Below are 55,346 nucleotides of genomic sequence, written 5' to 3'. Positions count from 1 at the left end.
CGGCGGCTTGGATGCCGTAGGCGCCACGGCCGTAGTAGCTGGTGTTGATGTAGCCGGCGAGGATGTAGTCCTTGGACTTCTCCCGGTCCAGCTTGAGCGAGATGACCAGTTCCTTCAGCTTGCGCGAGACGGTCTGGTCCTGCGTCAGGTAGAAGTTCTTGACGTACTGCTGGGTGATCGTGGAGCCGCCCTGCGCGCCCTTGCCGGAAACGGTGTTGAGCAGGCCGCGGGCCGTGCCCTTGAGGTCGACACCGGCGTCCTTGTAGAAGGTCTTGTTCTCGGCGGCGACGAAGGTCCTCTGGACGGGCTTGGACACCTCGGCCAGGCCCACGATCTCGCGGTTGCGGTCACCCGCGCGGGCCAGCAGCGAGCCGTCGCTGTACTTGTAGACGTTGCTCTGCAGCTTGGCGTCGGCGTTCCCCTTCGGGATGTCGATCACCATGTACAGCACGATGAAGGCGCCCATGCCCAGCAGGCACAGGCCGAGGAAGGTGCCGAGGATCTTCTTCCAGGTGAAGAGCCTGCGTATGCCGCTCTTCCCGGCCTTGGCCGATGAACGGCGGCTCTTGGGTGCCGCCCGGCGCCCACCGCGCTGTCGGGCGCGTCTCTCTTCCGCTCGTCCCATGGGTCCGATCCGCTCCGCTTCGTTCATGTGTGCTCACGCGTCACACAGGTTCGCCGCTCAGGTCAGCTCAGAAAGCTAACACCGGGAGATAAGAGATAGGGCTGCCGATCCGGCCCTTTGCGGACGTGACAATCAGCACCCATCCCAACGGAACCGACGTACGAGACACGCGAAGGGTTGCCAGGACGCGATAAAGTGATATCACTTAGATAGAGAGAAGCTATGCAGGAGTGGCTTCGACAGAAGAACCGGGGGACCACCCATGTCCGCACACGACACGCACGTCACCGCCGATGTGCCCGAGATGCCGGCGCCACGCGTACGGGAGTTCAGCGCGCACAGCATCGGCGGCGGGCTGGCCCTGCTGCTCGGCCTGCTCGGCCTGCTGGCCGGCGCGGGGCTGATCGCGCTCGCCCCTTCGGTGGACGCGAGCGGCGCCAAGGCGGGGCTGATCATCGGCGGCATCCTGGTCGCGCTCGCGGCGTTCCTCGCCATGTGCGGCCTGAACATGGTGGCGCCGGGCGAGGCCCGGGTCGTCCAGCTCTTCGGCCGCTACCGCGGCACGATCCGGCAGGACGGCCTGCGCTGGGTGAACCCCTTCACCTCCCGCACGAAGATCTCGACGCGCGTACGCAACCACGAGACCGCCGTCCTGAAGGTCAACGACGCCTACGGCAACCCCATCGAACTCGCCGCGGTCGTGGTGTGGCGCGTCGAGGACACCGCCCAGGCCACCTTCGAGGTCGACGACTACATCGAGTTCGTCTCCACCCAGACCGAGGCGGCCGTCCGGCACATCGCCATCGAGTACCCCTACGACGCCCACGAGGAGGACGGCCTCTCGCTGCGCGGCAACGCCGAGGAGATCACCGAGAAGCTCGCGGTCGAGCTGCACGCCCGCGTGGAGGCGGCCGGCGTGCAGATCATCGAGTCCCGCTTCACGCACCTGGCGTACGCCCCCGAGATCGCCTCGGCGATGCTCCAGCGGCAGCAGGCCGGAGCGGTGGTCGCGGCACGGCGGCAGATCGTGGACGGCGCGGTGGGCATGGTGGAGGCGGCGATCGCCCGGATCACCGAGCGCGACATCGTGGAGCTGGACTCCGAACGGAAGGCGGCGATGGTCTCCAACCTGATGGTGGTGCTGTGCGGTGACCGGGCCGCGCAGCCGGTCCTCAACACCGGGTCCCTCTACCAGTGACGGTCCCTCCCGAAGGCCAGGGCCCGCGGCGCCGGCCGCAGCAGCAGCGCAAGCAGGTGCTGCTGCGGCTGGACCCGGCGGTGTACGAGGCGCTCGCGCGGTGGGCCGGGGACGAGCTGCGGTCGGCCAACGCGCAGATCGAGTTCCTGTTGCGGAAGGCGCTGGCCGAGGCGGGGCGGCTGCCGCGGGAGACCGGGCCACTGCCCCGCCGGGGGCGGCCGCCGGGGGGCTCCACCCCCGGCCCTCCGCCGGCCTGAACACCCGGCCGGACGGCTGTTGCGGAACCGTGACAACACGCTCCGACCTGCACGGCCGCACCCCACGCCATGCACTGCACACGCGGCGTATACATGCCGCGTATACACCCCGTGTACAGTCCTGCCCATGTCCATCGGTCACACTCTCCTGGGACTCCTGGAGTCCGGCCCACGTCATGGTTACGACCTGAAACGGGCCTTCGACGAGAAGTTCGGTCACGACCGGCCACTGCACTACGGCCAGGTCTACTCGACGATGTCCCGTCTGCTGAAGCACGGGCTCGTCGAGGTCGACGGCATCGAGGCGGGCGGCGGACCCGAGCGCAAGCGGTACGCCATCACCGAGGCCGGCGTCACCGACGTCGCGCGCTGGCTCGCCACACCCGAGAAGCCGGAGCCCTACCTCCAGTCGACCCTCTACACGAAGGTCGTCCTGGCCCTGCTCACCCACCGCGACGCCGGTGACATCCTCGACAACCAGCGCTCGGAGCACCTGCGCAGCATGCGGATCCTCACCGACCGCAAGCGCAAGGGCGATCTGGCCGACCAGCTCATCTGCGACCACGCGCTGTTCCACCTGGAGGCGGACCTGCGCTGGCTGGAGCTGGCCGCGGCCCGTCTGGACAAGCTCCGTGAGGCGGTGACCCGGTGACGATTCCCGCTGGTTCGCTCCTCACCGCCCAGGACCTGCGCAAGGTGTACGGGCCGACGACCGCCCTCGACGGCGCGGGGTTCTCCATCCATCCGGGCGAGGTCGTCGCCGTGATGGGCCCGTCCGGGTCGGGCAAGTCGACCCTGCTGCACTGCCTGGCCGGGATCGTCATGCCGGACTCGGGCACGATCACGTACAACGGGCGCGAGGTGACCGCGATGAGCGACGCCGAGCGCAGTGCGCTGCGACGCTCCGAGTTCGGCTTCGTGTTCCAGTTCGGGCAGCTCGTACCGGAACTCACCTGCGTGGAGAACGTCGCGCTGCCGCTGCGGCTGAACGGCTCGCCCCGCAAGGAGGCCGAGCGGACGGCGCTGGCGTGGATGGAACGGCTGGAGGTCGACGACCTCCGCAAGAAGCGGCCCGGCGAGGTCTCCGGCGGTCAGGGGCAGCGGGTCGCCGTGGCCCGCTCGCTGGTGACGAACCCGCGGGTGGTCTTCGCCGACGAACCGACCGGCGCGCTCGACTCGTTCAACGGCGAGCGCGTGATGGAACTGCTCACGGAAGCCGCCCGGTCGGCCAACACGGCGGTGGTGCTCGTCACCCACGAGGCGCGGGTGGCCGCCTACTCCGACCGCGAGATCGTCGTACGGGACGGCAAGTCCCGTGACATGGAGCGCGTCGTATGAGCGTCAGGCAGTGGAGCCGGGACCTTGGCATGGGGATCCGGTTCGCCTTCGCCGGCGGCCGCGAGGGGTGGACCCGGGCGCTGCTCACGGCCGTCGGCGTCGGGCTCGGAGTGGCGCTGCTGCTGCTCACCACCGCCATCCCGGGCGCGCTGGCGGAACGGGACCGGCGCGAGGAGGCGCGCAGCGACCACACGTTCAGCCAGGAGAAGATACCGAAGGCCGACGACACGCTGGTGGTCGTGGACGCGGACACCACGTTCCGGGACCGGGACGTGCGTGGCAGGCTGCTGGAGCCGGACGGCCCGAAGGCCCCGCTGCCGCCTGGCGTCCCGGAGTTCCCGGCGGTGGGCGAGATGGTCGTCTCCCCCGCGCTGAAGGAGCTGCTCGACTCCGACGACGGCAAGCTGCTGCGGGAACGGCTGGACTACCGCGTCTCCGGCACCATCGGCGAGCTGGGGCTCGTCGGCTCGCAGGAACTCGCCTACTTCGCGGGCGGCAAGGGGCTGGCGAAGCTGCTGGACGGCGCCGCGAGCGGCGCCCGGATCGACCACTTCGGCAACGACGACCTGGGGTCGTCCGACCCCTGGGACCCGGTGCTGCTCCTGCTGGTCCTGGTCGTCTTCGTGGTGCTGCTGATGCCGGTCGCCGTGTTCATCGCCGCCGCCGTACGGTTCGGCGGTGAGCGGCGCGACCGCAGGCTGGCGGCGCTGCGGCTGGTCGGCTCCGACAGCCGGATGACCCGGCGGATCGCCGCCGGGGAGGCGCTCGCCGGTTCCGTGCTGGGGCTCGTCCTCGGCACCGGGTTCTTCCTCCTCGGACGGCAACTGGCGGCGTCCGTCGAGGTGTTCCGCGTCAGCGTGTTCCCGAGCTATCTGAACCCCTCTCCCCTGCTGGCCGTGCTGGTCGCACTGGCGGTGCCTGCGGCCGCGGTCCTGGTGACGATCCTCGCTCTGCGGAGCGTGGTCATCGAGCCCCTCGGCGTGGTGCGCACGGCCAGGCCCGCGCGGCGCCGGCTGTGGTGGCGGCTGCTGCTGCCGCTGGGCGGACTGGCGCTGCTCTATCCGATGATGGGGCAGGGCGACGACGGCGGGAACTTCAACCAGTACCTGGTCGTCGGCGGCGTGATGCTGCTCCTGATCGGTGTCACGGCGCTGCTGCCCTGGGTCGTGGAGACGGTCGTCGCCCGGCTCGGTCCGGGCGGGGTCGCCTGGCAACTGGCCGTACGCAGGCTCCAGTTGAGCAGCGGTGTGGCGGCTCGCATGGTCAACGGCATCGCGGTGGCGGTGGCCGGGGCGATCGCGCTGCAGATGCTGTTCGCCGGGGTGGAGGGCAACTACACCAGGGCGTCCCAGTACGACGTCTCCCGGGCCCAGATGAGCGTGGACGTGCCGGACGGCAGCGACGCCGCCCCGGTCGCCGCGCAGTACCGCGACACCGAGGGCGTACGCAAGGTCACCACCCTGTCGGATTTCCATCTCGGCGACCGGCGCGAGGCGGACGCCCTCATCCAGATCACCGTGGCCGACTGCGTGTCGCTGCGTGAAGTCGCAACGCTCCCCGACTGCCGCGACGGTGACGTGTTCGCGGCCAAGGGCTCGGAGTACGAGAGCGACAGCGAGCGCCTGGCCGTGCCCGGCACGCCCCTGTGGGCCGAATCGGAGGAATCCGGCCGCGCCGGCGACCGTACGGTCTCCTGGACCGTTCCGCGGGGCATCCGGCAGGCCGAGTCCCGCGAGGACCCCACCGGGTACGAGCGCGGCGGACTCCTGGTCACCCCCGGCGCGCTGCCCGGGAAGCTCAAGACGCTCATCTCCACGCGGCTCTTCCTGAGCGTGGACCCCTCGGTGCCGGACGCCTACGACCACGTGCGCAACACGGCCGCGCGGCTCGACCCGACGTCCCAGCCGATGACCTGGCACAGCATCGAGAGCGACGACCGCTACGCCGCCATCCGCACCGGCCTGTCCGTCGGAGCCGCGTGTGTGCTGGCGCTGATCGGGGCGAGCCTGCTGGTCTCGCAGCTGGAGCAGTTGCGAGAACGCCGCAAGCTGCTGTCGTCCCTGGTCGCCTTCGGCACCCGGCGCCGCACCCTCGGCCTGTCGGTGCTGTGGCAGACGGCGATCCCCATCGGTCTCGGCCTGCTGCTCGCCGCGACGGTGGGCATGGCCCTGGGCGCGGTCCTGCTGCGGATGACGAACACCTCGGTCGGGGTGGACTGGCCGAGCGTGCTGTCGATGACCGGCATCGGCGCGGGTGTCGTCCTCGTGGTGACGCTGCTGAGCCTGCCGCCGCTGCTGAAGCTGACGCGGCCGGACGGGCTGCGGACGGAGTAGGTCCGCACGGGTCGTCAGGTCAGGCGTTCCGGTCGACGACCCGTACGGGCAGCGGCCGGAGCGCCTGCCGCAGGGCGGCCGCCAGCTCCTCGTACTCCCCGCCGCGCGCGGCCCCCGCCCGCATCGCCAGCGCGACCCGGCGGGTGGGGGCCGGGTCGGCGAAGTACCCGGTGAGGAGCTGGTTGCTGCGGGAGGTCTCGACCTTGAGTGCGGTGCGCGGCAGCAGGGTGACGCCGAGCCCGCCCGCGACGAGCTGCACCAGGGTGGACAGGCCCGCGGCGGTCGTGGTGACCGGCACGTCGTCGCGGCCGGCCTCCCGGCAGATGTCCAGGGCCTGGTCGCGCAGGCAGTGGCCCTCGTCCAGCAGCAGCAGGTTCAGCTCGCGCAGTGCCTGACGCGGGATGCCCTCCCGGCCGCCGAGCCAGTGGTCGAGCGGGGTGACGAGTACGAAGTCCTCGTCGAACAGCGGCAGTTCGGTCACGCCCGGTACGCCCAGGGGAACGGCGAGCAGCAAGAGGTCGAGCCGGCCGCCGGCCAGGCCGTCGAGCAGGTTGGCGGTCTGCTCCTCGTGCACCTGGAGGTCGAGGTGCGGGTACCGCTCGTGGACGAGCCGCAGGACGGTCGGCAGCAGATAGGGCGCGACCGTCGGGATCACCCCGAGCCGCAGCACCCCGGTGAAGGGCGCCCGGACCGCCTCGGCCTCCTCCATGAGGGCACCCACCTCCCCCAGGACCGCCTTGGCCCGTACGGCGATCCGTTCACCCTCGGGTGAGAGCAGCACCTTGCGCGTCGTACGCTCGAGGAGCGTCACTCCGAGTGTTTCCTCCAGGGCCGATACGGCGCCCGAGAGGGCGGGCTGGCTCATGCCGATCGCCGCGGCCGCGTCCCGGAAATGAAGGTGCTCGGCCACCGCCGCGAAGGCGCGGAGCTGGGCGAGGCTGGGCTGCCTGCGCTTATTACCGACAGTCACTGATAACTACCTCCGATCAACTCGACCGAGTGTAGCTATTTCCGTAATCAATCGAGCCTGTGCCAACATCAACACAGTCCAACCCATGGGAAACCCCCGCAATCCGGGTGTTTCTTCGCTGCAAGGAGTGTGTGTGCTCACCGTCGGTGACAAGTTCCCCGAGTTCGACCTGACCGCCTGCGTCTCGCTGGAGCAGGGCAAGGAGTTCCAGCAGATCAACCACAAGACCTACGAGGGTCAGTGGAAGGTCATCTTCGCGTGGCCCAAGGACTTCACCTTCGTGTGCCCGACCGAGATCGCCGCCTTCGGCAAGCTGAACGAGGAGTTCGCGGACCGCGACGCGCAGGTCCTCGGCTTCTCCGGTGACTCCGAGTTCGTCCACCACGCCTGGCGCAAGGACCACGACGACCTGCGTGACCTGCCGTTCCCGATGATGGCCGACTCCAGGCACGAGCTGATGCGCGACCTCGGCATCGAGGGCGAGGACGGCTTCGCCAAGCGCGCGGTGTTCATCGTGGACCAGAACAACGAGATCCAGTTCTCGATGGTGACCGCGGGTTCGGTCGGCCGTAACCCGAAGGAGGTCCTCCGGGTCCTGGACGCGCTCCAGACGGACGAGCTGTGCCCCTGCAACTGGTCGAAGGGCGACGAGACCCTCGACCCGGTCGCGCTGCTCTCCGGGGAGTGATCTGACATGTCGCTGGATGCCCTGAAGTCCGCCATACCGGACTACGCCAAGGACCTGAAGCTCAACCTGGGCTCGGTCATCGGCAACTCCGATCTGCCGGCCCAGCAGCTGTGGGGCACGGTGCTGTCGACGGCGATCGCCTCGCGCTCCCCGATCGTGCTGCGTGAGCTGGAGCCGGAGGCGAAGGCGAACCTGTCGCCGGAGGCGTACACGGCCGCCAAGGCCGCCGCCGCGGTGATGGCGATGAACAACGTCTTCTACCGCACCCGTCACCTCCTGTCGGACCACGAGTACGGCACGCTGCGCGCCGGCCTGCGGATGAACGTCATCGGCAACCCGGGCGTCGACAAGGTCGACTTCGAGCTGTGGTCCTTCGCCGTCTCGGCCATCAACGGCTGCGGCATGTGCCTGGACTCCCACGAGCAGGTGCTGCGCAAGGCCGGTCTCGACCGCGAGGTCGTCCAGGAGGCGTTCAAGATCGCCTCCGTGATCCAGGCGGTCGGCGTCACGCTCGACGCCGAGGCGGTCCTGGCCGAGTAACCCACGGCCACACGCCTCATCGCGCAGGGCCCCGCCCACCGGACCGGTGGACGGGGCCCTGCTGCTGTCCCGGGCTCCGGGGCTAATCCGAGGGCGTCTGCGGGGTGGGCTCCGCGCTCACCGCCGTGGCCCCGCGCGGCCGCACGGAGTGCCGGAGTGCCGACTTCTGCGCATACGACCGCAGATACCCGGCGACCGTGTTCGTCACCGCAACCAGCGGCACGGCGACCACCGCACCGCCGATCCCGGCCACCATGCCCCCGCACGCCACCGCCAGCACCACCGCCAGCGGATGCACCCGCACGGCCCGCCCCAGGATGAACGGCTGCAGGATGTGGCCCTCGATCTGCTGTACCGCGAGCACCACCACCAGCGTCATGACCGCCGTGAACACCCCCTGGGTGACCAGCGCGACGACCACCGCCAGCGCCCCGGACACCACGGCGCCCACCAGCGGGATGAAGGCGAACAGGAAGATGAACACCGCCAGCGGCACGGCCATCGGCACATCGAGGAAGTAGATGCCCAGCCCGATGAAGATCGCGTCGATCAGCGCGACGAGCACCGTGCCCCGCACGTACGCCGTCAGCGTCCGCCACGCCGCCGGACCGGCCCCGGCCACCCCGGGGCGCGCCGCCGCCGGCACCAGCTTCAGCGTCCACTCCCAGATCCGCTTGCCGTCGTAGAGCAGGAACAGCGTCGAGAAGACCGCCAGCAGGATCCCGGTGAGCGCCTCGACCACGACCGTCACGCCCTCAAGACCCGCGGAGGTGATCTGGTCGGTGTTCGCCCCGACCGCCTCGCGCAGGTTCTTGGCGATCTCGTTGATCTGCTTGTCCGTGACGTGGAAGGGGCTGTTCAGCAGCCAGTTCCGCAACTCGTCGATGCCGTCCTGGATCTGGCCCGAGAGGTCGTCGATGTTCTCCATGACCTGCCAGGTCACGAACCAGCCGATGAGGCCGATGATGACGAAGCCGAACATCGCCGTCAGCGCGGTCGCCGGCCCGCGCGGCACGCCGCGGCGCCGCAGCCGCGCCACCGTCGGCTGCAGCATCGCCGTGATGAGCAGCGCGATGACGAACGAGAGCACCACGAGCTGGACGGCGCTGATGATCCGCATCAGCACCCAGAGCGTGCCCGCGAGGACGAGGAGCCGCCAGCCGGCCTCGGCGGCGACCCGCACACCCCACGGCACGGCTTGCGCGGGATCGGGGCGGGGGGCGACGTCGGGGGCGTAGCCCGGGGGCGGCGGCACGTGTTCACCGGCGAGCGTTCCGGGCTCGGGGTCGTCCTGCTCCCGCTCGGCCGCGGCGCGGCGTTCGTTGTACCGCTCGCTCATCTCGGTCAGCCCGGCACCCAGCCGGCCGAGCCACCCTGGCACTCGCGACATGATCCGTCCTTTTCCCCCGTCTTGGCGCACCACTCCCCCGAGGAGCCGTCCGTCCGACCGTACATGGCGCGAGCCCCGCACCGGACGACGGTGCGGGGCTCGCGCTGAGGACGGGGTGGGCCGTGGGCCGGCCGGCTCAGTACCAGTTGTTGGCCTGCCAGAACGACCAGGCATCACAGGGGCTGCCGTAGCGGTCGTTCATGTAGTTCAGGCCCCACTTGATCTGGGTGGCCGGGTTGGTCCGCCAGTCGGCGCCGACGGACGACATCTTGGAACCGGGCAGCGCCTGGAACATGCCGTAGGCACCGGAGGAGGGGTTGACCGCCTTGTAGTTCCAGTCGGACTCGTGGTCCACGATGTTGCTGAAGCACTGGAACTGACCCGCCGGCACGATCTGCCGTGCCATCGCCTGGAGCTGCGCGATGCTGTAGGAGGTCGCGACGGGGAAGTCGGAGATGTCCTTGGAGCGGCTGGCGGCGGCTTCCTTGGCCTCCGCGCGCTCCTTGGCCTCCTTGGCCGCCTTCTCGGCTGCCTCCTTCTTCGCGACGGCCGTCTCGGCGGCGGCCTTGCGGGCGGCCGCCTCGGCGTCCTTCTTCGCGCTCGCGTCCGCCTGGATGGCCTGTGCGTCGGCCTGCTGCGTCAGCGACGCGGTCTGCACCTGGGCCTGCTGGCCCGCGGGGATGTCCGCGAGCAGCGTGGCGCCGGTTGCCGTCGCCTCCGCGTCGTTGTTCTGCGCGGTGCTGCCCGAGGCAACGCCGACGACGCTTCCGACAGCGGTGACCGCCGTGGCCGAGGCCACTGCGAATCCCCGGACCGAGATCCGGCTCACACGGTTTTCCTTCCAGCATCGCCCGCTTCGGTGACCCTCGCGGACGCAATCGTGCCCCTGGCACTGGCCTCCCCAACTGCGGGGTCACGGGAGGCGCGGGCCCGATGGGCAACTCCCCCGAGGGGAGCACCACGTGTTGCTCGGGCGGCATACGACATCGCTATGCAGTTGATGCTGAAGCTTTGTGGTGCCGTACCGCTGGCTGGGGGTACAGGTGTGTCGTATGCGGGGCCTGACAGGAGTGAGACTCTGCCGTAACCCGACGGGGCAAGGCAATTCCGAGTTGCGTGTGAAAGCTCACATCCCGTTTGACGCAGGAAATTCCACGGAACGGCCACACGTGAAGGCGCCGCCCGGCTAGGCTCTTGGCCTTTTCCCGGACGGCGCCAACTATCGCAGAAGCGCCATTCTTTGGCGTGTGCGGTCAGATGTGCCCGTCTTCGAGCATTTCGGTCACAAGGGCCGCGATCTGTGACCTCTCGGACCGCGTCAGGGTCACGTGCGCGAAGAGCGGGTGCCCCTTCAGCTTCTCCACGACGGCGACGACACCGTCGTACCGGCCGACCCTGAGGTTGTCCCGCTGGGCCACGTCGTGGGTGAGAACCACGCGTGAATTGGCCCCGATCCGGGACAGAACGGTGAGAAGTACGTTCCGTTCCAGCGACTGGGCCTCGTCCACGATCACGAACGCGTCGTGCAGCGAGCGGCCGCGGATGTGGGTGAGCGGCAGGACCTCCAGCATCCCGCGCGCGGTGACCTCCTCGATGACCTCGCGGGACGTGACCGCCGACAGCGTGTCGAACACCGCCTGCGCCCAGGGGCTCATCTTCTCGGCCTCGGAACCCGGCAGATAGCCCAGTTCCTGCCCGCCCACCGCGTACAGCGGACGGAAGACCATCACCTTCTGGTGCTGACGGCGCTCCAGGACCGCTTCCAGCCCCGCGCACAGGGCCAGCGCCGACTTGCCGGTGCCGGCCCGGCCGCCCATCGACACGATTCCCACGTCCGGGTCGAGCAGCAGATCGAGCGCGATCCGCTGCTCGGCGCTGCGGCCCTTGATGCCGAACGCCTCACGATCCCCGCGCACGACACGGATGTTGCCCTCGGGCGTGACCCGCCCGAGCGCCTTGCCGCGCTCCGACTGGATCATCAGGCCCGTGTGCACCGGAAGTTCGGCGGCCTCGGGGACGTGGACGTGCCCCTCCTCGAAGAGGATGTCCACCTGCTCGCCGGGCAGGGTCAGTTCGGACATTCCGGTCCAGCCGGAGGAGTCCGTGATGGCGAGCTCCGCGCGGTACTCCTCGGCGAGGAGCCCGACGGAGGACGCCTTGATCCGGAGCGGGAGGTCCTTGGACACGACGGTGACGTCGAACCCCTCGGCCTGCAGGTTGCGGGCGACCGCGAGGATGCGGGAGTCGTTGTCCCCCAGGCGGTAGCCGCTGGGCAGCACGCTGGGGTCCGAGTGGTTGAGCTCGACACGGACGGTCCCGCCCAGATCTCCGATCGGGATAGGGGCGTCGAGGCGACCGTGCCGGACCCGGAACTCGTCGAGCAGGCGCAGGGCCTGCCGGGCGAAGTAGCCGAGTTCGGGATGGTGCCGCTTGGCCTCCAGCTCTGTGACCACGACGATGGGGAGCACGACCTCGTGCTCGTCGAAGCGGTTCAGGGCGCTCGGATCGGCCAGCAGGACGCTGGTGTCGAGAACATAGGTGCGCCGGTCGGGCTTGTGGCGCTTTGTGCTGGTCACCACGGAAGGACGTACCCCCTCGGATGAGGTCGGGGAGCGACGGTATGGAGCTGGACCGGTCGTCGGCCGCCCTGCGCGGGCCGAAAACCGGCCCTCCGCCTCTTCGTCCGTGCTGTGACCGCACGATCGGGCTGGTGCAAAGGGCCTCCCGGGCGGACGGCCCCGTGCCGTCCGCTGAGATACGACACCCGTGGTTCGGGCGTCGACCTGTCTGGGTTATGCCCTCGAACGAGCGTCGCCATGCCACGGCATATGACGGCGAGCCGGTGAACTCCGCGTTACGCGCGCCCTCAAGGGGGTACCGGGAGGTGTCGTGACGTGGGACGTCCTGCGTCCGCGGTGCCCGGCAGCGGTACGTCAGCCGCCGTAGCGCCGGTGCCGGACGGCGTAGTCGCGCATGGCCCGCAGGAAGTCGACCTTGCGGAACGCCGGCCAGAACACGTCACAGAAGTAGTACTCGGAGTGAGCGGTCTGCCAGAGCATGAATCCGGACAGCCGCTGCTCGCCGCTGGTGCGGATCACCAGGTCGGGGTCGGGCTGGTCACTGGTGTAGAGGTGACGCCCGATCATGTCGGTGTCCACGGCCTCGGCGAGCTCCTCCATCGAGGTGCCACGGTCCTTGGCGTCGAGCAGCATCGAGCGCACGGCGTCGGCGATCTCCTGACGGCCGCCGTAACCGATGGCGACGTTGACCACTATGCCGTCGACGTGCGCGGTGGTCTCCTCGGCCTCCTTGAGGACCCTCTGCATCCCCGAGGGCAGCAGGTCGGGCGTGCCCACGTGGTGCACGCGCCAGCGGCCGTCGGCGGCCAGGGTGCGCACGACGTCCTCGATGATGCCGAGCAGGGGGACGAGCTCCTCCTGCGGCCGGTCGAAGTTGTCCGTGGACAGCAGCCAGAGCGTGACGACCTCGACATCGGTCTCGGTGCACCAGCCGAGGAACTCCTCGATCTTCCCGGCACCGGCCCGGTGGCCGTCGACCGTGCTGGAACCGGCGGCCTTCGCCCAGCGCCGGTTGCCGTCCATGATGACGCCGATGTGTTTGGGCACCTGAGCGTGGTCCAGGTGACCTTCCACCCGGCGTGCGTACAGCCTGACCAGCAGGCCGCGCAGCTTGTCGCGCAGGTTCACGTGATCGTCAGCCCCTCCGTAAGGATCGGACAGGCCGCGATGCACGGCCCGGTCGTGGCCGTCGGCGGTCCCTGCCCGTATGGCGGTCCCCGGGGGCGAAGCCTACCCCCGCAGCGGCGGTGGGCCGCCAACCGGGCCGGAACGAATGGTTCCGGCCGGTGGTTCGAGCCGCCCGGCGACCCAAAGAAAAACGGGCCGGTCCGTGGGGGGGAGACGGACCGGCCCGAGGGGGGGTTTCCACCATAACCCTTCGTAAGTGATGCTGCGTGCATCGGCGTGCCACAACTACTCTCCGGAGCCGCCCGGCGACGCGGCGATGACCGCGGAGGCCTTGGTTCAGGGCTCGCTCCTGGCCGAAACATGGCGTATACGCAGGGGAATCGGGCACCCTGGGGCAGAAAACGGAGGTTTTGCCGCACCTTGGGGCCCAGTCGGGTGACATGTCCCGGCATCCCCCCGATGGGTGAACCAGGCCACGGACACCCGCTTGACCCGTAATCGCCCCCGGGCCCTCGCCGATTCGCCGCTTTGCCCTCTCGACATCGCCGCCGCACAGGGCCCGGCGGGAGGCCTGGTACCGCGCAGCCCCCTCCACTGCGCGGTACCGCCCGCGCAGCTTTGCTCACGCGAATTGCCGGGCTTCGAATCTACGCGAGTGGCGCCACGGAGGCGAGCCACTGGCGATAACGATGTGAAAACCCTCGTCGGAAGATGCGCAAGTGCAGTGAGTGCAAAGGGTGACCCGCGGTCGGCGCGTGCCCTGACGGTGACCAGGGGCCCGGGGCGCGTCAGCCCGGCTTGCGCACGTCGAAGAGGTGACGGGTGCTGTGGGCGACGAAGGCGCCCTCGGCCTGGATCCGCTCGTGCAGCTGTCGCAGCCGCGGCTCGTACGCCTCGACGGTGAAACCGGGGACCATCCAGACCACCTTGCGCAGGAAGTGCACGACCGCGCCGATGTCGTGGAACTCCACGCGCAGCCGCTCCGCCCGCAGCCCGACGACGTCGAGCCCGGCGGCCTCGGCGTCGGCACGCTCACGGTCGGGGTGGCGGGCACTGCGCACGCCGTCCGGCTGGGGGCCGAGAAAGTACTCGACGAGTTCGAAGACGCTGTTCGGGCCGACGTGCTGGGCGAAATACGTCCCGCCGGGCTGGAGGACGCGGGCGATCTCCTCCCAGTGCGGCCGGACGGGATGACGGCTGACGACCAGGTCGAAGGCGCCGTCGGCGAAGGGCAGCGGGTCGTCCTCGGCGACGGCGACGACCGCGACGCCGCGCGGACGGAGCAGGGCGGTCGCCTTGGCGACGTTGGGCGGCCAGCCTTCGGTGGCGATGGTGAGGAGGGGCGGCTTCGGGGCGGCGGTCTCGGTGACGGGCCGGCCCGGGGTCTCGTCGGCGACCCTGGACAGGGCGAAGTCCAGCACCTCGCCGCCCCCGGTCTGCACGTCGAGCACAGCACTCGCCCTGCCCAGCCGCCCTGCCACCGAGACGGCGTAACCCCAGGAGGGGCGTGCCTCCGTCGCCCGCCCCTCGAACCAGGAGAAGTCCCAGCCGTCCGTGGGGACGGATGCGCCTTCGGCCACGAGGTCTTCGAAGGTGGTGGGGCATGGAGGCCCGGGCTCGGGCAGGGACGTCACGCGGTGCTCCTTACGACAGGACGAATACGACGTGCTCGTTGTCACCGTGGCGTACGGTGCCGGTCCGCTGGAAGCCGTGTCTCTCCAGCAGACGTACGGAGCCGGTGTTCGCGCCGGCGGGGTCGGCGTACAGCGGCCGGTTGTGCTCCCGCTGGAGGAACAGGGCCAAGGCGCGGCTGCCGATGCCGCGGCCCCAGTACCGGCGTCCGAGCCAGTAGCCGAGGAAGCGGCGGTCCCCCTCCCACCAGGCGACGACGCTGCCGGCGACCTCACCGTCCACGGTCACGGCCTGCACGAAGACGGTGTCGTCACCGAGGACCCTGGTCTTCCACTGCCGCAGGAACGCGTCGCGCGGCCGAGGGGTGAACCTCGACCGCCGAACGGCTTCCGGGTCGTGCTCGTACGCCAGGAGGAACTCCAGATCGTCTTCCACGACGTCCCGCAGACGCACGTCCTCACTGTCATCGCCCATGCCCCGGAGTGTGGCAGCCGCCACTGACAACGGGCCCTCAGGGAACCAGGGGCCGCACTTCCTCGGCGGCGAACCGCACGAACCCCTCCGGGTCGGGCTCGTCCGCCGTCGGCTGCAGTACGACGCTGTCGGCCCCGGCCTCGACCAGCCGCTCGACGGCCTCGGCGACGGCCCCGGCGTCCCCGGCGACCCCGAGGTCCGGAACGGCTTCGACCCCCTCGGCGGTGAGCTCCGCGCGCAGCCGGGCGGCGGCGTCGGGCCCGGTGGCGGTGAGCAGGTAGACGACCAAGGGGTGGGGCTCGGCCTCACGGCCGGCCGCCGCGCGCCCCTCCTCGACGAGCTGCCGTGCCGTGCGCACGCCCTCGGCGTTCGTGGAGGCGGTGAGAATGGTCCCGTCGGCGGCCTCTCCGGTGAGCCGCAGGGACCGCGGCCCGGTGGCCCCGGCCAGCACTCCGCTCCGCGAGCCCTCCGGCGGCCAGTCGAGAGCGACGTCGTCGAGCTTGACGTACCGTCCGTCGACCGTGACGCGCTCGCCGCCCAGCAGGGCCCGCAGCGCGACGAGATGCTCTCGCAGCAGGGTGAGGGGCGACTCGACCCGGGCGCCGACCTGCCCCATCCAGCTCTGCACACCGTGCCCCACACCGAGGATGGCCCGGCCCGGGAACATCCGGTGCAGTGAGGCGGCCTCCATGGCCGTGATGGCGACGTTCCGCAGAGGCACGGGCAACAGCCCGACCCCGACCCGCACCCGCTCGGTCCACGCGAGGGCGGCCGCGGCGGTGGAGATCCCGCCTTCTCGGAAACAGTCCTCCCAGAGCCAGAGTTCCTCGAGCCCGGCATCATCGGCCAGCCGGGCCACGGAACGGAGCCGCTCGGGGGGCAGTTGGGGGCGGAATACGGCGCCTAGTGGGGTCATGATGCTGTTCTTACCCGGGCCGAGGCGCGACGGACAACACAATTCGCGTCGGCCGGGCGGTACATCCCCCTCATGGTGGTCGTGCCGCCCGGCCGGATCCGGTGCTCGGTCAGCGGTTGACGGCCTGGATCTCCTGCACGACCACGTCCTGGGTGGCGCCGAACGTGCCGTCGGGGAGGTCGCCTCCCGCGCCACCGGTGCCGGTCCACTCGATCTTCCACGTGACGGTGGCCTGGAGAGGGTACGTGCCCTCACCCGAGGAGCGCAGGTACCTCACCCCGCAGGGCGGTGTCCGGTCGGCCTTGCCCTTGGCGTAGGGCTCGCCGATGCGGTCACCGTCGGCTTCGCAGACACCTGAGGCCGGGTAGGTCACGGCGTCCTTCGTGCCCGGTTCGATCCTGAGCGACTGCGGTCTCGCGGTCGCGGTCGCCGTGATGCCGATGACGGGCACGGACGCGGTGACGGACACCGGCTTGAAGTCCGCCACGTCCAGCCAGGCCCAGGTCGGCAGGTTGACCTTGGTCGCCGCGGCGGGCGCCAGGGTGACCTTCGTACTGGGGACGCGGATCTCGGCATAGGCGAGTTCGGCGAGGATCTCGGGCGTGACGGCGTTCTGGACGTCGGCGGGCGGCGGGTCGCCCTGGTCCACCCAGAACGGCTCCTCCGTACAGGCGTCCCAGCCCGGCGGGAAGTCCTCGTCGACGAACGAGTCCCAGAAGTAACCCTTGCCGGTCTTGTCCTTGTTGAAGTCCTTGTACGGCTTCCCCTCGACGTAACGGTCGCGCTGCTTCGCGTCCCACTCATAGCCCGTCGAACCGGCCTCCCAGACCGGCTCCATGGTCTTCTGAAGCTGCTCCGGGGTGTACTTCGGGGCGTACCAACAGGGCGGCGGCGTCCAGGACGTGGCCGAGGTGAGCGCACCGGCGGAGGCGCCGCTGCCGTTCTTGGAACGGTCGAAGACGACGCCGCCAACGGTTACGGAGACGGTGCCGTCTTTGCCTGCACTGGCTTCCTGGTTGGCGCCCTGCGTGTCGCCACCCAGCGTGTCGTCAGCGGTCGCCACTCCGGGAAGGGCGAGGAGTGTCCAGCACGAACCGGCTAGGACCACCGAGAAGATTGTCCTCAACGGGCCCATCATGGCTGGCACTTGGGGCTCCCACTCTGCGAGACGATCTTCTGGATGACCCAGACACCCTTGTCGTTCTTCTTGAGCGACGTGTGGTAGATGACGTAGCTCTTGGCCGTGACCTCGGTCTTCTTGGCCTTGTTGGTCTTGAGGTCCTTCACATACGCCTTGCCCTGGTCCTCGCAGTAGCTGAGGGACCCCGTGCCGTCCTTGCCGACAGCCACCTGCGGAGCGTAGAAGCGGTATGCGCCAGTGATGGCCGCCTTGTGATCGACGTAGTTCTGGACGAACTTCTGCGTGCCGGCGGCGGCTTCGCCCTCGTAGTAATAGAGGTACGCCTTGTCGAGCGCGTTCTGGTTGACGATCGCGAGGTCGACGGCCTTGATGGACTGCTCGCTGTCGGCCAGGATCGCGTCCTTCTCCTTGTCCCCCGTCTTGGGCCAGTCGAAGGTGTAGGAGAGGTCCGACGGCAGGTCGATCTTCGGCCGCCCGGGGGACGCAGGGTCGGAAACGGTCGGCGACGGCGAGGCCTTGTCCCCCGTGTCCGCGCCCGCGATCTTGTCGTTGTCCTTGTCCTTGGAGCTGTCGTCGCTCCCGCACGCGGACAGCGTCAGGGCCGCAGCGGCGGTCAGCGTGAGCGCTGCGAGGAGGGTGGGGCGGCGGTTCACGGTCGGCTCCTGGGAGGTGGCGAGGCTTCTCTTGAGCGAACCAAAGCTATACAGCGGGGTGCAGCCGCACCAGGGTGAAGGTTGTCAACTCGCGGGGCGTATGGGGAGGAATCGGTGATTCGTCGTCACCTTCGAGCCGTAACGGTTGCGTAACGCGCCAACGCCGGGCGCCAATGGCAATACCGCTTGGGGCGTTTCAGTCAGGAACGAGCAAAGGCTTGGGGCCGTTGGCCCATGTGAGGGCTGTCCTCTGCGGATACGTTCAGAGCCGGAGTGGTGTGGGTGCACGGTCGGAAGGGGTCCGGGTGGGGCGGCGTTGGCGGGACGGGCGTGGGGAGCTGGTCGTGCACGGGGGTGACGGGGGGCCGTCCGTCACGGTGCCGCTGGAGATCGCCACCTCCTATCGGGCCCGTACGAAGGGGTTGTTGGGGCGGGACTCCGTCGACGGGGCGATCCTGCTCTCCCCCGCCAACGGCGTGCACACCTTCCGTATGCGTATCCCGATCGACGTCGCCTACCTGGACCGTCACCTGCGCGTCATCGCCGTGCGGACCATGCGGCCGGGGCGGCTGGGGATGCCCCGGCTGCGGGCCCGGCATGTGGTGGAGGCGGGGGCCGGGGTCATGGGCGGGTGGGGGGTGCGGGAAGGGGTTCGGGTGGAGGTTGTCGTGCCGGCGGAGGGGGGTTAGGGCCTCGCCGTCCCCGGTTCTCCAGGTCCCAGAGTGCGCCTTGGGCCGCTTTCGCGTTCTCCCGAGCTGCCGGGCCGTCCGGCTTCATCGACAGGCGCTCCAGCGCCGCCCAAGCCTCCGGGCCGCCCATCGCGCCCAGCAACTCGATGGCCGCGTCCGCACCGATGTCCTCGGTCACACAACTCTCGGCCAGTGCCACCGCCCAGTCGGCGAAGCGCCCCGGATCAGGGTCGAGGGACAGCCAGCGGAACACCGAGTCGGCCACGTCGTTCCGCAAGGACGGGATCATGGCCAGCATCGCCGCCTCGACGTGCCGTACGACGTGTCGCTGCAGCGGATACAGCTGCGGTCGCTCTCGCCACGTGCGTACGAGCTCGTCCACACCGGTCCAGGTCACGTCGACCATGCGGGGCATGCTCTTGCCGACGGCCCGATGGAAATCCTCCCACACGTGCCACAACAAACCGGGCGACGGCGGCTCAGGCACAGGCGGAGACAGATCCGAATCCTCCAGGAGGGCGGTGATCACTCGCTGGGCTTCGATCAACCGCTCGTCCGTGGGTGGCAGTTCCGCGATTCGATTCCGGTCGCCCTCGTTCCAGGGCTCCGGCAAGGTGCGCAGAGCCCGGGGCAGGACGTGGTCACCCTCCGGGTCGTGCCACCGCGGAATCTGCGGATCCCACGTCTCCTCGTCATGCGGCACTCGCGCACGACTCGCAGGGTTCCCTCCGCGCGGAGTCCGTGGACGGTTCACCAGGGCACCCGGCGAGGAACGCGATGCCACCACCAGGGGGTCGCTCCCCCGGCCTCGGCCGGTGTGGGAGCGGTGTCGGTGTGCTCGCTGAACGATCGGTCGAGACGGGTCACAACGTCCCGCAGGGCATCCGCGCTTGGCTCGCCCAGCTCCAGGACGAGTCGTTCCAGAGCGTCTCTGGCCTCCAGGTCGCGGTGGTACAAGTCCGCTCTGTAGCGGCCCTCAGGGGCCCAGTCGGACTGGAGTCGGCTCGTCAGTCGTTCCCACACACGCAGGTAGTGGTGGACGCGGCCTTCGACGCTGTCCGCCTTGCCTGTGGGGAGTCCGGCGAGGAACGCGTCGGAGACGGGAGTGAGGACGGGCTGTCTGTCCAGGATTTCCGGGAGGACTTCGACCGTTGCCCGGGGCAGGTCAGGGACCTGCTCCTCGACCGCGTCCACGCGGTATGCCGTGTCGTCGCCGGTGGCGTTCGCTTCCAGGCGGCACCTGACCGAGCGTCCGTCGGCTACGGCGACCCAGTAGGCGCTCGGCAGGTCGAGCGTCGAGGGGTGGAGTACCGAACTCTTCACCCTGGCCGCCAGACCCAGTGCGAGTCCCTTCTCCGTGAGGGTGCCGGCGGTGGCGTCGTCCACCGTGATGTCCAGTTCCAGTGCCAGATCACCGGGAGGAAGCAGGCGGAAGGTGCAGAGCACGGGAGCGTCCCAGTGACGGTCTTCCCGGTCCACGTCCGCGACGTCGACGGCCACGTCCGGAACCTCCAGCATGTCCGCCAGCGCCTCTCGCAGGGTCGCCGCGTCCAGGTCCGCGACGGTGAAGAGGTTCCCGATCACCGGCCCGCTCCGATCACTCACCTGTACGTCCGCTCACTTGTACGTACCGTCGTAGACGGCCTTTGCCTTCGCGACCTTCTCGGGATTGCCGACGAACTTCGGGTCCCGCTGCAGCTGCTGCGACTTGCCCGCGTCGCCCTTGTTCCGCGCGATCTCCTTCAGCGCCGCGTATTCGATGCGGTCCATCTGGACCAGGCCGGGGCCGGACTTCGGGAAGACCGTTCCGCTGCCTTCCACCTCGTACGATCGGCCGTTGATCTCGTAGGTGTTCCCGTCCGGCGAGAGCGTCGCGCGGCCGTTCGCGATGCCGTCGATGTCGGCACGCACCAGGTCCTCGTTGCCTCTGAGGATCACCGTGTTGCGCTCCTTCACCTGTCCGCTGGACGCCCCGCCGACAGTGTGCCGCTTGTTCGGGAACTTGAGGACTTTGCCGCGCGCCGGACCGGGGATGTCGTCCCTGGCCTCCCATTCGTTGACCGGCCTCGTCCGCTGCTCGGCACCGTCGGCGGCCTTGTCCGCCTCGTTGGCCTGTCGGCGGGCCTCCCGCGCCTGTTCTTCCGCTTCCTCGTCGCAGCCGTCCTGGGCCAGGACGACGTACGGGGAGTCGGCCCGGGGTGCGGCCAGGACGGTGGTGCCGGTGCCGGGGGCGCCGCCGAACGGGGTCCTGCGGGAGGGGGCCGCGATGGTGCAGCCGGACTCGCGGGCCTTGCGTTCGGCTTCGTCCGCCGCCTCGTCGGCTTCCTTCGCCGCCTTGCGTGCGGCATCCGCGTCACCGGCCTTGGCGGCCTTTCTCGCGTCCTCCGCCGCGCCCCCGGCCTTGTCGGTGAGCTTGCCCAGGTCGCCGGCCTTCCCGAGTTTGCCCAGCTTGCCGAGTTTTCCTGCGAGCTTGGCCTCGCCGTAGCCGGGGATGAAGAGGGAGCCGACGTTCCAGACGACCGCGGTGACCGCGCGCGTCTCGTTGCCCTGGTTCCACTGGTCGCGGACCTCGTCCCCGATGAACACGTCGTCGAGGACTTTTCCGCCCGAGTTCAGGGTCGCGCCGCCCCAGTCGGTGAGGGCGTCGAGGTAGTCGCCCTTCGCCCATTTGTCACCGGCGTCCTGGGCGTCCTGCGACCACTGATCGGCGATGACCCCGCCGTAGTCCTTCAGGCCGTCCAGGGTGTCGAGGGGGTTGGTGACGGTGTCCCAGATGCCTTTGAGGTCGCCGCCGATGCCGTCTACGAAGAGGCCTTCACCGACCTGCTTGAGCTGGTCGCCCGTGCAACCGAAGAAGGCGCCGACGCCGCTGAAGCAGCCGTCGTCCTCCTCCTTCTCCGTCTCCTTCTTCTCTTCGTCGGCCTTCTCGCCCTTGTCGTCGGCTTCCTCGTCGGCTTCCTCGTCAGCGTTCTCGTCGGCCTCGGCCTTCTCTTCGGTCCTTTGGCCTTCGGTGTCCTCGGCGCCGGCGGGGTTCTCCTGAGGAGCGGGCTGGTCGGCGGGACCGGCTTCGGTTTCCGTGTCCCCGGACGCCGGGGCCGGGCAGGCCGTGCCCGTGACCTTGCAGACGGCCGACTGGAGACCGCCGTAGATCTGCGGGCCCAGACCGCTGACGACGAGCGCCGTGACGATCGCGGCGACGACCGCGACGAGGCCGGCGTACTCCACCGCCGTCTGGCCCTCGTCCTGGCGCCAGCGGATCATCCGGGGCAGGGAGAAGGGACGGCGTTCGGCACGCTCCCGGCCGGGGAGGCGATACCAGTCGCGGCTTTCCCCGCGGGTGAGGAAGTAGAGGACGAGGAGCGGGAGGAACAGCTGGGTGAAGCCGCGCGGTGAGCCCGCGTGAATGTTCGCCGCCGCGCCGAGGACCAGCCAGGCCTGTACGGCGATCAGGGCGGCCCGTGTCCGGGTCCCGCCCTGCCAGGTACGCCGGGCGAGCCACCAGCCGAGCGCGCCGGGGGCTGCCGCGTAGGCGGTCAGGGCGAGGAGGCCGCCGTCGACGGTGTCGTACGAGGCCGCGGTGAGCAGGACGCCGAGGCCGCCGAGCACCGTGATCGCGAAGAGGGTGTGGACCAGGGCCAGGCCCGTCACGAGCGCACCCGGCATGGGCTGTCGGCTGCCAGGTCCCGGCGGTTGCCACGGGCTTGCGGACCCTGCCCCTGACCCCGCTCCGGAGCCGGTCGATCCTCCTGTCGAGGTCATGCGCCCGCCCCTCCCTCGGTTCATGACACGGCCCGAGGGTAGGGAGGGGTCTGCGGGACGGGATGGGTCCTGGGCCCCAAATCAGGGCCCAAAAGCCCGCCCTATCGCTCGAACGCGCCTCCGCCCCGCAGGTAGGAGCGGGCGCCCTCGCGCGGCAGCACCGTCCACATCCGTGTGCCGCCGCTCGGCTCGCGCGCGTCCCCGAAGCCCCAGTCGCCACCGCACGACCTGACCACAGCGGCGAGCACGCGCAGGGCCGCACGACGACGGGTGTCGCAGGCGGCAGCCAGACGGGCGTTGCTGTGCCGCGGGTGGCCGTCGTAGAGGATCACGCGCAGGGCCGCTTCCCTGTAGCGCAGTGATACGTAGACCTCTGTGGTGGGCGTGAAGCGGCAGGCACACGAAGCCAGTTCGCTCACTACCTGGACCGCCGCGTCGGTCACGTCCTCAAGGCCGTGGGCACGCAGGATCGTCCGGGTGGCGGTGCGGGCGATGGCCGGGGTCTGGAGAGCGGCCGGGAGGGTGAGGCTGTAGGCGAGGGTTTCGGGGGTCGGGGGTGTGGAGGGGGTGGCCGGGGACGAGCAGGTGGTGACAGACGCAGGCATGGCAACTTCCTTGGTTGTCGCAGTGGTCTCGGGCTCCGTCGGGTGGCTCGTCTCCCTGACGCGGGCCGCCCCTCCCAGGGCAGGAGTGAGTGGGTGGTTCGCGTGATGCCCTTCCCTTTTCACCGGAGCGTTTCGTAGCGGGTCTGTCACCGACAGTAGAGATGCAAGAGTCACGGTGTCCATCAATCTGGGGATAATTACCCCCTTCGATAATGAAGTGCGAGGTCACTTACCGGCAGACTGGTGCCCCACGGAGCAGGAAGGGGCGGCATGGCCACGAGAAGTACACCGACGGAGCGGCAGAAGCGTCTGGGTGCCGAGTTGCGGAGGATGCGGCTAGAGGCCGGCGCGACCACGGAGTACGCCGCAGGGCTGCTGGGCATCGATCGGACCCGATTGTCCAACATGGAGTCGGGGATCCGCCCCTTCTCGGCCGAGCGCATCCGCACACTCGCCTGCAACTACGCCTGTGCGGACCGGTGTTATGTCGAGGCACTGGTCGCCATGGCCGATAGCAAGGAACGGGGCTGGTGGGAAAGGCACCGGGGGACTTTGCCCGCCGGGCTGCTGGACATCGCCGAGTTGGAGTGGCACGCGAAGCGAGTGCGAACCGCCCAGGTCATGCACGTACCGGGCCTGCTCCAGACCGCGGACTACGCGCGTGCCGTCTTCGCCGCCGTCCTCCCCGCACTGAGCAGGCTTGAGGTGGAACTGCGCGTGGCACACCGTATCGAGCGCCAGCAGGTCTTCGAACGACCCGAGCCGCTGCCGTATGTGGCGTACGTCCACGAGGCGGCGCTCCGTATGCCCTACGGCGGCACCGAGGTGACGCGGCGCCAACTGGAGTACGTGGCCGAACGGTCAGAGCACGACACCATCGACGTTCGGGTGATTCCGACGAGCGTGGGCGGCTTTCCGGGAGCCGGTCACGCACTGTTGTACGCCGACGGACCCGTGCCCCGGCTCGACACCGTTCAACTGGACTCCGCACACGGGCCGGAATTCACCAGCGCGGAAGCCCAGCTCACCAAGTACCGTGCCCACGTGGACTGGATGGACGACGCGGCGTTGCCGACGGCGGACTCGCGTGACCTCATTCGCAGCGTCGCCCGCGAACTCTGACCGTAAGGAAGCCACCGTGACCAGCATCATCTGGGAAGACCCGTACTGCGGCGAGGGCAACAACTGCTTCCGCATAGGAACCGACCCCGAGGGCAACGCCTACATCGCCGTCGCCGGACAGGAGGAGCGCCACCTCACCGACAGCCGGGAAGCCCTCCGCGCGCTGATTCTCGAGATCAAGGCAGGGAAGGCCGATCACCTGCTCTAGGCGTATCGCCCCCTGAGGTCAGCACAGCGTCAGGGCCCCCGCCCCGCCCTGACGCCTGCCCCTCCCCCTGGGCTCTCAGCTTTCCGAGCGGGGGAAGGAGACCTCGACCCGGCGGTTCTTCTTGCGGCCGGTTTCCGATGAGTTGTCGGCGATGGGGTACTGCTCGCCGTAGCCGCGGACCTCGTAGGTGACGTTCGAGTCGGTCAGTTCCTGGTCGAGGACGTTCTGTACGGCGTCGGCCCGCTTCCTGGACAGGACGTCTCCGTGGGCGGAGGAGCCGAGGTTGTCCGTGAAGCCGAAGACGCGGATCTTCGTCGCGTTCTGCGTCTTGATCTCCTCGGCGATCGCGGAGATCCGGGCCTTCGCCTCGGCGCCGAGTTTCGCGCTGTCCTTGCCGAAGAGGACCTCGGCCTGGAGGGCGAACTTGACGTCGGCGTTGGTGTCTTCGCGTCGTTCGTCGCCGCTCTGGTCTTCGACGACCTGCTTGATGTCGAGGACCTTGGGTTCGGCGAGGGTGCCGCCCTCGGGCAGCTTGAGGTCGGGGTCGTTGGCGTCGACCTCGACGGGCGCGGAGGCGGAGGCCTCGGTGCCGGGGGGAACGCCGGGCGTTTCGTCGGCGTGGGCCGAGACGGCGCCGTAGATGTTCGTGGCGACCATGAGGCCTGCGGCGGTGAGGACGAGGGCGAGGCGTGGAGTCGCCGTTCGGGTTCGGGTGCGGGTCGTCATGGCCGGCCTCACCCGGAGATCTTGATGGTGCCGCTGGAGAACGTCGGGACCTGGAGGGTGACGTCGGTTGCGCTCGCGGGCGGCGTGGGGAACTGGATGAAGACGGGGATGGTCTGACCGGACTCGATCGTGGTGAGACCCGTGGTCGTCAGCGGTCGTCCGTCGGTGTCGCGCAGCACGTAGTAGCGCTTCCTCCCCTTCGAGTCCACGAGCGTCGCGCCGCCGAGTGACGTACCGTGCTTGAGGATCTCAGTCTCGTCGCCGCGCAGTTCGGCAGGGATGGTCAGCGAACCCGAGCCGTCGTTCTTGAACTGACCGTTCACGGTGACGAATCCGCCCGCGTCCCGCTGCGCCGAGGTGATCTGCAGGAGCAGGCCGTCCTTGCCCTTGAGTTCGGCCAGGGGCGCCTCCGCCTTCCCCTCCTGAGCACTCGGCGCAGAGCCACGGTCCTTGGAAGCTGAGGCCGAAGTATCCGGCTTCTTGTCGTCACCGCCACCGCCACCGCCACAGCCGGCCAGCCCCAGAGCCAGTCCGGCCGCCAGGGTCAACGCGACCGTCCTCCTGCGGGCCCTCTCAGTGAACCGCATGGTCATCTCTCCGCTTCCTTCATCGCTCGTCGTTCGTTCTCAGTCGGCCAGGTGGACGTCAAAAAGGTCCTCGGGTTCCGGGAGCTCGGTGAGATCGTCCGGTTTCAGGTCCCAATCCTTGCCGTCGCAGGTGAGGCGAGGGAGCACATCGTCCCCGGCATCCTCGGCAAGGGGTTTGAACTCGCAGAGGGGCTCGATGACGGCCGTGGCAGTGGCCCTGGACCGCTTCTGCGCTGTGGCGGGGACGATGGACTCCCCCATGGGCTTCCGTGTCTGCACAGCGACCTCGTACCCCAGTGGCAATCCGCTGCCCGCGCACCCATCGACATCGGCGTGGTTCTGGTCGGCGAGCTGGTAGGCGCGCGAGCACGGGTCGTTGGTCAGCGGTACGTCACCGTCGAAGATGTCCTGCCACTTGGCGGGGTCGAGAACGGCCTCGACCCACTCGCCCGCAAGCTGGTCCCGGGCGTCCTGGGCAGCTGCGAGCGCCGCGGCGTCGGCCGCCGTCTGGGCACCGCCCCGATTCACTGTGGCCTGGCCGACCGCGAAGTAGGCGAGCGCAAGGAAGAGCAGGCCCCCCACCACCGTGATGTAGATGGGGAAGGCCTGCCCTGCGTCGCGGTACCTGCGAGGTCGCGTCAATTCCCGACCTGGTTGATCAGAGTCGTGATCTTGTTGAGGATCGTCGTGCCGATGCTGGTACCCGTGATCGCCAACACAATCGCCACCACCACCGCGATGATGCCCAGGTACTCGACCGCCGTCTGCCCTTTGTCGCCCGCGCGGCGGCGCATCGCCTCGGCCGTCGTGTTCTTCCAGCCGTTCACGCGGACCTTGGTCGCGACGGCGGTCTTCAGCATCAGGTCGCTCATGGTGTTCCCCTCCGGTTGCGGCTGTGTCGCTCTCGACACGAGGAACGTACGGCCGAACGCCCTGTCCGCCGGAGGGCCCCAGGGCCCAATTCCGGGCCCAATCGCACGGGCCCGGCCTGCTCTCCCTCCATCGCTTCACCGAACGTCACCCCAGTCCCCGGTGTGTGTCCGGTGCCGTGCCGATCCATTTCGCGGCGGCCTCGGAGCGGCTGGTGCTGTGGAGCTTGGCGAAGATGCGGTTGATGTGGTTCTTGACGGTCTTCTCGCTGATGAAGCACGTGGCGGCGATCTGCTGGTTGTTCATGCCGGATGCGATGAGGTCCATGATCTCCGCCTCCCTCGTGCTCAGTTGGAACCGCGACCTGTCGGGAGCAGCCGGACGGCCACTCGTCCACTCAGACGAAGACTGTCCCACATACGGTTGCACTTGCGAAAGGTTTTCTGGAGAAGTGGGTGGGGGTGAAGCGGTGGGAGGATTGAAACCCGCACGTGGAGCGGCCTGTTGAGGTTGCGTATACGGCTGTGCGGAGGTGGAAATTCCGTATGCAGTCGCACTCGATGTCTGGCCCAGACCCTCCGGCAGGGGAGCGGCCGGTGACCGGTCCTGGCGGAGTTGGGCCAGCAGGGCGCCCGCCGCCGTGGGGGTGAAGTGGGCCCGGCCCTCCTTGATGTCCCGTACCGCGTCGACCAGCTGGTCGGCCGTGAACTCGCCGTGGACCAGGTAGCCGCCCGCTCCCCTGCGCAGGGCTTCCTGGACGATCTCCGACTCCCTGCTGTAGGTCAGCATCACCACGGGAGCGATCCGCACCAGGTACGGGAGCGCCGAGATGCCGTCCACGCCCGGCATGCGGACGTCGAGCAGGACGACGTCGGGGCGGTGCTGGTGGGCGGCCTCGTAGGCCTGGCGGCCGTCGGCTGCCTCGGCCACGACCTCGATGTCCGGGCGGCCTGAGAGCAGGGCGGTGAGGCCGGCGCGGACCACGGGGTTGTCGTCCGCCACCACGACCCGCAGGCGGCGGGCCGGTTGGGCCGGCCGCGGGAACGGAAGGTCGGCGAACGGGTGGTGCGGTGGCGGCTGCGGGGCGCCGGTGGAGTGGGGCGTCTGGTCCGGCATCGGGGGCCTCCTCTCGGGTCGTGGGGTCATGCGGTGGGGGTGGTCAGGGCGGCCAGGGGGAGCTCCAGACGGACCTCCGTGCCCTGGGGGTGGCCGCCGCGCCCTATGCGGATGCGGGCGCCCACGGAGGCCGCGCGTTCGACCATGCCGACCAGCCCGAAGTGGCCCGCGCGGCGCAGCTGTTCGAGGGTGGTGCCGGGCGGTAGGCCGCGGCCGTCGTCGTAGACGCTGATGCGGAGCAGGTCGCCGTGGACCCCCGCGCTGACGTCGACGCGGGTGGGGTGGGCGTGGCGGTGGGCGTTCTCCATGGCTTCCGAGGCGATCATGAGGAGCTGGCGGGCCACCGCCGGGGGGACGGGGGGAACGGCGTGGGCGCCGGTGGGGCGGTAGACCGCCGTCAGTCCGGTGCGGGCGCTGAAGTCGCGGCTTCGGGCGGCGAGTTCGACCAGTACGTCGGTGGCCTCGTCGGGGTCCGATTCGCGGCGCAGGTCGGCCAGGAGCTCGCGGGATTCGGCGGCGGCCCGGCGGGCCGAGCGGGCGACCAGTGCCGCCTGCTGTCTCACCAGCGCCGGGTCCATGCGGTCGGCGTTCGCCGAGGTGGTCAGGCCGTCCGCGGCCAGGGCCACTCCGTGCAGGGTCTTGGCGACGGAGTCGTGCATCTCGCGGGCCAGCCGGGCGCGTTCGGCGCTCACCGCCTCCGTCACGGCGAGCCGGGCCTGGACGGTGGTGAGGGCCTGGGTGGCCGCGCCGAAGCGGAGCATGAGGTTGCGGAGGCTGGAGCCGACGGCTCCGGCGATGACGCAGAGGCCGGGCAGAAGGGCGGACTCGGTGATGCCGGGGGCCGGGTCCTCCTGTGCCGCGTGGATGAGGAGCAGGAGGAGCGCCTGGAGCGAGGCGAAGACCGCCGCCCCGCGCCAGCCGTAGACCAGGCCCGCCAGGAGGGGGGTGCAGACGCTGACGTAGGCGAGGGTGCTGTCGGGGCCGGCCGCGGTGAGGAGCAGGGCGCCGAAGAGGGTGTCCGCGGCGAGGAGGGAGGGGTGGCGCAGGAGGAGGGGGCCGAAGCGTTCCCAGTCCCTGAAGAGGACGTAGGAGGTCATGAACGTGACGACCACGGCCGCGCCGACGAGCCGGATGGGGAGGCCGTCGTTCGCGTTGACGAGGGCGGTGGGGGTGGCCAGGGCGATCATGGCCAGGCGGAAGCCGAACACCTGGCGGCACATGGCCTGGAGGGCGTTGACCTGGATGTCGATGGCGGGGCCGGCGGGGTGGGCGGTGTCCCGGGCTTCGGCCGGGGCCGGGTTTCCACCCGTACCCTCCGTGCGGCTTTCGTCGCCGCATGCGGGTGGCCCCTGCCAGGGTGTCGCACCATGGGCGGCCGGCTGATCGCGTGGGGGTTCCGGTGCACCGCCGTCGGCAGCCGGCCGACCCTGCGGGAGCCCAGCACCATCGGCGACCGGCTGACCCCGTGGAGGTTCCGGTGCACCGCCATCGGCAGCCGGCCGACCCTGCGGGAGCCCAGCACCATCGGTGGCCGGCTGACCCCGTGAGGGTTCCGGCGCAGCACCATCGGCGGCCGGCTGAGCGTTCGCGTCCCATCCCGGACCGCCCGTCCCACCCCCAGCGGATCCGCTGTCCGCGGCCACCGGGGCCACCGGGGCGGCCACCGGGACCACCGGGGCCATCGCGGCCACCGGCGCCAAACCGGGCGCGCCGGAATCCGCCGCTGCCCCCGGAGGCGCCACCTTCCGCCGCCCGCCCCCCTTGATCCGCAGGGTCGGCTCACCACCGACCGCCGCCTCCCACCCGGGTGGCAGTGCGGGCGTCACGGACGTCACCGGTACGTCCGGCGCGCCCGTGCGGACATGCGCCGGCAGGACCGTCCCCGCCGGGGGCGTCGTGATCTCCGGTGTCCGCTCCTCACGGCGGCGGCGACGCCCCAGCAGCCCTGCCCCCAGCCCTGCCCGCTCCCCCGCCCGTTCCAGCCCTGCCCGCTCCCCCGCCCGCTCCCCTGTCATCGCCATGACCTAGCCCCTCCCCTACTTGCCCGTCACCGAGCCGAAGTCCGTGCCCGAGCCGAGGATCAGGCCCGCGCCGAGCAGCAGCATCGTGGCCGGGACCATGAAGGTCGTGATCATCATCGTGGCCTTCGGGACGGCCCGGGCCGCCTTGCGGCGGGCGTTCTGTGCGTCCGTACGGCGCATGTCCTTGGCGAGGGACACCAGCGTGTCGACGATCGGCGCGCCCAGTTCCTCGCCCTGCTGGAGAGCCGTCACGAACATCGCCACCTGCTCGGAGTCGTTGCGGCGGCGCAGTTCCGCGAAGGCCTGGCGGCGGCTCATGCCGAGGTCCATCTGGCGCAGGGTGATGCGCAGTTCGTCGGCCCAGGGGCCCTCGTACCGGGACGCGACCCGGTCCAGCGCCTGGCGGAATCCCAGGCCCGCGCTGACGACGACCGCGAGGACGTCGAGGAAGTCCGGCAGGGTCCGTTCGATGACGTCCTTGCGGATGCGGATCGCGGACCAGATGCCGACCTCCGTCCAGAACGCGCCGAAGGCCAGCAGGAGCAGGGCGACCAGCAGTTGGCCCCGCATGAGAAAGACCAGGAACCCCACGGCGCCCAGGAAGCCGTAGACCGCCCGGCGGGCCGCGTACCGGTCGATCGTCAGGCCGCCGGGGTTGCCCGCGAGGTCGATCTTGCGGCGGTACTTGGCCACCTGCTTCGGGCCCATCAGCCGCAGCACCGCGGGCGCGTAGCGCATGCCCAGGCGGTCGATGAGCGAGTCGACCGCCCCGGTGCGGGTGGAGCCGACCTCCAGGGCCAGGGCGAGGTCGCCGGGCAGTTTGGCCTCCGCCCGGTACATGCGGATGCCGGCGAAGACGCCCCAGACGCTGAGGCCCATCAGCAGGGCGAGGAGCAGTCCCATGGTTGCCTCCGGGCTTTCAGACGTCGATGCGGGACAGGCGGCGGATGAGGACGAAGCCGACGGCGTAGAGCGAGAAGGCGATGATGACCGCCCCCTGGCCGAAGGGCGAGCCGGTCATGCGGTCGAGGGCGCCGTCCTTGACCCCGTTCATGAGGAACAGGGAGCCGACGCCCAGGACCGGGACGGCGTACGACGTCATGCTGACCTGAGAGAGCTGGGTGCGGACCTCGCGCCGGGTCTCCTTGCGTTCCTCCAGGGTCTCGGTGAGGTTGCGCAGGGCGCTCACCACCTGACCGCCGGCCCGGTTCGACAGGACCAGCGTGGTGACGAGGACGACCAGTTCGCGGGACGGGAGGCGGTCGGCCAGTTCGCCCAGCGCGTCGTCCATCGAGGCGCCGACCGCCAGCTGGTTGGAGACCTTGCCCAGTTCCTCGCCCGCCGGGGCCTCCATCTCCTCGGCGGCCATGCCGATCGCCGTGCGCAGGGCGAGACCGGCCTGGGTGGCGTTGGCGAGGATCCGGGCCATCTCGGGGAGCTGGTTGATGAACTTCTCGATGCGTTTCTGGCGCTGCCAGTTGAGGAACTGGATGGCCACCCCGATGCCCAGGAGGCCCGCCAGGGGGCCGAAGAACGGGGCCAGGGCCGCCTGGCCGATCAGCCACAGGCCGGCGACCGTGGCGAGCATGTAGACGAAGAACTCACCGGGGGTGATGTCCAGGCCGGTGGCCGCGAGGCGCAGTTCCAGCTGCTTGCCGAGCCTGGTGCGCCGCAGACGCCGGTCGATCTCGCGGAAGTTGCGGCGCCGGCCACCCGCCGGGATCCGGCCGGTGGCGGACAGGCGGTCGACCAGTGCCTGCCGCTGTGCCCTGCCCATGGCGTAGGAGTGCAGGCCGACGACCGCGAGGACGCAGGTCAGCAGGGTGATGCCGGTGGTGAGCGTGATGAGCTGGTGCAGTTCCATCGGTCGGTCCTACCTGGCTTCTCGGGTGGCTAGCTGGTCCGCGGACCGGGCGATGCCGAAGGCCTGCGGGAGGGGCTGGCTCGCCATGTAGAGGCGGTCGGCGGTGCGGCGTGGGAGGGGGTGGTACTCGAAGGCGCCGTGGATACGGCCGTCGGAGGTCATGGGCTGCGCGTCGAAGCGGGCGACCGTGACCAGGCGGTACGGGTCGCTGCCGTGGCTGTCCATCAGTGCGATCTCGGTGATGCGGCGGGCACCGTCGGCGAACCTCGTCAGCTGCACGATGACGTCGATGGCGCTGTTGATCTGGTCGTGCAGCGCCACGAAGGGGATCTCGACGTCGGACATGGACGCGAGGGTCTGCAGCCGCATCAGCGCGTCCTCCGCGCTGTTGGCGTGGACGGTGGCGAGTGAGCCGTCGTGGCCGGTCGACATGGCCTGGAGCATGTCGAGGGACTCGCCGCCGCGGACCTCACCGACGACGATGCGGTCGGGGCGCATGCGCAGGGAGTTGCGGACGAGGTCGCGGATCGTGACCTGGCCCTTGCCCTCGACGTTCGGGGGCCGCGACTCCAGGCGGATCACGTGGGGCTGCTGGAGCTGGAGTTCGGCGGAGTCCTCGATGGTGATGATGCGTTCGCCCTGCGGGATGAGGCCCGACAGGGCGTTCAGCAGGGTCGTCTTCCCGGTGCCCGTCGCACCCGAGACGATGATGTTGAACTTCGCCTGCACCAGGCCCGCCAGCAGGTACAGCATGTGCTCGTCGAGTGAGCCGAGGCCGATCAGCTCCTGGAGCGTGAAGGAGCGCGGGAAGCGGCGGATGGTGAGGGTGGCGCCCGTCAGGGACAGGGGCGGGATGATGACGTTGACGCGCTCTCCGGAGGGGAGGCGGGCGTCGACCATCGGGTTCGACTCGTCCACGCGGCGGTTGACCGTCGAGACGATCCGCTCGATGGTCTGCATCAGCTGGTCGTTGGAGGCGAAGCGCAACGGCAGCTGCTCGACCCGGCCACCGCGCTCCACGAAGATCGCGTCCGGACCGTTCACCATGATCTCGGTGATGGACGCGTCCTCCAGGAGCGGCTCCAGGATGCCCAGGCCGAGCGCCTCGTCGACCACCCTGCGGATCAGCTGCGAGCGCTCCACCGTCGACAGGACAGGGCCCTCGCGGCTGATGATGTGCCCGAGCACGCGCTCCAGCCGCGCCCTGCGCTCGGCGGCGGCCAGCGAACTCATCTCCGCGAGGTCGATCTCCTCCAGGAGCTTGGCTCGGTAGGAGGCGACCATGTGGCCGTCCTCGCCCCGATTGCCGTTCTCCTCGGGGGTGTTGATACGTGCTCGCAGGCTCATGAGTGCGGTGCTCCTAGCTCGGTGCTCGGTGCTCAGTGGTCGAGCGGCATCGTCGCGGTCTTGACGGCCGGGTCGAAGTCCCAGCCCGGCACCAGGGACGGGATCTGCACGGTGGCCGTGACGGTGACCTCGTCAGCGCCGATCGATGCCGGGCAGGTCGTCTCGTCGGCCAGCCAACTGCTGATCGCGGCCCGGCAGTCCGCCTCGTGCGGTCCCTCCAGCGACGCACTGCGCGCCCCGGTCCTGGCCGCCGTTCCGGCCTGCTGGGCCGTGTAGGCGATCAGGCCGAGCTGCACGGCCGCCAGGCCGACGAGCAGCAGGATCGGCAGGAACCCGATGAACTCGATGGCGACCTGGCCGCGGTCGCGGGCCTTGCGTGCGTTCGGCATCTCGGTCCGCATCGCAGTCCGCGTCTCAGTCCGCGTCTCGGTCCGCACCGCAGTCCGCGTCTCAGTCCGCGTCTCGGTCCGCACCGCAGTCCGCGTCTCAGTCCGCATCTCGGTCCGCACCGCAGTCCGCATCTCGGTCCACATCTCAGTCCGCCTCCTCGACCGCGCCGGCGTGGCCGTGGACCGTGAACGGGAAGGACAGCGTGCCCGGGAAGAGAATCGGGACCTGGAGGTTCACGTCGGCCGTGACGTAGCCGGAGCCTCCGCAGGTCACGTCGGCACCCGAGCGCCACGCCTCGGACAGGTGCTTGAGCCCCGCCGCCTCGCACGCGGCCTGCCGCGCTCCCGGCTCGGCCGCCGTGGCCTGCCGTACCGCCTCGTCCGCGGCGTTCCCCGCGAGGATGAAGGTGTAGCCGACGAGAACGACCTGCCACAGCGCGATCAGCGTCACGATGATCGTCGGTGTCATGCCGAGGAACTCGATGGTGACCTGGCCCCGGTCCCGTAAGGCCGCGGGCGTGAGAACCGAGCGCACGCTCATCCTTCTCTCCTTCGCCGGAAACTCACCGGTCCCCGGCCCGCCTTCTGGCCCCCGTCGGGGGTTTTGACCAGGCCCAGTTCGCCCGCCAGTCCCCACAGGGCCTGCTTCACCGAGCTCTTGCTCTCCAGTTCGTGGATGCGGCCCGCGTCCACGACGCTCTGCAGTTCCTTGAAGTTGGCGGGGACCACGGTGGCCGCGACCGCCGTGCCGGTGATCCTCTGGATCAGGGGCGGCTGGATCTCCGTGGCGCGCGAGTGCCGGTTGACGACGACGGTCGTCTCCTCGGCCTTGCGGATCTGCAGCCGGTCCCACATCCGCACGGCCCGTTTGGCGCCCCGTACGGCGACCACGTCCGGCGTGGTGACCAGCAGGGCCCGGTCGGCCATCTCCACGGCCGCCGCCCCGGCGCCGCCGAGCTGGGCGCCGCAGTCGATGACGACGACCTCGTAGCGCGAGCGCAGGGCACTGACGATCTGCCGGGCGGCGCGGTCGGTGACGTCCTCGCCGCGTTCCCCTTCGGCGGGGGCGAGCAGCAGGGCGAGTCCGGTGTCGTGCCGGAAGACCGCGTCGGCCAGGACGCGCGGGGAGATGTCGGCGATGGCGGCCAGGTCGACGACGGACCGGCGGAACTGGACGTCCAGGTAGGAGGCGATGTCGCCGGTCTGGAGGTCCATGTCGACCAGGGCGGTGCTGCGGCCGGAGGCCTGGGCGGCCAGGGCCAGCTGGATGGCGGTCAGGGTGGTGCCCGCGCCGCCCTTCGCGCCGCTGACCGTGACGACGGTGCCGCCGACGCCGGTGAACACGTCACCACCCGCGCCCAGGTGCCGTCGTACGCCGACGGACCACTGGGCGACGGCCTGGACGCGGCTGGCGAGTTCCTCGTAGCTGAGCGGCAGGGCGACCACGCCGCGGGCGCCGTAGTCCATGGCGGCCTGGAAGAGGCCGGGGCTCGCGTCGGAGGTGACGAGGATGACGCCGACGGCGGGGAAGCGCAATGCCACTTCGCGGATCAGTTCCAGCGCGGGGACGGGGCCGATCCGCTCGTGGACGATCACGACCTCCGGCAGCTCGTCGACCGACTCGGCGGCCAGCCGCGCGAGGGTGTCGATGAGCTGGGTGGAGTCGACCACGGGGGCGACGGGCTCGGCGTCCGGGAGCTGGCTGAGCAGCGTAGTGACGGACCGGACCGCGTCCGTGTCACCGACTGCCGGGAGGATCCTCGTGGGCATGGCAGCCTCTCACTTGTCCTTCGCGAGTTCGTACGTCCGGTCCCGCTCGGGGACGGTGGTGTCGCTGCCGGGCGCGACGAGGGCGAGCCGGACCCGCTTGGCGAACGACTCGGCGTAGGTGATGCGCTGGGCGTCGAGGGCGGACAGCGCGAACGTGATGGGGACGGCGTCGGTGGGCTGCTGGGTGCGGTTGCCCTCGTCGGGCTTGAGCGCGGTGAGTTCGCCGACGTCGAGGACCTTGACGTCGGTGACGATGATCTTCGACTGGTCGGGGTCGCCCTCGCGCGCGCCCTCGAAGGTGGCGTAGACGTTGACCGAGGCGCCGGGCGTGATCTTGCCGGCCACGCCGGTCGCCGAGTCGACCATGATGGCGACCTCCTGCTGGCCGGGCTGGAGGGCCGGCCGGCGGACGATCATGTCGGACTGGAGCAGGGAGCCCGCGCGCAGCGTGGTCACGGCGATCTTGCCCTGGATCTCCCGCAGATCGGTGACCGCGTTGTCGGACAGCCACCGTTCGGGCATCTTGATCTTCTCGAACTGGCCCGTGCGGAGGGTGGTGTAGGGCGGCACGTCGGAGGTGAGCCGGTAGGCGGTGACCTCCGGGCCGACCTTCGACTTCACGTCACTGATGACGGAGAGCACGCCGGCGAAGGCGCCGAGGGCGCAGAGGACCGACAGGAGCAGGAGAATCACGCCGCGGCGCTGACGGGAGTTCATGAACCGGACAACCTCGTTGGGGATATCGGTCGGGCGGGATCGGAACAGGGCGGATGAGCGGTGTCAGGGCTGATGAGGGTGTCAGGCCTCACCCGGCGGCCGTTCGGTTCTCCAGCTGCTTGCGGGGCGGGCTGTCGGGTACGGGTGGCGTGGCCGAGCAGAACACGCAGCGGTCGCCGATGACGTCGATGCCGCACCAGTGGCACTGGCTGCGCCGGACGGAGGTGACCAGCTGGTAGAGGACGGACAGGTCGGGCAGGTAACTGCAGAACTCGATGAGCTTGCCGGTGCCCCACCAGCCGGGCGACTCGGCGGGCAGCCGGGTTTCGCGCAGCCCCTGCACCTTCCAGGAGGGGGCGAGGGTGGCCGTGACCCAGTCGGACTGGAGCTGGCCCTTGGCCAGGAGCATCCAGGTGCCGAACTCGGGGCCGGGGAGCCCGGCTTCGGACGTGATCCGGACGAGGTGCGGTTCGGGGTGGGCCAGGACGCCGAACTGGCTGCCGGGGACCCAGGACTTGGCGTGTGACTTCAGGCCGACGGGGACGCGGTCGAGGCGGGCGACGGAGCCGAGCAGCGCGCCGGCGTGGATGTAGTGGACGAGCAGCCGGCCGGCCGAGGCGAGCACGCCGGGGCTGATGTCGCAGGAGGCGAGCTGCCGTAACTGGCGGGCCAGGACGGCCAGTCCGAGGGGAGGCAGATCCGGCCGGAACAGGGCGATCCGGTCGCTCTCCATGAGGGAACGCAGGGTGTGCAGCCGTCGCTGCACGGCGGTGGGCGCGGCCTGTGAGCACACCACGATCACATGGCCGTGGTGCTCGACCAGGGCCTGCATCTCGGCCAGGGCCTGCTCCAGGGGGCGCCGTTCGACGTCCCGCAGCACGACGGCGGGCAGGGTGCGTTCGTCCTGTGGTGGCAGCGCCATGTCGGCGCTGGTCACGGCAATGGCAGTTGGCACGCGCAGCTCCCCGTTTCCCCATGCCCGTCGGAACGCCGGGTGTCACTCCGGCGCACCGTGTCGACTTCACTGCGTGACTACCTCAGCACTGTAACCACGGCTCTGTGACCGGAGAACAGCGTTTGTGTAGCTGGGGAGCAACTGCCGTTGCACAAGATGCGTCAAAACGGGGCAGGTTGAGCATCTTGCCGGTCGCGGGGGCCCCGAAGGTCCGGGGCGATGGACCCGGTGGGCCCGGCGCCCCGGCCACCCGGCGTCGGTTCGGCGCTCCTAGAAGAACTCCCCCCACGGCTGGTCCCAGATCTGCTTCACGCACAGGATCAGGAACAGCAGCCCCGCGACGGCGAGCATCACGTTGCTCACCGGGCCGCTGCGCCACTCGCGGGGCGTGCGGGAGGAGTTCAGCAGCCAGATCAGCGTGCCGGCGAGGAAGGGCAGGAAGGCCGCGCCGAGCACGCCGTAGATGATGATCAGGCGGAAGGGCTGGTCCTCGAAAAGCAGGATCATCGGCGGGAAGGTCAGCCAGAGCAGGTAGGCGCGGAACGGCCAGGAGCGCTCGCGTGCCCCCGAGGCGACCTCCTCGCCCTTGGACTGGCCCGTGCCCCTCAGGCGGGTCACGAAGTCGGCGAACATCAGGCTCACGCCGTGCCAGACGCCGATCAGCGAGGTGAAGGACGTGGCGAAGAACCCGATCAGGAAGAACGTCGCCGTGGCCGAGCCGTACTCCTCCTCCAGGATGTCGCCCAGCTGGATCAGGCCCTTGTCGCCGCTCGCGATGGCGACGTTCGCCGAGTGCAGCAGCTCCGCGCCGACGAACAGCATGGCGATGACGAAGATGCCGGTCGTGATGTAGGCGACGCGGTTGTCCAGCCGCATGACCTTCATCCAGCCGGTGTCGGTCCAGCCCTTGGCGTTGACCCAGTAGCCGTACGCCGCGAGCGTGATCGTGCCGCCGACGCCGCCGATCAGGCCCAGCGTGTTGAGGATCGAGTCCTTCTCGTCCGGGAGGACCGGCAGCAGCCCGGCGAAGGCGTCGGGGATGTTCGGCGTGACCCGGATGGCCAGGTACACCGTCACCACGAACATGATGCCCACCAGGACCGTCATGACCTTCTCGAACACCGCGTACTTGTTGAACCAGACGAAGACCAGACCGACCAGACCGCAGGCGATGCCCCACCACTTGAGGTCCATCACGTCGGGGAACAGCGCCTGCAGCGGCAGCGCGCTCGACGACATCGCCGCCGCGCCGTAGACGAAGCCCCAGACGACGACGTAGACCGCGAAGAACCACGTCGTCCAGCGGCCGAGGCTGGCCCAGCCGTCGAACAGGGTGCGGCCCGTGGACAGATGCCAGCGGCCCGCCGCCTCGGCCAGGGAGATCTTCACCAGGCAGCCGATGACCGCGGCCCACAGGAGGGTGTAGCCGAAGTTGCTGCCCGCGATCAGTGTGGCGACCAGGTCACCGGCACCGACACCGGTCGCCGCGACGACGATGCCCGGGCCGATGTACTTCCAGCTCGCTTTCCGGGGCTGTGGGGGGTGTGGGGCCTCGTTCTCGGTGGTGTTGCCTGTGGTGTCCGCCATGCAGGTCAAGAAAGCCCAAAGGCGCCCGCGGGACAAGAGGGCCTGACCGGATCTTCACGCGATGCCCGTAGGACACCCTGCCCGGTCAGGCCCGGCGGAGCGTCACGGCTGTCGCCGACCACAGCCGTCCGCCCCGCACGTGCCGAGCTCGAACCACACGGTCTTGCCCGGCCCGTCCCGGTGGCAGCCCCAGCGCTGGGCGAGCGCGTCCACCAGGAACATTCCACGACCGCTCTCCCCGGCGCCCGCGTCCAGTACCCGCGGCACGCGGCGCTCGCCGTCGGCGACCTCGCAGCGCAGTACGCCGTGCGCGGCGAAGAGCGTGAGCCGGAAGCGGCTCCCGGCGTGCACCAGGGCGTTGGTGGCCAGTTCACCGACGAGCAGTTCGGCCACGTCCGCGACCTCACCGCGTTCGGCGAGCCCCCATCCCTCCAACTGCCTGCGGACCTCCGCGCGTGCCTCGCGGACGGCGGAGGGCCGGGGCGCGTACTCGGCACGCGCATGTCCTGCTCCCAGGGGTGGTTGCGGGAACGGGCCGTAGCGGGCATCGGGGTCGGGGAGGTGCCGCCCGGAGAGTTGCAGCATGGGTCCAGGGTGATCCCCGGGGGCGGTCCGGCGCAGGGGGAGGACTACCCGATCCCCTACCTGCTTGTGCAGGTAGGGGGCTATGCGTACTGGAGGCGGACCGTCGCTCCTTGGGCGTCGTCGCGGATGTCGACGTACGCGCAGACCTGACGCGCGTACCACAGCCCCGGGCCCGGTTCCGGGCCTGCGGCCGGCGGGACGAAGCCGGCGAGCGGGTCGTCGAGGCGCCGGGCCGAGCGCAGTTCGCAGACGCAGGCCGGGGCCTCGCCCCACAGCAGGGCGGCACCGTCGAGGGGAGCGAGGGCCGCCGCGGTCTCCGCCACGGCGGCGGCGAACAGCTCGGCGTCGGCGGCCGGCAGCCCCCGGCCCACCGCCCAGCTCTGCACGGCCGCGGCGTGCGGCTCCGCGAGAGGCCTCGCCCCGGTGGGGGGCAACGGCAGGGGTACGGCGTCGAGTTCGGCGGCGAGCCGCAGCGGGTCCTCGTACACCTCGGTGTCGGGGTGGGTGCGGCGGGCCGCGGCGATGACGGCGGGCCCGGCGGTGCGGGTGTCGTACGCGCACAGGGCGGTCGTGGCCAGGGGAGCGAAGAGGAGGTTGGCGAGGGCCTCGTAGCGGATCCACTCGGTGGTCTCGCGGGCCGAGCGGCCGGCCCGGCCGCTCCAGACGGGCTCCATGACGAGGTGGATGCCGCCGCCGGGCCCGGCGTGCGCGTTCAGGTACGCGGCGGCCTGGGCGACGGCGTTGGCGGCGGAGCCGGTGTACCAGTCGGTGTGCGGGATGCAGGTGACGTCCTTCGCGCCCGGGCCGAGGGCGTCCCGCAGGAGGTCCAGGTTGCGCGGGGCGGCGATGGCCACCGGTGGTGGTTCGCCGGAGGCGCCGAGGGCTTCGCCGAGGAAGGGCAGGGCGGCGGCGACGAAGCCGTCGTCTGAGTCGAAGACGGCCATGCGGTGGTCGAACGGGCTGAGTTGTCCGGTGGTCACGTGATCCCCTCGGGTGGGTGGGTGCGGTGGCGGCGGTCAGCGCTGTGCCGTCATCCAGGCCGCGATCTGGCTGCGGTTGCTGAAGCCGAGCTTGCCGAGGATGCGTTCGACATGGCCTTCGGCGGTGCGGCGGGCGATCACCAGGCGGTCGGCGATCTGCTGGTTGGCGAGCCCCTCGGCGACGAGCCGGGCGACCTCGGTCTCGCGGCGGGTCAGCCGGACCGTGGTGTCCTCGTGCGGCGGCGGGGCGGCGGCCTCCGCGCCGGGCGGGCGGCCGGGCTCCTGGAGCGCGTGGCCGGCCAGCTCCGGCAGACCGAGCGCCCCGCCCCGCCGGTGGGCCCGTTCGAACGCCTCCCGCCCGAGGGCGCGGACCGCCTCCTCCTCGCTGTCCCGGCGTGCGGAGTTGAGGGTGCGGGAGCCCCAGCGGCCGGTGTCGACGTCGGCCCAGACCCGGTCGGCGCCGCCCAGCAGCACGGCGGCGTGCTCGTGGGCGCCGCGCCGGGCCGCGATCGACGCGAGCAGGTCGAGGGTGAGGGCGATGCCGATGACGTCGTGGACGGCGAGTTTCAGCCGCAGCGCCTCACGGGCGTGCCGTTCGGCCCGGGGCCAGTCGCCCCGCACGGTGTGGGCGAGGGCGAGCATGCGCAGCACGTAGGAGCGGACCCACTGCTCGCCGTGCCGCTCGCACAGCCGCAGGGCCTGCTCGCAGACCTCGACGGCCCGCTCGGCCTCGCCCAGGAAGCCGAGCGCGCAGGCGAGTTCGACCTGGTCGAGGCCGACGAGGCTCAGGTGCTGGCCGGGCACGGGGCCTCGGGCGACGGTGGCCTCGAAGTGCCGCAGCGCTCCGGGCAGGTCGTCGCCGAACAGCCGGATGACGCCGATGACGTACTCGGCGTGGGCGGCCTCGGCGGTGTCGCCGAGGGCGCGGGCGAGGGCGAGGGCGTCGGTGGCGTGGCGGCGGCCCCGGGGGAAGTCCCGGGTGGCGGCGGCCAGCAGGCCGGTGACCCAGAGGCCGCGGGCCCGTTCCCGGGTCGGTCCGGGGGCGGCGGCCAGGGCCCGGTCGAGCCAGTACAGGCCCTCGCGGGAGGCGCCGCAGGCGTGCCAGTGAAACCAGAGCGTGCCGGCGAGGCGCAGACCGGCGAGGGCCTCGCCGGGGGCGGTGAGGCTGAAGTCGAGGGCGGCACGCAGATTGTCCCGGTCGGCGCGCAGCAGGGCGGCGGTCTCCGGCTGTCCGGGGCCGAACCAGCCGCGCTCGCACTGCTCGGCCCGCCGCGCCATCCAGTCCCGCTGCCGCCGCCGGGCGGCGTCCTCCTGCCCGGTGCCCCGCCGCAACTGCTCGAGACCGTACTGCCGCAGGGTGTCGAGCATCCGGTACCGCACGCCGCCGGGCCCGGTCTCCCGGCAGAGCACGGACTTGTCCACGAGCCCGGCGACCGCTTCCAGCACGTCGTCCGTGCGGAGCCCGGGGGGCGGGAGCAGGGTGAGGGTGTCGGCGGGGGGCGCGGCGGGACAGGCGTGCGCACCCGATCCGGCGGGAGCCACCGCAGGACCGGCATGCCCACCCGATCCGGCGAGAGCCACCGCGGTACAGGCGTGCCCACCCGTCCCGGCGAGAGCCACCGCAGGACCGGCATGCCCACCCGTCCCGGCGGGAGCCACCGCGGTACAGGCGTGCCCACCCGTCCCGGCGAGAGCCACCGCAGGATCGGCATGCCCACCCGTCCCGGCGGGTGCCACCGCAGGACCGGCGTGCGCACCGGAGCCGTCCGTGGGCTGAGCCGGCAGCGCGGGCAGGGGGGCCTCCGGGAGCGCCGGGAAGTGACCCGCGCTCCGAGGAGGCCGGGCGTCGCCTCCCGGGTCGGCGTCCGCGCAGACCGCTTCCGCCGTCTCCAGGTCGAAGCTGCCCGCCAGGACCGACAGCCGGGCCCACACCGTCTGCTCGGGGAGGGTGCACAGGTCGTGGCTCCAGGCGACCGCCGCCCGCAGGGTCTGGTGGCGGGGCAGGGCGGCGGGGCTGCCGGTGGTGAGGAAGCGGTAGCGGTCGTCCAGGCGGTCCAGGAGCTGGTCGACGTCGAGGACGCGCATGCGGACGGCGGCGAGTTCGATGGCGAGGGGCAGGCCGTCCAGGCGGCGGCACAGCCGGGCGACGGAAGCCCTGTTGGCGGCGGTGAGGCGGAAGCCGGGCACGACGGCGGCGGCCCGGTCGGCGAAGAGCGTGAGGGCCGGGTAGCCGTGGGCGGCGGGCAGGTCGCCGTCCGGGTCGGGCACGGGCAGCGGCCGGACCTCCAGGAGGTGCTCCTCGGTGAGGCCGAGCCGGTGCCGGCTGGTGGCGAGGATGCGCACGCCCGCGGTGCCGTGCAGCAGGGCCGCGGCGAGCCGGGCGCAGGCACCGGCCAGGTGCTCGCAGTTGTCGACGACGAGGAGCAGCCGCCGGTCCCGTACTTGTTCGACCAGGGCGTCCAGGGGCGGCTGGGCGGAGCGGTCGTGGAGGCCCAGCGCGTCGGCGGCGGCGAGCGGGACGAGTGCCGGGTCGTGCAGTCCGGACAGGTGCACGAAGCGCACGCCGTCCGGGAAGGCACGCCGCACCCGGGCCGCGATGCGTGCGGCGAGCCGGGTCTTGCCGACGCCGCCCGGTCCGGTCAGCGTCACCAGCCGTGCGCGGGCCAGCAGTTCGCGGCCCTGGGTCAGTTCGCCACGCCGGTCGACGAAGCTGGTCGTCTCGGCCGGCAGGTGGTGGTCCCGTCGTGGCGCTGATCCGCCCATGACCAGCCAGTCCTTCAGGGGGTGGGGGTCCGGGGATCCGGGCACACCGGCTCCCCTTGCGCGAACCCCCACTCTTTCCCGGTGCGTACATATATGCACGCCGGGGCCACACCTGTGGGTGTACTTCCGCCGGGACGCCTCGGCCGTGGTGCCGCACGCGTACACTGCGCGGCCACTTTCAGCCTTGACCTGCTCATGCCATTAGCAGAACGATGTGCGCCACCCGCACCACGTACGTCGCACGGAACAACCCCACCTCCCACAAGGAGATTTCATGCGACTTCGCATACGAGGCTCCGGTGCCCGCACCGGCAGACGCACCGCCGCCCTCGCCGGCCTCCTCACCCTGGCCCTCGCGGCGCCCCTGTCCGCGACGACGGGCGACGCCACCGCCGACAGCGCCGGCAAGCCGACCGCTTCGGCCGACGACGTCCGGCAGTACGAGATCCATCTGCACTCGACGGCCGAGGACCGCACGGCACTTCAGCGCACGGGTGTGACCGTCGACGAGGTCCACGGACACGGCGTGGTGGTCTCCGGCCGCGCCGGCCAGATCAAGAAGCTGCGCACGCTGGGCTACGAGGTCGACCCGCTCGGCGCGGTGCCCGACCGGTCCGCCGGCGAGGACGACGTCCGGCTCCTCGACTTCCCGTCGGCCGACTCGAAGTACCACAACTACACGGAGATGACGAACGGGATCGACTCGATCGTCTCGGCCAACCCGTCCATCGCGAGCCGGCGCGTGATCGGCACGTCGTATCAGGGCCGGGACATCGTCGCCATCAAGATCAGCGACAACGTGAGCACCGACGAGTCCGAGCCGGAGGTGCTGTTCACGCACCACCAGCACGCCCGTGAGCACCTGACCGTCGAAATGGCGCTCTACCTGCTGCGCGAGCTGACCTCCGACTACGGCTCCGACTCGCGTGTCACCGGCATGGTGAACAACCGCGAGATCTGGATCGTCCCGGACCTCAACCCGGACGGCGGCGAGTACGACATCGCCACCGGCTCCTACCGCTCCTGGCGCAAGAACCGGCAGCCCAACTCCGGTTCGTCGTACGTCGGTACGGACCTGAACCGCAACTGGAACTACCGCTGGGGCTGCTGCGGCGGTTCCTCGGGGTCGAAGTCCTCGGACACCTACCGGGGGGCCTCGGCGGAGTCCGCGCCCGAGGTGAAGGTCGTGGCCGACTTCGTGCGCAGCCGGGTCGTGGGCGGCAAGCAGCAGATCAGGGCCGGCGTGGACTTCCACACCTACAGCGAGCTGGTGCTGTGGCCGTTCGGCTACACGTACTCCGACACGACCACCGGGATGACCGCGGACGACCACGCGGCGTTCAGGACCGTCGGCCGGAAGATGGCCGCGAGCAACGGGTACACGGCGGAGCAGTCCAGCGACCTGTACATCACGGACGGGTCGATCGACGACTACCTCTGGGGTGCGCACAAGATCTTCGGCTACACCTTCGAGATGTACCCACGCTCCGGTGGGGGCGGGTTCTACCCGCCCGACGAGGTGATCGAGCGGGAGACCTCCCGTAACCGCGACGCGGTGCTGCAACTGCTGGAGAACGCGGACTGTATGTACCGGTCGATCGGCAAGGAAGCGCAGTACTGCGGTCAGCCTGCGTCTTCCGCTGCTTCCCCGTCCTCGAAGTAGGCGTCCAGCACCGCGTCCAACTGCGCGTCCCACTCCGTGAAGTGGCTCCTGGCCGGTGCCTCGATCTCGATCGGGTACCAACGCCGGTCAGGGGTGTGGACGGTGACGGTGTACCGCTTGCCGAAGCGGGCCGTCTCCGTCTCGACCGCGCCGATCTCGTCCCAGCGGAACTCGCACTCCTGGTCGTCCAGGGACATGCGTACGCCTCTGTGGTCGGCGACCATCCTGGCGCGGCGGTCGGACGCCTCGAAGACGGGGCCGTCGGTGCCGGCTTCGGTGTCCTCCTCCGGCTCCGAGGTGTCCTCCTCCGCCTCGGAGGGGGACACCTCGGCCGTCTCCTCCGACTCGGCGGCGGTCTCGTCGGCCTCGTCGGCCTCCGCGACCGCAGGCTCCTTCTCCGGCCCGTCCTCCTCCGTCCGTCCGGACACGGGTGACGTGAGCCCGGGGATGAAGGCCGGGTCGAATCCGGCGCCTTCCAGGGGCTGGCTGCTCGAACCTATGCGCTGCTCCACAGCGAAGCAGTATGGTCGACAAACCTGTGCCGCACACAGTCGACCCCGACTTCGTTATGAGACTCCTACACGAACAGGCTCAGCACGGCGGCGATCGCGAGGGGTCGCCGAAGAACTCGATCACCGCGCGGAGCGTGGCGGGGGCCAGGGCGATCGAGGGCGGCGCCGCGCCGGGGAAAGGCGGGGTGGGTGCGGGTCAGCCGAGGACGGCCAGCGCGTCGATCTCGATGAGCAGCCCCGCGGGGAGGCCGACGTAGACCGTCGTGCGCGCGGCGGGCGGCTGGGTCAGGCCCTGCTCCTCGAAGTAGGCGTCGTAGATCTCGTTGAACTCGGCGAAGTGGGCCACGTCCGTCAGGTAGACGCGGATCATCATCACGTCGTCCCAGCCCGCGCCGCCCTCTTGGAGGATGGCCTTGACGTTGGCCAGGGTCTGGAGGGTCTGCTCGCGCAGGGCCGGCCCGGCGGGCGTGGGCGCCTTGCCCTCCTCGGCGGGCAGGAAGCCGACCTGGCCGGCGACCTGGAGGATGTTGCCCTTCTTCACACCGTGCGAGAACTTCGCCGGCGGGGTGGTGTGGGTCTTCGGCGTGAGTGCGATCTTGTCCGTCATGCGGTGCCCTTCAATGGTGTCCTGCCGGAGTACTCGCCGCTGATGGCCTCCGCCGTACGGCGCACCAGCGGCAGGAGAGTGAGGAGTTCGTCGGCGGTGACGACGACGTTCGGCGCGGAGACCGACATCGCGGCGACGACCCTGCCGTCGGCGCCGCGGATGGGCGCGGCGACGCAGTTGATGGACTCCTCGTGGCCGCCGAGGTCGGTGGCCCAGCCCTGTTCGCGCACCTTCTCCAGCTCGCGCAGGAAGGCGCCGGCGTTGGGTGTCGAACGGGACGTGTACATGGGGAAGTCGAGCTTCTCGGCGACCGCCCGCCGCTCGTGCTCGGGCAGGTCGGCCAGCAGCAGCTTGGCGACCGCGGCGACGGTGATGGCGACGGGCTTGCCGATGCGGGAGTACATCCGCACGGGGTAGCGGCTCTCGACCTTGTCGATGTAGAGGACCTCGTTCTCCTCGTACACGGCGAGGTGCACGGTGTGTCCGCAGTCCTCGTTGACGCGGACCAGGTGGGGGTGGGCGATCTCGCGGACGTCGAGGTTCTCCATCGCCTCCTGGGCGAGGGCGAAGAGCCGGGCGCCGAGGCGGTAGCGCTGGTCGGACTGGCGGTAGACGAGCCCGTGCTCGTGCAGGGTGCGCAGCAGGCGCAGGGCCGTGGACTTGTGGACGCCGAGGCGGTCGGCGACCTGCCCCAGGTCGGCTGGGCCCTCGGCGAGCAGCGGCAGGATGCTGAGCGCGCGGTCGACGGTCTGGCTCATGGCGTACGTACCTCCTCGTCGGCCCGCTGTGTCTCCTCGGTCCAGCCCGGGCCGAGTCGCAGTCTCCCCCATGCCGCGTCGTCCAGGGCGGTGAGCCGGTCGGCGTGCTCCCGCGCGGGCGGTGCGGCGAGGTCGCCGGGCACGGTGAGCGCGGCGGCGGCCATGAGGTGCCCGTGCCGCAGCCGGTCCCGTACGGGCAGCGCGCGCAGGGTGGCGGAGAGGAACCCGGCGGCGAAGGCGTCTCCGGCGCCGACGGCGGCGACGACGTCGACCCGCGGGGCCGGGACGAAGGTGGCGTCCCGCCGCTCGAAGACGGTGGCGCCGGCGGCACCCTGCTTGACGACCAGCACCTCGGGCTCGGGGAGGGCGGCGCGGACGGCCTCGGGGCTGTGCAGCCCCCAGGCCTCGTCCTGCCCGACGAACACGAGATCCGCGCCCCGGGCGAGGTCGCGCAGCACCGTCGGGGCGTCCGTGTCGCGCCACAGGCCGGGACGGTGGTTGACGTCGAAGGAGACCAGGGGTCGGCCGGGGCGGCGGGCGGTCAGCTCGCGCATCAGGTCGAGGCAGGCCGGGGACAGGGCGGCGGTGATCCCGGAGAGGTGCAGCACGCGCCCGGAGCGCACCGCCGCCGGGTCCACCGTGTCGGGGGACATCGCCGAGGCGGCCGATCCGGCCCGGTAGTAGGCCACCTCGTGGGCGTCGCCCGCCCGGTCCCCCGCAGTGCGGAAGTAGATCCCGGTGGGACGCTCCGGGTCCCGTCGCACGGACGCGACGTCGACGCCGTACGCCCCGATCTCCGCCAGGAGGTGGTCACCGAAGCCGTCCGCGCCCACCGCGCTGATCCACCGGGCGGAGTGCCCCGCCGCCGCCAGCACGCACGCCACGTTGGACTCGGCCCCGCCGATCCCCCGCTCGAAGGACGGCACGTCGGCGAGGCGTCCCGGCCGGGACGGCAGGAACGTCACCATGGACTCGCCGAGCGCGACGACGTCCACGACGTCGGGGGCGTTGCGGGGTCCGGTGGGGGTCACGATGCTCGTAGCTCCTCTTCGGGGGCGTCGGGGCGGCCGGTGGCGGTTTCATTGACCGGCGGTGGCCGAGATGTTAGACACGTGCAGCGACATACGCAACGAAGGTTGCAGATATTGCAACACAGCAGATCAGGGAGGCTCTATGACGGCCGACAGCGCCCAGTCACTCGCCCGGCTCGCCGCCGAGCGCGTCGACCACCGCTTCAAGGGCCTCCCGCCGGACGCCGACGGACTGACCGTCGCCGAGCTGGCCGGCCAGCGGCGCAACCTCTTCACCGGCGGCTTCGCCACGCCCGTGCTCGCGCTGTCCGCCGAGCGCCTGGAGCACAACCTGAAGCTGATGGAGACGTACGTGGCCCGGCACGGCCTGGCCTTCGCGCCCCACGGCAAGACGTCGATGGCCCCGCAGCTGTTCCAGCGGCAGATCGAGCACGGGGCGTGGGGCATCACGCTGGCCATGCCGCACCAGGTGCGGGTGGCGCGGGCGTTCGGGACCCGGCGCGTGTTCCTCGCGAACGAGCTGGTCGACGCGGCGGCCCTGCGCTGGATCGCGGCCGAGCTGGACGCCGACCCGGATTTCGAGCTGGTCTGCTACGTCGACTCGGTGCGCGGGGTCGAGCTGATGGACGCCGCCCTGCGGGGTGCCACGCGCCCCGTGGACGTCGTGGTCGAGCTCGCCGCCGGGGAGGGCGCCCGGACCGGGGTGCGCACGGAGGCGGAGTGCGCGCGGGTGGCGGACGCGGTGGCGGGGACCCGGACCCTGCGGCTCGTCGGTGTCGCGGGCTACGAGGGCGAGGTGCCGAAGGCCGACACCGAGCGGGTGACGGCGTGGCTGCGGCGCCTGGTCGCGCTCGCCGCGGCGTTCGACGAGGCCGGGCGCTTCACCGGACTGGACGAGATCGTCGTCAGCGCGGGCGGCAGCGCCTGGTTCGACGCGGTCGCCGAGGTCTTCGCGGAGATCCCCGAACTCTCCCTTCCGGTACTGAGGCTGCTGCGCTCGGGCGCGTACGTCTCGCACGACGACGGCCACTACCGCAAGCTGACCCCGTTCAACCGGGTGCCCGAGGAGGGTGCCCTGGAGCCGGCGTTCCGGCTGTGGACGCAGGTGGTGTCGCGGCCCTCGGACGAGCAGGCCTTCGCCAACGCGGGCAAGCGGGACGCGGCCCACGACCTCGACCTGCCCTTCGCCCAGGTGATCCACCGGGACGGCACCGAGCGCCCGGCCACCGGCGTCTCGGTGACGGCCCTGTCGGACCAGCACGCCTGGCTCGCGACCACGCCGGAGGCGGATGTGGAGGTCGGCGACTGGGTCGGGCTCGGGCTGTCCCACCCGTGCACCTCGTTCGACAAGTGGCAGCTGATCCCCGTCGCCGAGGCGGACGGCACGGTCGTCGACTACGTCCGCACGTTCTTCTAGGGGGCCGTCGGCGATGGAAGAGCTCGTCATCAGGGACGCCGACGTCGTCGACGGCTCCGGCTCGGACGCCTACCGGGCCGATGTCGTGGTCGACGGCGGCCGGATCGTATCGATCGTCAAGGAGGCCGCGGCGGCCGGCTGCCAGCGGCCGAAGGCGCGCCGGGAGCTGGACGCCGAGGGGCTGGTCCTCTCCCCCGGCTTCATCGACATGCACGCCCACAGCGACCTGGCGCTGCTGCGCGATCCCGACCACAGCGCCAAGGCCGCGCAGGGCGTGACCCTGGAGGTCATCGGCCAGGACGGCCTGTCGTACGCGCCGGTCGACGACCGCACGCTCGGCGAGGTGCGGCGGGCCATCGCCGGGTGGAACGGCCCGGGTGACGACATCGACTTCGACTGGCGGTCGGTCGGCGAGTACCTGGACCGGCTGGACCGCGGGATCGCCGTGAACGCGGCCTACCTGATCCCGCAAGGCACGGTCCGGGCGCTCGCCGTCGGCTGGGAGGACCGCGAGGCCACGCCGCAGGAGCTCGACCGGATGCGGCAGTTGGTCGCGGAGGGCATGGAGCAGGGCGCCGTCGGCATGTCCTCGGGGCTGACGTACACGCCGGGCATGTACGCGAAGGACGCCGAACTGACCGAGCTGTGCCGGGTGGTGGCGTCGTACGGCGGCTACTACTGCCCGCACCACCGCTCCTACGGCGCCGGGGCCCTGGAGGCCTACGCGGAGATGGTCGCGCTGACCCGGGAGGCGGGCTGCTCCCTCCATCTCGCCCACGCCACCATGAACTTCGGCGTGAACAAGGGCCGGGCGCCCGAGCTGCTGGCCCTGCTGGACGAGGCGCTCGCGGCCGGGTCCGACATCAGCCTCGACACCTACCCGTACACACCGGGCTGCACGACACTGGCGGCCGTGCTGCCGGGCTGGGCGAGCGAGGGCGGCCCGGAGGAGATCATCGGGCGGCTGGCGGAGAACGGCACGGCGGAACGCATCCGCCACGATCTGGAGGTAACCGGCTCGGACGGCTGCCACGGCGTGCCCGTCGAGTGGGACACGATCGAGATCTCGGGTGTGAACGACCCGGCCCTGGCCGGTTTCGTCGGCCGGACGGTCCAGGAGTCGGCGGACCGGCGGGGCGAGGCTCCCTGGGAGACCGCGCGCGGGCTGCTGCTGGCCGACCGGCTGGCCCCGACGATCCTCCAGCACGTGGGCCACGAGGAGAACGTCCGGGAGATCATGCGCCACCGGGTGCACACCGGCGGCTCGGACGGCATCCTCCAGGGCGCCAAGCCGCACCCACGCGCCTACGGGACGTTCCCGCACTACCTCGGGCACTACGTCAGGGAGTCGGGGGTGCTGTCGCTGGAGGAGTGCGTCGCGCACCTCACGTCCCGCCCGGCGGCGCGGCTCCGGCTGCGCGACCGGGGCCTGATCCGCGAGGGTTACAGGGCCGACCTGGTGCTCTTCGACCCGGCGACGATCGCGGCGGGCGCCACGTCCGCGCAGCCGCGCACACTTCCGACGGGCATTCCGCACGTCCTGGTCGACGGCCGGTTCGTGATCGAGCACGGCCGGCGCACGGACGTGCTGGCGGGCCGGGCGGTCCGCAGGACTCCTCCCGCGTGACCGCCCGGCCGGCACCCTGCCTTACGGCTTGGGGAGGGTGCAGCCGCTCGCGCTCAGGTCGAGCTTGCTGTCGATCCCGAAGCAGGCCGGGATCCCGTACGTCTCCTGCGCGTAGTTGATGCCCTTGCGGACGGTCACCTTGCCGTTCGCGTCGACCTCGCAGGGGTTGTTCACCGTGCAGCGCTCACCGTCCTCGTTGCCGGTGTTGTTGATGGCGACGACCTTGTTGGTGGCCTGGTCGACGACGGGCGAGCCGGACGTGCCGCCGATGGTGTTGCAGGCGGAGGTGTAGCGGACCGAGTCCTTCCAGGTCCAGTCGCCCTCCTTCATGGTGGGCACGAACCCGTCGATGGAGCAGCTGTAGATCCGCTTCCAGTAGCCGGAGGGGATGCTGATGGCGGTGCCGGCGACCGGGTGACTGTCGTTCAGCGTCAGCGCGTTGATGTTGTACGAGCTCTTGATCTGCGCGTACGTGGTGGTGAGCTGGTACAGCGCGACGTCCGTGTCGGTCATCGTGCCGTAGGCGAGCTTGGCGGCGCGCAGGGTGGCGACGCGCGAGCCGGAGGAGTTCAGCAGGCTGAAGGTACGGCTGGACGCCTTGTCGACGAGGACCTCGCCGGGGCCGGGGAAACCGGACTCCAGGCAGTGGCCGTTGGTCATCACGAGCGCCGGGTCGTTGTCCTCGGCGTCCGGCATGCGGACGACCGAGCCGGAGCAGTTGTTGAGCGCGACGGTGCCGGCGAAGTTCACGGCCTTGGCCTGAGAACCGCGGAGCCCGGACAGCGTCTGCTCCACGGACGTGACCACGCCGGAGACGGCGGATGTGGCCGAGCCCGTGTCCGCGACCTTGCCGACGCCCGTGGGGGCGGCATCGGCAGCGGACGCGGGGGCCGCGCCGGCCCCGGCTATCGCCAGGGCGCAGAACGCGGCGGCGAGAGGTTTTCTCATGGGGGGTCCCCTCTTGCGACGGAGGCGACCGGAAAATCCTCCGGCCGCCTGCACGATTGTCATGCGCATTGTGATCGTGCAGAGGGGGCCGGCACAAGAACCTGTTCCACAACCGGAATCCCGGCGTCCTGCCAGACCCTACTCAACCGCCCTTAGAGGCCGGTCACTTGGGTCCCTTGGTTCCGCCGGGGCCGCCGGGGCCGCCGGTACCGCGCCCGGGTTTCCCGTGGGACCTGCCGAGGGCCGAAGGCGCGGCGATGGGAGATGCGGAGCGGCCGGATACGGGGCGCCCGGCGCGGCCGACGGGTCCATCCGGTCGTACACGTCCTGCCAGGCGTACACGTCCTGCCGGCCGTGCGTCGCCGCCGGGTCCGCGCAGGCGTCGTACGCCGGAGGGGAGGCACCCTGTGGCAGGTACACGTTCGGCGGCCCCTGGGGCTCGCCGCCCGTCGCACCGTCGGCGTAATCGAATGGCTTGAACATGGCGGCGCATTCCAGGGACCGAAGGTGCTGGTGGGACAGCGTGCGGCGATATCGCCCCGTATCGCCGCGTCTCACGTGGCGGAAAACACGAACCGGGAGCCATTGCCGGGCCGTAAGCTCCCACACATGCAGGTGATCCAGTCGACCAAGCTCGCCAACGTCTGTTACGAGATCCGTGGCCCGGTGCTCGAGGAGGCGATGCGACTGGAAGCTGCGGGGCATCGGATCCTCAAGCTGAACACCGGCAACCCGGCCGCGTTCGGCTTCGAGTGCCCGCCGGAGATCCTGGAGGACGTCCTCCGCAACGTGTCGTCGGCGCACGGCTACGGCGACGCCAAGGGCCTGCTGGCCGCGCGCCGGGCGGTCGTCATGCACAACCAGACCCTCGGCATCGAGACGGACGTCGAGCACGTCTTCATCGGCAACGGCGTCTCCGAGCTGATCGTGATGGCGATGCAGGGCCTGCTGGACGACGGCGACGAGGTCCTCGTGCCCGCGCCGGACTACCCGCTGTGGACCGCCGCCGTCTCGCTGTCCGGCGGCACGGCCGTGCACTACCGCTGCGACGAGCAGGCCGACTGGATGCCGGACCTCGCCGACATCGAGCGCAAGGTCACCGACCGCACCAAGGCGCTCGTGATCATCAACCCCAACAACCCGACGGGGGCCGTCTACGACGAGGCGATGATCAAGGGCTTGACCGACATCGCCCGCCGGCACAACCTGCTCGTCTGCTCCGACGAGATCTACGACAAGATCCTCTACGACGAGGCCACGCACACCCCGACCGCCTCCGTCGCCCCGGACCTGCTCACCCTCACCTTCAACGGCATGTCGAAGGCCTACCGCGTGGCCGGCTACCGCGTCGGCTGGATGTCGATCTCCGGGCCGCGCGCCCACGCCGACTCCTACATCGAGGGCCTGACGATCCTGGCGAACATGCGCCTGTGCGCGAACATGCCCGGGCAGCACGGAGTCGTCGCGGCGCTGAGCGGACGGCAGACGATCAACGACCTGGTACTGCCGGGCGGGCGGCTGCACGAGCAGCGGGACACGGCGTACGAGCTGCTGACCCAGATCCCCGGGGTCAGCTGCGTGAAGCCCAAGGGCGCGCTCTACCTCTTCCCGCGCCTCGACCCCAAGGTCTTCAAGATCAAGGACGACCGCCGCATGGTCCTGGACCTGCTCCGGCGCGAGAAGATCATGGTCGTCCAGGGCACGGGCTTCAACTGGCCGGAGCCGGACCACTTCCGGGTGGTGACCCTGCCGACGGTCAGGGACCTGACCGATGCCATAGGACGGATCGGCCACTTCCTGGACGGTTACAGTCAGGCCTGATGCGCCTGGCCCCGCCTGACCCGACTGCCCGCTCACGCTATGTGCGCGGGCAGTCCGGTTTTGTGAACGACTCAACTTTAGACGAAATCTAAGCTAGGATGGTTTCCTGTAAGCACTCAGGAGGCCTTCCCATGTACGAACCGATCCGCGCCAAGTCGGTCCACAGCACGGTGGACGGCCCCAACCCCGACTTCCCCCACCGCTCCCGCGAGGAGGAGCTGGACATCCAGCTCGCAGGGCATCTCGCCGCCCTGCTCGCCGTCACGGACGAGCTGCGCGCGTCGCAGTCCTCGGCCGACCTGGACACGGCGGCGGAGCGGCTCGCGGAGCAGGTGGGCCGACTGAGGGGTGGCCACGCTCCGGCCCGGGTGTCCGGCACCCGGCGTGAGCGGAGCCCCGCGGCCCTGCACCGGCGGGCGCACACCCTGGCGGGACGCGCGCTGGTCGTCGCCGCCTCCCGCGCCGACACGGCGGCCGCGATCCTGGCCGCCGAGCGGATGGACGCCCACACGGCGGCCCTGGAGCCCCGCGAACTCGCGTCCCGCTGAGCCCTTCGGGCCCCCTTTGCGGCCCCGGTCCGCGCGCACCCGCAGCGACGCGCGGACCGGGCGCCACTAACCCCTCCGTGGCACCGGGGCTGGCGGCGGCGCCGAAGCCGGAGTTACCGGAGCCGGAGAGCCCGTGGACGAGACCGACCAAGGTGGAGGCTGCCGCGACACCGGCCGGTTCGGTCAAGGCACCGGAATCGCAGGCGGAGGCCAAGCCGTCGGCCGAGGTCGCCGCCTGGCGGGCGGCGCAGCAGGCCCGTACGGGCGGCAAGGCCGGCGCCCAGCGTGCGGGGGCCGCCGCCGAGGCCACGCCGTTCGTTCCCGAGGGTCAGGGCGAGGTGCCCTGGCACCGCATCATCGACACGCGCTTGAATGACGCGCTGGTGGCGCGGGTGAACGTCTCCAACGGCAACTTGATGCTCGCCGCGACGGACTTCGACATCGCCGGCGTGGGCCAGAAGCTGCAACTGGCCCGGACGTACAACTCCCTTGAGGCGCCCTGGGGAAAGGTCACGCAACGCTGGTGGCAGGCGTACGAGCGGTACCTCCAGACCGGCGACGGTGAGGTGGTCGTCCACGACGCCACCGGCGCTGCCCTGCGCTTCAAGGAGACGTCCACCGGCGGTTGGACCACGCCGACGGGCTACTCCAAGGACCTGAAGAAGAACGCGGACGGCACCTACACCCTGACCGACCGCAAGTCGGGCACGAAGGACACCTACGACGAGCACGGCACCCTGACGAAGGTCACGGACAAGAACGACGGCACGATCACCGTCGACCAGCACGACGAGGACGGCGAGCACAAGGGCTTCAAGCTGACCGAGACCCGCTCGGGCCGCTGGATCGACCTGGTGAAGACGGACGCAAGCCAGTGGCAGGCCAAGGACCACACGGGCCGCACGGCCGTGTTCGACCTGGACCCGTCGGGCAACCTGGCGAAGGTCACCGACACCGACGGCAAGGCCACGGCGTACGCGTACGACTCCTCACGCCGCCTGACGAAGGTGACCACGCCCGAGGGCACCATCACCCTGTTCACCTACGACGCCCACAACCGCGTCAGGTCCATGCAGCGCGCCACCGAAGTGACGAGCAACGGCCACATCGGTCCGACCTGGCGCTACGACTACACAGCCGCCACCCCCTCCGACGCGGGCACCACCACGGTCACCGACCCCCTCGATCACTCACGCCACGCCAAGTACACCAACCACCTGGTGCAGAGCGCGATCGACGCGATGGGCACGGGGGCGGACGGCACCGGCGGCAACACCACCACCTATGGCTGGGACGGCCGCCACAACGCCATCTCCCAGAAGCTCCCGCTCGGTGCGACGGCGTCCGTGACGGCTTACCAAACGGTCGCAGGCACGGATCTGCCGAACGACTTCACCACTGCGGACGGCCGCAAGGACACCTTCAAGTACGACACCAACGGCAACACGATGTCGGTGACCACGTCCGGCACGGCCGGCGGCACCCGCGAGTACACGTACAACAAGGACACCCCGACCTGCGGCGGCTTCGAGGGCCCGCGCTGCACCGCCAAGGACGCGGGCAGCAAGGTCACTTCCTTCGAGTACGACACCAAGGGCAACCTCAAGAAGGTCACCCCGCCCGCCCCGCTGGGCACGACGCAGTACACCTACGACGCGCTCGGCCGGGTGGAGACCGTCACCGACGGGCGCGGCATCAAGACCGTCTACGTCTACGACAACCGCGACCGCGTGACGAAGGTGTCCTCGACCAACGCCACGGTCACCTACTCCTACGACGGCGACGGCAACGTCAGGACCCGCACGGACGCCTCCGGCAGCACGGGCTGGACCTACGACAAGCTCAACCGCGAGAGCGTCCGCACCCTGCAGAACGGCGCCCAGACGGCGCTG

Annotated in this window: 55 protein-coding genes (1 of these 55 running past the window's edge); 17 read left to right on the top strand and 38 right to left on the bottom strand. The window is 70.7% G+C overall.

The genetic code is table 11. From position 1 onward, the window contains the following. Positions 1–625: the start of a transglycosylase domain-containing protein gene (locus tag ACFY9S_RS37200; RefSeq protein ID WP_391137902.1), read on the bottom strand. It extends 1,667 nt beyond the left edge of the window; only the first 625 of its 2,292 coding nucleotides appear in the window; its start codon is at positions 623–625; its stop codon lies beyond the left edge, outside the window. A 262-nt stretch (positions 626–887) separates the two neighbouring features. Here ACFY9S_RS37200 and ACFY9S_RS37195 point away from each other — a divergent pair, with 262 nt between their 5' ends. From ACFY9S_RS37195 to ACFY9S_RS37175, 5 genes are all read left to right on the top strand, one after another. Continuing rightward, on the top strand, positions 888–1,823 hold the full coding sequence (locus tag ACFY9S_RS37195; RefSeq protein ID WP_102910534.1) for an SPFH domain-containing protein: 936 nt from the start codon (positions 888–890) through the stop codon (positions 1,821–1,823). After that, a complete protein-coding gene (locus ACFY9S_RS37190; protein WP_391137899.1) occupies positions 1,820–2,080 on the top strand; it encodes a hypothetical protein in 261 nt (86 codons plus the stop codon). Before ACFY9S_RS37195 ends, ACFY9S_RS37190 begins: the two co-directional genes overlap by 4 nt. 127 nt (positions 2,081–2,207) lie before the next feature. Further along, complete coding sequence (locus tag ACFY9S_RS37185; RefSeq protein WP_391137896.1) at positions 2,208–2,732, top strand: helix-turn-helix transcriptional regulator; 525 nt, start codon at positions 2,208–2,210, stop codon at positions 2,730–2,732. Further along, positions 2,729–3,418 (top strand): ATP-binding cassette domain-containing protein, encoded by a 690-nt coding sequence (locus ACFY9S_RS37180; protein ID WP_391137893.1) that lies wholly within the window; start codon positions 2,729–2,731, stop codon positions 3,416–3,418. The genes ACFY9S_RS37185 and ACFY9S_RS37180 overlap by 4 nt, the downstream gene beginning before the upstream one ends. Further along, positions 3,415–5,751, top strand: coding sequence for an FtsX-like permease family protein (locus tag ACFY9S_RS37175; RefSeq protein WP_391137890.1), 2,337 nt, complete (start codon positions 3,415–3,417; stop codon positions 5,749–5,751). Before ACFY9S_RS37180 ends, ACFY9S_RS37175 begins: the two co-directional genes overlap by 4 nt. A gap of 19 nt (positions 5,752–5,770) precedes the next feature. Here ACFY9S_RS37175 and ACFY9S_RS37170 read toward each other — a convergent pair whose 3' ends face one another. After that, the gene (locus tag ACFY9S_RS37170; RefSeq protein ID WP_391137887.1) at positions 5,771–6,721 is read right to left on the bottom strand and encodes a LysR substrate-binding domain-containing protein; all 951 of its coding nucleotides are present in this window, start codon (positions 6,719–6,721) and stop codon (positions 5,771–5,773) included. Between the two features lie 133 nt (positions 6,722–6,854). Here ACFY9S_RS37170 and ACFY9S_RS37165 point away from each other — a divergent pair, with 133 nt between their 5' ends. Further along, on the top strand, positions 6,855–7,409 hold the full coding sequence (locus ACFY9S_RS37165) for a redoxin domain-containing protein (protein WP_391137884.1): 555 nt from the start codon (positions 6,855–6,857) through the stop codon (positions 7,407–7,409). Between the two features lie 6 nt (positions 7,410–7,415). Then, positions 7,416–7,949: an alkyl hydroperoxide reductase gene (locus ACFY9S_RS37160; RefSeq protein ID WP_031103031.1), complete on the top strand. Its 534-nt coding sequence runs from the start codon at positions 7,416–7,418 to the stop codon at positions 7,947–7,949. 82 nt (positions 7,950–8,031) lie between these two features. Here the strand turns inward: ACFY9S_RS37160 and ACFY9S_RS37155 are convergent, their stop codons facing one another. From ACFY9S_RS37155 to ACFY9S_RS37115, 9 genes are all read right to left on the bottom strand, one after another. Continuing rightward, the gene (locus ACFY9S_RS37155) at positions 8,032–9,339 is read right to left on the bottom strand and encodes an AI-2E family transporter (RefSeq protein ID WP_391137881.1); all 1,308 of its coding nucleotides are present in this window, start codon (positions 9,337–9,339) and stop codon (positions 8,032–8,034) included. Positions 9,340–9,475: 136 nt separating this feature from the next. Next, a complete protein-coding gene (locus ACFY9S_RS37150; protein WP_391137878.1) occupies positions 9,476–10,168 on the bottom strand; it encodes a transglycosylase SLT domain-containing protein in 693 nt (230 codons plus the stop codon). Positions 10,169–10,592: 424 nt separating this feature from the next. After that, a complete protein-coding gene (locus tag ACFY9S_RS37145) occupies positions 10,593–11,918 on the bottom strand; it encodes a PhoH family protein (protein ID WP_391137876.1) in 1,326 nt (441 codons plus the stop codon). 354 nt (positions 11,919–12,272) lie between these two features. Beyond that, on the bottom strand, positions 12,273–13,046 hold the full coding sequence (locus ACFY9S_RS37140) for an isoprenyl transferase (protein WP_391137874.1): 774 nt from the start codon (positions 13,044–13,046) through the stop codon (positions 12,273–12,275). 788 nt (positions 13,047–13,834) lie between these two features. Next, the gene (locus tag ACFY9S_RS37135) at positions 13,835–14,680 is read right to left on the bottom strand and encodes a methyltransferase domain-containing protein (protein ID WP_391137871.1); all 846 of its coding nucleotides are present in this window, start codon (positions 14,678–14,680) and stop codon (positions 13,835–13,837) included. 10 nt (positions 14,681–14,690) lie between these two features. Continuing rightward, the gene (locus tag ACFY9S_RS37130) at positions 14,691–15,152 is read right to left on the bottom strand and encodes a GNAT family N-acetyltransferase (protein ID WP_391137868.1); all 462 of its coding nucleotides are present in this window, start codon (positions 15,150–15,152) and stop codon (positions 14,691–14,693) included. Between the two features lie 37 nt (positions 15,153–15,189). Continuing rightward, the gene (locus tag ACFY9S_RS37125) at positions 15,190–16,068 is read right to left on the bottom strand and encodes an LLM class flavin-dependent oxidoreductase (RefSeq protein WP_391137865.1); all 879 of its coding nucleotides are present in this window, start codon (positions 16,066–16,068) and stop codon (positions 15,190–15,192) included. A 109-nt stretch (positions 16,069–16,177) separates the two neighbouring features. After that, a complete protein-coding gene (locus ACFY9S_RS37120) occupies positions 16,178–17,203 on the bottom strand; it encodes a hypothetical protein (protein WP_391137951.1) in 1,026 nt (341 codons plus the stop codon). Beyond that, positions 17,203–17,862, bottom strand: coding sequence for a hypothetical protein (locus ACFY9S_RS37115; protein WP_391137863.1), 660 nt, complete (start codon positions 17,860–17,862; stop codon positions 17,203–17,205). Before ACFY9S_RS37115 ends, ACFY9S_RS37120 begins: the two co-directional genes overlap by 1 nt. A gap of 305 nt (positions 17,863–18,167) precedes the next feature. On the opposite strand from ACFY9S_RS37115, the gene ACFY9S_RS37110 reads away from it, so the two are divergent. Further along, entirely contained in the window at positions 18,168–18,551 is a 384-nt protein-coding gene (locus ACFY9S_RS37110) for a DUF192 domain-containing protein (RefSeq protein WP_391137860.1), read from the top strand. On the opposite strand, the gene ACFY9S_RS37105 is transcribed toward ACFY9S_RS37110, so the two are convergent. From ACFY9S_RS37105 to ACFY9S_RS37090, 4 genes are all read right to left on the bottom strand, one after another. Beyond that, the gene (locus ACFY9S_RS37105; protein WP_391137858.1) at positions 18,484–18,957 is read right to left on the bottom strand and encodes a hypothetical protein; all 474 of its coding nucleotides are present in this window, start codon (positions 18,955–18,957) and stop codon (positions 18,484–18,486) included. The two genes, ACFY9S_RS37110 and ACFY9S_RS37105, sit on opposite strands and share 68 nt — an antisense overlap. Before the next feature lie 344 nt (positions 18,958–19,301). After that, a complete protein-coding gene (locus tag ACFY9S_RS37100) occupies positions 19,302–20,156 on the bottom strand; it encodes a hypothetical protein (protein WP_391137855.1) in 855 nt (284 codons plus the stop codon). Between the two features lie 12 nt (positions 20,157–20,168). After that, the gene (locus tag ACFY9S_RS37095) at positions 20,169–22,214 is read right to left on the bottom strand and encodes a hypothetical protein (RefSeq protein ID WP_391137852.1); all 2,046 of its coding nucleotides are present in this window, start codon (positions 22,212–22,214) and stop codon (positions 20,169–20,171) included. 197 nt (positions 22,215–22,411) lie between these two features. After that, complete coding sequence (locus ACFY9S_RS37090) at positions 22,412–22,915, bottom strand: ATP-binding protein (RefSeq protein WP_391137849.1); 504 nt, start codon at positions 22,913–22,915, stop codon at positions 22,412–22,414. A gap of 270 nt (positions 22,916–23,185) precedes the next feature. On the opposite strand from ACFY9S_RS37090, the gene ACFY9S_RS37085 reads away from it, so the two are divergent. Together ACFY9S_RS37085 and ACFY9S_RS37080 are read left to right on the top strand one after the other, a co-directional pair. Continuing rightward, positions 23,186–24,037 (top strand): Scr1 family TA system antitoxin-like transcriptional regulator, encoded by an 852-nt coding sequence (locus ACFY9S_RS37085; protein ID WP_391137847.1) that lies wholly within the window; start codon positions 23,186–23,188, stop codon positions 24,035–24,037. 16 nt (positions 24,038–24,053) lie between these two features. Further along, positions 24,054–24,245 carry a hypothetical protein gene (locus ACFY9S_RS37080; RefSeq protein ID WP_391137844.1) on the top strand — a complete coding sequence of 64 codons (192 nt, stop codon included), beginning with the start codon at positions 24,054–24,056 and terminating at the stop codon, positions 24,243–24,245. 75 nt (positions 24,246–24,320) lie between these two features. Here the strand turns inward: ACFY9S_RS37080 and ACFY9S_RS37075 are convergent, their stop codons facing one another. From ACFY9S_RS37075 to ACFY9S_RS37050, 6 genes are all read right to left on the bottom strand, one after another. Next, positions 24,321–24,971: an OmpA family protein gene (locus ACFY9S_RS37075; RefSeq protein ID WP_391137841.1), complete on the bottom strand. Its 651-nt coding sequence runs from the start codon at positions 24,969–24,971 to the stop codon at positions 24,321–24,323. Positions 24,972–24,979: 8 nt separating this feature from the next. Continuing rightward, the gene (locus ACFY9S_RS37070) at positions 24,980–25,564 is read right to left on the bottom strand and encodes a hypothetical protein (RefSeq protein ID WP_391137838.1); all 585 of its coding nucleotides are present in this window, start codon (positions 25,562–25,564) and stop codon (positions 24,980–24,982) included. Positions 25,565–25,597: 33 nt separating this feature from the next. Beyond that, a complete protein-coding gene (locus tag ACFY9S_RS37065; RefSeq protein WP_391137834.1) occupies positions 25,598–26,200 on the bottom strand; it encodes a pilus assembly protein TadG-related protein in 603 nt (200 codons plus the stop codon). Further along, positions 26,197–26,430, bottom strand: a complete 234-nt coding sequence (locus ACFY9S_RS37060) for a Flp family type IVb pilin (protein WP_391137831.1) — start codon at positions 26,428–26,430, stop codon at positions 26,197–26,199. The genes ACFY9S_RS37065 and ACFY9S_RS37060 overlap by 4 nt, the downstream gene beginning before the upstream one ends. 145 nt (positions 26,431–26,575) lie before the next feature. Next, positions 26,576–27,544 (bottom strand): response regulator, encoded by a 969-nt coding sequence (locus ACFY9S_RS37055; RefSeq protein WP_391137828.1) that lies wholly within the window; start codon positions 27,542–27,544, stop codon positions 26,576–26,578. 26 nt (positions 27,545–27,570) lie between these two features. Then, positions 27,571–28,764, bottom strand: a complete 1,194-nt coding sequence (locus tag ACFY9S_RS37050; RefSeq protein ID WP_391137825.1) for a histidine kinase — start codon at positions 28,762–28,764, stop codon at positions 27,571–27,573. A 147-nt stretch (positions 28,765–28,911) separates the two neighbouring features. On the opposite strand from ACFY9S_RS37050, the gene ACFY9S_RS37045 reads away from it, so the two are divergent. Beyond that, positions 28,912–29,091 (top strand): hypothetical protein, encoded by a 180-nt coding sequence (locus ACFY9S_RS37045; protein ID WP_391137822.1) that lies wholly within the window; start codon positions 28,912–28,914, stop codon positions 29,089–29,091. A 489-nt stretch (positions 29,092–29,580) separates the two neighbouring features. Here ACFY9S_RS37045 and ACFY9S_RS37040 read toward each other — a convergent pair whose 3' ends face one another. The 12 genes from ACFY9S_RS37040 to ACFY9S_RS36985 all read right to left on the bottom strand — a co-directional run bounded on the left by ACFY9S_RS37040 (position 29,581) and on the right by ACFY9S_RS36985 (position 42,522). Beyond that, positions 29,581–30,468, bottom strand: a complete 888-nt coding sequence (locus ACFY9S_RS37040) for a DUF5936 domain-containing protein (protein WP_003992659.1) — start codon at positions 30,466–30,468, stop codon at positions 29,581–29,583. 16 nt (positions 30,469–30,484) lie between these two features. Continuing rightward, positions 30,485–31,429 (bottom strand): type II secretion system F family protein, encoded by a 945-nt coding sequence (locus tag ACFY9S_RS37035; RefSeq protein WP_102912301.1) that lies wholly within the window; start codon positions 31,427–31,429, stop codon positions 30,485–30,487. Positions 31,430–31,438: 9 nt separating this feature from the next. Next, positions 31,439–32,776, bottom strand: coding sequence for a CpaF family protein (locus ACFY9S_RS37030; protein ID WP_102912300.1), 1,338 nt, complete (start codon positions 32,774–32,776; stop codon positions 31,439–31,441). A 32-nt stretch (positions 32,777–32,808) separates the two neighbouring features. Further along, entirely contained in the window at positions 32,809–33,165 is a 357-nt protein-coding gene (locus ACFY9S_RS37025; protein WP_391137817.1) for a TadE/TadG family type IV pilus assembly protein, read from the bottom strand. Positions 33,166–33,310: 145 nt separating this feature from the next. Beyond that, positions 33,311–33,706: a pilus assembly protein gene (locus ACFY9S_RS37020; protein WP_391137814.1), complete on the bottom strand. Its 396-nt coding sequence runs from the start codon at positions 33,704–33,706 to the stop codon at positions 33,311–33,313. Further along, positions 33,703–34,935 (bottom strand): AAA family ATPase, encoded by a 1,233-nt coding sequence (locus ACFY9S_RS37015; RefSeq protein ID WP_391137811.1) that lies wholly within the window; start codon positions 34,933–34,935, stop codon positions 33,703–33,705. Before ACFY9S_RS37015 ends, ACFY9S_RS37020 begins: the two co-directional genes overlap by 4 nt. 9 nt (positions 34,936–34,944) lie before the next feature. Continuing rightward, complete coding sequence (gene cpaB / locus ACFY9S_RS37010) at positions 34,945–35,652, bottom strand: Flp pilus assembly protein CpaB (RefSeq protein ID WP_102912296.1); 708 nt, start codon at positions 35,650–35,652, stop codon at positions 34,945–34,947. An 88-nt stretch (positions 35,653–35,740) separates the two neighbouring features. Beyond that, positions 35,741–36,574 carry a hypothetical protein gene (locus tag ACFY9S_RS37005; RefSeq protein ID WP_391137949.1) on the bottom strand — a complete coding sequence of 278 codons (834 nt, stop codon included), beginning with the start codon at positions 36,572–36,574 and terminating at the stop codon, positions 35,741–35,743. 303 nt (positions 36,575–36,877) lie between these two features. Beyond that, positions 36,878–38,194 (bottom strand): Nramp family divalent metal transporter, encoded by a 1,317-nt coding sequence (locus ACFY9S_RS37000; RefSeq protein ID WP_391137808.1) that lies wholly within the window; start codon positions 38,192–38,194, stop codon positions 36,878–36,880. Positions 38,195–38,296: 102 nt separating this feature from the next. Next, the gene (locus ACFY9S_RS36995) at positions 38,297–38,779 is read right to left on the bottom strand and encodes an ATP-binding protein (protein ID WP_391137805.1); all 483 of its coding nucleotides are present in this window, start codon (positions 38,777–38,779) and stop codon (positions 38,297–38,299) included. Positions 38,780–38,859: 80 nt separating this feature from the next. Further along, positions 38,860–39,759 (bottom strand): anti-sigma factor RsbA family regulatory protein, encoded by a 900-nt coding sequence (locus tag ACFY9S_RS36990; protein ID WP_391137803.1) that lies wholly within the window; start codon positions 39,757–39,759, stop codon positions 38,860–38,862. 36 nt (positions 39,760–39,795) lie between these two features. Then, positions 39,796–42,522: a LuxR C-terminal-related transcriptional regulator gene (locus tag ACFY9S_RS36985; RefSeq protein ID WP_391137946.1), complete on the bottom strand. Its 2,727-nt coding sequence runs from the start codon at positions 42,520–42,522 to the stop codon at positions 39,796–39,798. A gap of 274 nt (positions 42,523–42,796) precedes the next feature. On the opposite strand from ACFY9S_RS36985, the gene ACFY9S_RS36980 reads away from it, so the two are divergent. Next, positions 42,797–44,185, top strand: a complete 1,389-nt coding sequence (locus ACFY9S_RS36980; protein ID WP_391137800.1) for a M14 family zinc carboxypeptidase — start codon at positions 42,797–42,799, stop codon at positions 44,183–44,185. Here the strand turns inward: ACFY9S_RS36980 and ACFY9S_RS36975 are convergent. The 4 genes from ACFY9S_RS36975 to ACFY9S_RS36960 all read right to left on the bottom strand — a co-directional run bounded on the left by ACFY9S_RS36975 (position 44,146) and on the right by ACFY9S_RS36960 (position 47,093). Then, positions 44,146–44,697 carry a hypothetical protein gene (locus ACFY9S_RS36975; protein ID WP_391137797.1) on the bottom strand — a complete coding sequence of 184 codons (552 nt, stop codon included), beginning with the start codon at positions 44,695–44,697 and terminating at the stop codon, positions 44,146–44,148. The two genes, ACFY9S_RS36980 and ACFY9S_RS36975, sit on opposite strands and share 40 nt — an antisense overlap. 196 nt (positions 44,698–44,893) lie before the next feature. Then, positions 44,894–45,304: a Rid family hydrolase gene (locus ACFY9S_RS36970; RefSeq protein WP_391137794.1), complete on the bottom strand. Its 411-nt coding sequence runs from the start codon at positions 45,302–45,304 to the stop codon at positions 44,894–44,896. Further along, entirely contained in the window at positions 45,301–46,062 is a 762-nt protein-coding gene (locus ACFY9S_RS36965; RefSeq protein WP_391137791.1) for an IclR family transcriptional regulator C-terminal domain-containing protein, read from the bottom strand. The genes ACFY9S_RS36970 and ACFY9S_RS36965 overlap by 4 nt, the downstream gene beginning before the upstream one ends. Then, positions 46,059–47,093: a PfkB family carbohydrate kinase gene (locus ACFY9S_RS36960; protein ID WP_391137788.1), complete on the bottom strand. Its 1,035-nt coding sequence runs from the start codon at positions 47,091–47,093 to the stop codon at positions 46,059–46,061. The genes ACFY9S_RS36965 and ACFY9S_RS36960 overlap by 4 nt, the downstream gene beginning before the upstream one ends. 142 nt (positions 47,094–47,235) lie before the next feature. Between ACFY9S_RS36960 and ACFY9S_RS36955 the strand changes: the two genes are divergently transcribed. Together ACFY9S_RS36955 and ACFY9S_RS36950 are read left to right on the top strand one after the other, a co-directional pair. Further along, positions 47,236–48,510, top strand: coding sequence for an alanine racemase (locus ACFY9S_RS36955; protein WP_391137785.1), 1,275 nt, complete (start codon positions 47,236–47,238; stop codon positions 48,508–48,510). Between the two features lie 13 nt (positions 48,511–48,523). Next, a complete protein-coding gene (locus ACFY9S_RS36950) occupies positions 48,524–50,137 on the top strand; it encodes an amidohydrolase family protein (protein WP_391137783.1) in 1,614 nt (537 codons plus the stop codon). Positions 50,138–50,158: 21 nt separating this feature from the next. On the opposite strand, the gene ACFY9S_RS36945 is transcribed toward ACFY9S_RS36950, so the two are convergent. After that, complete coding sequence (locus ACFY9S_RS36945; protein WP_391137781.1) at positions 50,159–51,085, bottom strand: trypsin-like peptidase domain-containing protein; 927 nt, start codon at positions 51,083–51,085, stop codon at positions 50,159–50,161. 609 nt (positions 51,086–51,694) lie between these two features. Between ACFY9S_RS36945 and ACFY9S_RS36940 the strand changes: the two genes are divergently transcribed. The 3 genes from ACFY9S_RS36940 to ACFY9S_RS36930 form a co-directional block, all read left to right on the top strand. Next, entirely contained in the window at positions 51,695–52,906 is a 1,212-nt protein-coding gene (locus tag ACFY9S_RS36940; RefSeq protein WP_391137778.1) for an aminotransferase class I/II-fold pyridoxal phosphate-dependent enzyme, read from the top strand. 131 nt (positions 52,907–53,037) lie between these two features. Then, a complete protein-coding gene (locus tag ACFY9S_RS36935; protein WP_391137775.1) occupies positions 53,038–53,454 on the top strand; it encodes a hypothetical protein in 417 nt (138 codons plus the stop codon). 77 nt (positions 53,455–53,531) lie between these two features. Further along, a partial coding sequence (locus tag ACFY9S_RS36930; RefSeq protein WP_391137772.1) for a DUF6531 domain-containing protein occupies positions 53,532–55,346 on the top strand: 1,815 nt, incomplete at its 3' end.

The sequence above is a fragment of the Streptomyces sp. NPDC012474 genome (genome assembly GCF_042955185.1).
Classification (GTDB): Bacteria; Actinomycetota; Actinomycetes; order Streptomycetales; family Streptomycetaceae; genus Streptomyces; species Streptomyces cahuitamycinicus.
Note: the sequence above shows the minus strand (reverse complement) of the source record. Positions and strands in the feature narration are given on the sequence as shown.

What these genes read in the sequence shown, in the direction of transcription:
- ACFY9S_RS37195 (WP_102910534.1), top strand. Translation starts at nt 888, where the DNA reads ATGTCCGCACACGACACGCACGTCACCGCCGATGTGCCCGAGATGCCG.
- ACFY9S_RS37185 (WP_391137896.1), top strand. Translation starts at nt 2,208, where the DNA reads ATGTCCATCGGTCACACTCTCCTGGGACTCCTGGAGTCCGGCCCACGT.
- ACFY9S_RS37175 (WP_391137890.1), top strand. Translation starts at nt 3,415, where the DNA reads ATGAGCGTCAGGCAGTGGAGCCGGGACCTTGGCATGGGGATCCGGTTC.
- ACFY9S_RS37160 (WP_031103031.1), top strand. Translation starts at nt 7,416, where the DNA reads ATGTCGCTGGATGCCCTGAAGTCCGCCATACCGGACTACGCCAAGGAC.
- ACFY9S_RS37155 (WP_391137881.1), bottom strand. Translation starts at nt 9,339, where the DNA reads ATGTCGCGAGTGCCAGGGTGGCTCGGCCGGCTGGGTGCCGGGCTGACC.
- ACFY9S_RS37130 (WP_391137868.1), bottom strand. Translation starts at nt 15,152, where the DNA reads ATGGGCGATGACAGTGAGGACGTGCGTCTGCGGGACGTCGTGGAAGAC.
- ACFY9S_RS37125 (WP_391137865.1), bottom strand. Translation starts at nt 16,068, where the DNA reads ATGACCCCACTAGGCGCCGTATTCCGCCCCCAACTGCCCCCCGAGCGG.
- ACFY9S_RS37120 (WP_391137951.1), bottom strand. Translation starts at nt 17,203, where the DNA reads ATGGGCCCGTTGAGGACAATCTTCTCGGTGGTCCTAGCCGGTTCGTGC.
- ACFY9S_RS37105 (WP_391137858.1), bottom strand. Translation starts at nt 18,957, where the DNA reads ATGGTCGACGTGACCTGGACCGGTGTGGACGAGCTCGTACGCACGTGG.
- ACFY9S_RS37095 (WP_391137852.1), bottom strand. Translation starts at nt 22,214, where the DNA reads ATGCCGGGTGCGCTCGTGACGGGCCTGGCCCTGGTCCACACCCTCTTC.
- ACFY9S_RS37090 (WP_391137849.1), bottom strand. Translation starts at nt 22,915, where the DNA reads ATGCCTGCGTCTGTCACCACCTGCTCGTCCCCGGCCACCCCCTCCACA.
- ACFY9S_RS37085 (WP_391137847.1), top strand. Translation starts at nt 23,186, where the DNA reads ATGGCCACGAGAAGTACACCGACGGAGCGGCAGAAGCGTCTGGGTGCC.
- ACFY9S_RS37075 (WP_391137841.1), bottom strand. Translation starts at nt 24,971, where the DNA reads ATGACGACCCGCACCCGAACCCGAACGGCGACTCCACGCCTCGCCCTC.
- ACFY9S_RS37070 (WP_391137838.1), bottom strand. Translation starts at nt 25,564, where the DNA reads ATGACCATGCGGTTCACTGAGAGGGCCCGCAGGAGGACGGTCGCGTTG.
- ACFY9S_RS37060 (WP_391137831.1), bottom strand. Translation starts at nt 26,430, where the DNA reads ATGAGCGACCTGATGCTGAAGACCGCCGTCGCGACCAAGGTCCGCGTG.
- ACFY9S_RS37055 (WP_391137828.1), bottom strand. Translation starts at nt 27,544, where the DNA reads ATGCCGGACCAGACGCCCCACTCCACCGGCGCCCCGCAGCCGCCACCG.
- ACFY9S_RS37050 (WP_391137825.1), bottom strand. Translation starts at nt 28,764, where the DNA reads ATGTGCCGCCAGGTGTTCGGCTTCCGCCTGGCCATGATCGCCCTGGCC.
- ACFY9S_RS37045 (WP_391137822.1), top strand. Translation starts at nt 28,912, where the DNA reads ATGGGCGGCCGGCTGATCGCGTGGGGGTTCCGGTGCACCGCCGTCGGC.
- ACFY9S_RS37040 (WP_003992659.1), bottom strand. Translation starts at nt 30,468, where the DNA reads ATGGGACTGCTCCTCGCCCTGCTGATGGGCCTCAGCGTCTGGGGCGTC.
- ACFY9S_RS37035 (WP_102912301.1), bottom strand. Translation starts at nt 31,429, where the DNA reads ATGGAACTGCACCAGCTCATCACGCTCACCACCGGCATCACCCTGCTG.
- ACFY9S_RS37030 (WP_102912300.1), bottom strand. Translation starts at nt 32,776, where the DNA reads ATGAGCCTGCGAGCACGTATCAACACCCCCGAGGAGAACGGCAATCGG.
- ACFY9S_RS37025 (WP_391137817.1), bottom strand. Translation starts at nt 33,165, where the DNA reads ATGCCGAACGCACGCAAGGCCCGCGACCGCGGCCAGGTCGCCATCGAG.
- ACFY9S_RS37020 (WP_391137814.1), bottom strand. Translation starts at nt 33,706, where the DNA reads ATGAGCGTGCGCTCGGTTCTCACGCCCGCGGCCTTACGGGACCGGGGC.
- ACFY9S_RS37015 (WP_391137811.1), bottom strand. Translation starts at nt 34,935, where the DNA reads ATGCCCACGAGGATCCTCCCGGCAGTCGGTGACACGGACGCGGTCCGG.
- cpaB (WP_102912296.1), bottom strand. Translation starts at nt 35,652, where the DNA reads ATGAACTCCCGTCAGCGCCGCGGCGTGATTCTCCTGCTCCTGTCGGTC.
- ACFY9S_RS37005 (WP_391137949.1), bottom strand. Translation starts at nt 36,574, where the DNA reads ATGGCGCTGCCACCACAGGACGAACGCACCCTGCCCGCCGTCGTGCTG.
- ACFY9S_RS37000 (WP_391137808.1), bottom strand. Translation starts at nt 38,194, where the DNA reads ATGGCGGACACCACAGGCAACACCACCGAGAACGAGGCCCCACACCCC.
- ACFY9S_RS36995 (WP_391137805.1), bottom strand. Translation starts at nt 38,779, where the DNA reads ATGCTGCAACTCTCCGGGCGGCACCTCCCCGACCCCGATGCCCGCTAC.
- ACFY9S_RS36985 (WP_391137946.1), bottom strand. Translation starts at nt 42,522, where the DNA reads ATGGGCGGATCAGCGCCACGACGGGACCACCACCTGCCGGCCGAGACG.
- ACFY9S_RS36980 (WP_391137800.1), top strand. Translation starts at nt 42,797, where the DNA reads ATGCGACTTCGCATACGAGGCTCCGGTGCCCGCACCGGCAGACGCACC.
- ACFY9S_RS36970 (WP_391137794.1), bottom strand. Translation starts at nt 45,304, where the DNA reads ATGACGGACAAGATCGCACTCACGCCGAAGACCCACACCACCCCGCCG.
- ACFY9S_RS36965 (WP_391137791.1), bottom strand. Translation starts at nt 46,062, where the DNA reads ATGAGCCAGACCGTCGACCGCGCGCTCAGCATCCTGCCGCTGCTCGCC.
- ACFY9S_RS36955 (WP_391137785.1), top strand. Translation starts at nt 47,236, where the DNA reads ATGACGGCCGACAGCGCCCAGTCACTCGCCCGGCTCGCCGCCGAGCGC.
- ACFY9S_RS36950 (WP_391137783.1), top strand. Translation starts at nt 48,524, where the DNA reads ATGGAAGAGCTCGTCATCAGGGACGCCGACGTCGTCGACGGCTCCGGC.
- ACFY9S_RS36945 (WP_391137781.1), bottom strand. Translation starts at nt 51,085, where the DNA reads ATGAGAAAACCTCTCGCCGCCGCGTTCTGCGCCCTGGCGATAGCCGGG.
- ACFY9S_RS36940 (WP_391137778.1), top strand. Translation starts at nt 51,695, where the DNA reads ATGCAGGTGATCCAGTCGACCAAGCTCGCCAACGTCTGTTACGAGATC.
- ACFY9S_RS36935 (WP_391137775.1), top strand. Translation starts at nt 53,038, where the DNA reads ATGTACGAACCGATCCGCGCCAAGTCGGTCCACAGCACGGTGGACGGC.